Origin of the sequence: Streptomyces sp. SID5464 (assembly GCF_009862985.1) — a bacterium.
GTDB classification, from domain to species: domain Bacteria; phylum Actinomycetota; class Actinomycetes; order Streptomycetales; family Streptomycetaceae; genus Streptomyces; species Streptomyces chartreusis_D.
The window spans coordinates 252,737-308,054 of record NZ_WWIQ01000059.1 but is presented as its reverse complement, the minus strand read 5'-3'; the positions used below and the strand labels follow the sequence as shown (position 1 = coordinate 308,054).

Below are 55,318 nucleotides of genomic sequence, written 5' to 3'. Positions count from 1 at the left end.
GTCGTGATCAGCCAGATCAAGATCAACGTGACGAACGCGTACTCCGGCTCCCTCGCCTGGACCAACTCCTTCACCCGGGTCACGAGGCGCTACCCGGGCCGGATGGTGTTCGTCCTGGTCAACCTGGGCTTCGCGCTCGCCCTGATGGAGGCCGACATGTTCAGCTTCCTCAACAGCATCCTGGGCTTCTACTCGAACTGCGCGATCGCCTGGGTGGTCACCGTGGCCACCGACATCGGCATCAACAAGTACGTGCTGAAGCTGTCCCCGCACGCCCCCGAGTTCCGCCGCGGCATGCTCTACGCCGTCAACCCGGTCGGGGTCGTCGCCTTCGTCGCGGCCTCCGGGCTGTCCATCGCCATGTACTTCCACGCGCTGGGCGACACCCTCCAGCCGTACTCCCCCGTCGCGGCGGCCGTCATCGCGTTCGTCCTCACCCCGCTGATGGCCGTGGTGACCAAGGGCAGGTACTACCTGCGCCGCACCGACGACGGCATCGCCGAGCCGCTCCTGGACGAGGACGGCAACCCCAGCGCCGTCACCTACGAGTGCCACGTGTGCCGGCAGCGGTTCGAGCGGCCGGACGTGGCCGCCTGCCTGACACACGACGCCGTCGTCTGCTCGCTCTGCCTGAGCACCGACAAGGTCGGCGACCACGTCCTGCCGGAGGCACCCGCCGTCGTCTGACACCCGTGGGGGCAGAGGCCGCGAGCGCTTCCGCCCCCACGGCGCGCTCCCCGCGGCGGCTCCGCTGCCGCCTGCGCGCCGCAGCCGGGCCTCATCGCACACAGCGGTACCGAGTCGGTCCCGGACGCGCTGCGCGAGCACCCGTGAAGGGGCGGCCTCGCACACCGGGCGGCATACTGATCTTGCATTGCGCAGTGATGCGCGGCGCGGTGATGCGGGCCGATGGCCGGAGAGGAGATGACGGGACGTGACCACCGAAGGGCCGGGCGGCGGACGGGGAACGCCCGACGAGCCGGACGGCACTCCCCCGATCCCGGACGGCGTGTGGCTGAGGTTCCTCACGGACAGCGAGCAGGCCATACGTGCCTCCGCGCCCAGGGAGCCCTCCGCGCAGGAGCGGGCGGCGGGACGGCGGCTCCAACCCCCGTACGCCGTCGGTGACCTGTGGCAGCCGGAGGACCTGTGGGTCCGCGTGCCCTGGCGCGACCTGGACCGCCGTGCCAAGGCCCGGCGCGTGGGACGGGTCGCCGCCACCGCCGCCGCCGTGGCTCTGGCGCTGGGAGCGTGGTCCCACTTGTCCGCCGGCGCGGGCACGGGCACCCGGCCGGGGACGGGCACCGTGCGGCAGGTTGAGGGGGCGACCGCGAGGCTGCCCACGGCCACTCCCGTCCCGTCCGGATCCCCCGTCCCGGCGCCCTCCAGGTAGCACATGCAGGACGGGTACGGTCCCGCACGGCCGCCTAGGATGAGCTCACAGGCCGGATCTGGGCGCTCGTCCGGGCGCGGCCCCCGCAGGCGAGTCATCGGGAACGCGCACGCCGACCGAAGGGGGAAGACATGAGCGCGCCACGCCTCAGCAGTACGCCGTTGCCGGGCATAGGTGTCCGCTACGACCTGACGACCCGGGACAGCCGCCGCCTGTCCGTGGTCGCCCACCGCGACGGCCACCGGACGATCAGCGCCTACCGCGAGGACGACCCGGACGCCTGCGACCTGTCGGTGCGTCTGACGACGGAGGAGGCGGCGACGCTCATCGACGCGCTGATGCCCGCGCACCACACGCCGAACCTGCTGTCCACCACCGACCTGGGGCTCGTCGCCGAGCGGATCGAACTGTCCGGCTCCTCGCACTGGAACGGCCGGCTGCTGGGCGAGTCCCGGATCCGCACCGACACCGGCGCGTCCATCGTGGCGGTGCTGCGCAGGGCCGAGGCGATCCCCTCCCCCACGCCGGACTTCCGGCTCGCCGGCGGTGACACGCTCATCGTCATCGGGACCCGCGAGGGCGTGGAGGCCGCCGCCGAGATACTCGGGCGGGAGTGACCCCGCCATGCACTCCTCCGCGGTGTTCCTGATCGAGTTCGGCTGTCTCATCCTCGGGCTCGGGCTGCTCGGCCGCCTCGCCGGGCGCTTCAGCTTCTCGCCGATCCCTCTCTACCTGCTGGCCGGGCTCGCCTTCGGCGAGGGCGGACTGCTGCCGCTGGTCGCCAGCGAGGACTTCGTCGCCATCGGCGCCGAGATCGGTGTCATCCTGCTGCTGCTCATGCTGGGCCTGGAGTACACGGCCACCGACCTCGTCTCCAACCTCAAGACCCACTATCCGGCCGGGGTCGTCGACGCCGTCCTCAACGCCCTGCCCGGTGCGGTGCTCGCCCTGCTGCTCGGCTGGGGCCCGGTCGCGGCCGTCGTGCTGGCCGGTGTCACCTGGGTCTCCTCCTCCGGCGTCATCGCCAGGGTCCTGGGCGAACTGGGGCGGCTCGGCAACCGCGAGACCCCGGCCATCCTGAGCATCCTGGTCCTCGAGGACCTCTCCATGGCGGTCTACCTGCCGATCGTCACCGCCCTGCTGGCCGGGGTGGGTCTGGCCGCGGGCGCCGTCACGCTGGCCATCGCCCTGGGCGTGGCCACGCTCGTGCTCGTCCTCGCGGTGCGCTACGGCCGCCATGTCTCCCGCTTCGTCTCCAGCGACGACCCCGAGAAACTGCTGCTGGTGGTGCTCGGCGTGACGCTGGTGGTCGCCGGGCTCGCACAGCAACTCCAGGTGTCCGCGGCCGTGGGCGCCTTCCTGGTGGGCATCGCGCTGTCCGGCGAGGTCGCCGAGGGCGCGACGAGCCTGCTCGCGCCGCTGCGGGACCTGTTCGCCGCGGTGTTCTTCGTCTTCTTCGGCCTGCACACCGACCCGGCCAGCATCCCGCCCGTGCTGGTGCCGGCCCTCGCCCTGGCGGCCGTCACCACCGCGACGAAGATCGCCACCGGCTACTGGGCCGCGCGCCGCGCCGGGATCGGGCCCAAGGGCCGCTGGCGCGCCGGCGGCACGCTCGTGGCCCGCGGCGAGTTCTCCATCGTCATCGCCGGGCTCGCCGTCACGGCCGGCATCGAGCCCTCCCTCGGCCCCCTGGCCACGGCGTACGTCCTCATCCTGGTCCTCCTCGGCCCTCTGACCGCGCGCTACACCGAGCCCGTGGCCACCGTCCTGACCGGCCGACTGCGCCGCAAGGGGACCACCCGCGCAGCATCGGCACCTGTTCCACCGAGCGCCCACGAGACCATCGACGACCAGGACATCGTCGGCCGCACGTGACCGGCGGCGGACCCGCGCACGGACACGAGCGAAGTTCGGGGGACCTTGGGGCTGACGACGGGAGCGCCTGCCTGGCGGGCCGCCTGGACCTGCGGGAGCGCGGTGCTCGGCAGACCTCGCGGGCCGACGGGGTAGAGCTGCGCTCCCATCGCCGCCGTTCGTATACCCCGCGCGCACCCGCACACCGGCGGCGCACGGCCGGGTGTGCCCACCCTACGAAGGCCCGGCGCGCGGCAGACTCCGCGAGCCGACGAGTACGGCTGATCTCTCTTCCCCCGCCACGCAAAAGCGCCACGGGCCAGCGGCGCACGGCCGTCCCCCGGCCAGCCACGCGGAAGCGTCGGGCGAAAGTCCCCACGGGACGACGGCATACAGCCGCACTCCCGCGCCCGCCACACGGAGGCCGGCATCCGGCAGACTTCGTCGGCCGGCGGCGCACGGCCGCACTCGCACTGCCCGCCACGCGGAAGCGCGACGCAGGCGTCACCGCCGGTGCCCGGTCAGCCCGTCTTCCAGCCGCGGCGCGTGTCGATCCGCTCCCATTCCGCGTCCCACTGCGCCATCCGCCGCCGGTCCAGGGACAGTCGTGTCAGCCAGGCGGCGCCCAGCACCATCCCGCCCGCGAGGACTCCTGCCAGACCGCCGCCCACGGTCGTGTGCAGCCAGGCCTCGCCCCCGGACACCGGTGGGGTCGTGAGGTCACCGCTCCTGTTCACCCACACGGGAATCGTGCTTCCGACGGGAGTGCGGGGCGGCACCCGTGCCTGCTCCGTGTGCGTCGAGCCGTCCGGCGCGGTCCACCGCACCTTGGCCCACACCCGGTGGTCGCTCGCCGCGCGGGCCGGTGACGGGCCCGGCGCGTCCTCGACGGCGACCGCGGAGACCCGACGGCTCTCGGCCTGCTGCTTTTCGACGGCCTGCCCGACCGCGCCCGCCGCCATCAGGCCCGCGCACACACCGCCGAGCAGGGCGAGCACCCAGCCGGCGAGCACGACCCAGGCTTCGACGACGTCGATACGCCGCTTGAGCGCGTTGCGCCGCCACCGCCACCACCGCACGGTCACACGTTCTGAGGTTCCCATCGCCGACACCCCCTCGTGAGCACCGGCAGCACCCTTCCAGTGTGCGCCTGAATCGGGCCCCTGTCGGCGTATCACTCAGCCGGAAGACGCGGCGATCCGCACCCGGTCGCTCTCGCCGCCGGACAGGAAGGACGCCAGCGCCCGTCCTTCCTCGCCGACGGACTCGCGGTCGGCCCGTGAGAAGCGGCGCAGCGGGGTGACCAGGACGGTGTCCGTCTCGACGCTCCAGGTCGCGGCGACCCGGCCGTCGACCAGGACGACGCGGGCGCCTTCGACCGACAGGCCGCGGTGGGCGTCGTCGATGATCCGGCCGCGGTCGTGGTAGCCGAGGATCGCGTTGTCGAACGCCGGCAGGAACCGCACCGGAGCGGGGGTGTCGGGGTCGGGGCGCGGCGCGTCGGGGAGGTCCAGCAGTTCCCGGCCGCGCTCGTCCCGGAAGGCGACCAGTTCCTCGCGCAGGGCGGAGACCGCGGCCGGCAGTCCCGCCAGTCCGCACCAGGCGCGCAGATCGGCCGAGGCGGCGGGTCCGAACGCGGCCAGGTAACGCCGTACCAGCGTCTGCCCCACGGGATCGGAGTCGTCCGGCACCGGGGGGTCGATCTCGCGGCCCAGCCAGGAGGAGACCGGGGCGTAACGCACTCCCGCCGTCGTGCGCCACAGCCCGCGCGGCGGCAGCTGCACCATGGGCAGCAGGCCGGCGACCAGCATTTCGCCCAGTGGCCGGGGCCCTGCCGCGGGCCAGTGGCCGGCGACGGCTCGCGCTAGGTCGCCCATGGAGCGGGGTTCGCCGTCGGCCATGACCGCCCGCCCCGCCGCCGCGAGTTCGCCGAGGTCCACTCCCTCCAGCTCGCGGCGGTACGTTCCGAGCACCCGCTGGCGCAGCATCGCGTCGTGGCGGGCCCGCCAGGCCACGAGGTCGTCGGCGGTGACGAGGTGGACGGTGCGGCGCATGAGATGGGTCCGCACCACTCGCCGCCCGGTCAGCAGTTCCGACAGCACCACGGGGTCGAACGCCCGCAGCCGGGACCAGAGCCCGATGAACGGCTCCTGCGGTTCCTGCGCCTGGAGACCGCACAGGTGCGCGACGGCGTCGAGGACCGGCAGGTCGGCGCGGTCGAGGAGCAACTGCCGTGCGAGGGCGGCGCGGTTGAGCGCCCGGGCGTCGAGAACGGTCAATGCAGCACCTCGGCCTTCGAGTCGTGTGCCGACCCGTGGTTCGAGGGGCCCGGGCGGCTTGCCCGATCACCGTCGCAGGCGATGCGGTCAGGTTGTGACCGCGTCCGACGAGTACCTCTTCGACGACGTCGAGCCGGGCGTCGCCCTGGCGGCTCACCGGCGTTGCCATTCCTCCGCGAGGAGCCGGTACGAGCGCACCCGGTCGGCGTGGCCGTGGGTGATGGTGGTGACGAGCAGCTCGTCGGCGCCGGTGGCCTCCCGCAGTTGTTCGAGCTGGTCGGCCACGCGCCCGGGCGAGCCGACGAACCGGGTGTCGACGCGGTCGGCGACCAGGGCCCGGTCCTGCTCGGTCCAGTCGTGGGCGCGGGCCTGTTCGGGGGTCGGGAAGGCGATGGCGCCCTCGCCGGTGCGGATGCCGTGGACCCACAGGCCGTAGCCGGTGGCCAGTTCGCGGGCGGTGTCGTCGTCCTCGGCGACGACGACGTCGGCGGAGACGCTGACGTAGGGCTTGTCGAGGTGGTCGGACGGCAGGAACGCGGCCCGGTACCCCTCGGCCGCCTCCAGTACGGTGGCCGGGCTGACGTGGTAGTTGGCGGCGAAGCGCAGGCCGTTGCGGCCCGCGACGTCGGCGCTCTCGCCGCCGCTGCTGCCGAGGATCCACACCTGCACGTCGGCGCCTTCTCCGGGGACGGCGTGTGCTTCGAGCCCGTCCGCCGAGCGGTAGTCGCCGCGCAGCAACGCGAGGATGTCGCCGATCTGTTCGCCGTAGTCCTGGTGGCGGGCGCCCGGTTGCCGCAGCAGGTGCTGCTGGAGCCTGAGGCGTGGTGAGTCCCGCAGGTGGTCGGGCGAGAACCGGGGCGGGATCTTCAGGCCGTTGGGGGTGCGCCCGTCGACGACGGGAGTGGCCGTCGGGCGGGGTGCCGCCGGCTGTCCGGGGGGACGTCCGCCGGAGCGGCCGAGGCCCAGGTCGAGTCGCCCCGGGTGCAGGGCGTCGATCAGGCCGAACTCCTCGACGGTGGACAGGGCCGTGCGGTGGCCGAGTTGGACGGCGCCGGAGCCGATCCTGATCGTGGAGGTCGCGGCGGCGGTCAGGGCCAGCAGCACGGCCGGAGAGGTGCCGGCCACGCCCGGGTTGAGGTGGTGCTCGGCGAACCAGTAGCGGCTGTAGCCGAACCGCTCGGTCTGCCGGGCGAGGTCGACGGAGTGGTGCAGTGCCTCGGCGGCTGTGGAGCCGGACGGGATCGGGACGAGGTCGAGTACCCCGAGAGGGACGTCGGACATGGTCGGGTGCTCCTCAGCGGTCGGTGGGCAGGACGGCGGGCCGGCGGACGGCTAGCCACCGGTCTTCGGCAGGCCGGGCGGGTTGGTCTCCGACCTGGTCACGGCCTCGCCGGACAGGCCCCAGCGCTTCAGCACCTTCGCGTACGTGCCGTTGCCGATGATGTGGTTCAGCGCGTCGGCGAGCGGCTCGGCCAGTCCGCTGTCCTTCTGGGTGGTGTCGCCGACGTCGTACTTGCCGCTCCCGAGGGCGGGCAGGATCGTTTCGAAGGAGGCGTCCTGCCGCACCGGCTTCACGCCGAGGACCTTCGCCACCGCGTCGGTGATGTCGATGTCCTGGCCCGCCGGTGCCTTGCCGGGCCCGTTCGGATAGTAGGCCCCGGGCGGGGACCCGACGGAGCTGCCGATCCGCAGCGTGCCCGACCTGCGTACGTCGGCGGGCAGCAGGGCGGCGACGGAGTCCACCGTGTGTACGGCGGCGACCGGGTCGGCGGTCGGTGCGGGAGACTGCGCGCCCGCCGGACCGGTGCCGGTGGCGCCGCCGGAGCCGCACGCCGTCAGGGCCAGGGCTGGCAGGAGCGCGAGGGCGGTGGTGCCGCGCGGACGGGTCCTGATCGTGCGGGTCTTCACTGGTCGCGGCCCTCTCGGAGGTGTTTCTCGAACGGCAGCGGGCCGATGGACTCCGGGTCGGCCTCGGTGTCGAACAGGGGGGTGTAGCCGGCGGCCAGATACAGGGCGCGGGCCTCGGGCTGGCGCGGGCCGGTCGTGAGGAAGATCCGCCGGTAGCCGCGCAGGGCCGCCTCGCGCTCCGGCTCGGCGACGACCCGCCGGGCCAGACCGCGCCGCCGGTGGCCGGAGTGGGTCCAGATCCGCTTCAGCTCGGCCGTGGCCAGGTCGTACCGGCGGAAGGCGCCGCCCGCGACGGGCTCGCCCCGCTCCAGCAGCAACAGGAGCAGTCCGCCGTGCGGTTCGGTGAACTCGTCGTCGGGGTAGCGGGCGATCTCGGCGTGCGCGTCCTTGCCGTAGCGCTTCGAGTACTCGTGGCCCAGCTCGCGCAGCAGCGGTTCGACGCGGGGGTCGGAGACGGGGACGTGAATGAACGTCAGTTCCGGTGCGGAGGTCACCCGTTCACCGCCGTGAGGGTGTGTGTCCCGCGGGCCGCCCGCTCGGCGTCGCGCTTGGCGACCTCCTCACGGACGACGGGGATCACGTACCGGCCGAAGTCGATGGCGTCGCCCAGCAGGTCGTAGCCGCGGGCGGAGAGGATGTCGACGCCGAGGTCGTAGTAGTCGAGCAGGGCCTGGGCGACCGTCTCCGGGGTGCCGACCAGGGCGTTGGAGTTGCCCGCGCCGCCGGTCGCGGCGGCCGTCGGGGTCCACAGGGCGCGGTCGTAGCGCTCGCCCTCCTCGGCGATGGCGATCAGCCGCTGCGAGCCCGTGTTCTGCGGGGCGCCTGTACGGTGGCGCCGCTTGAGCCCGGCCGCGCCCCGCTCCCTGATGGCGCCGACCGTGCGGTGGGCCTTCTCCCAGGCCAGTTCCTCGGTGGGGGCGATGATCGGGCGGAAGGCGACCTGGATGCGCGGCACATCGGTGCGGCCCGCCGCCTTCGCCGCGGCCTTCACGGCCTCGATCTGCTCGGCGGTCTTCGCCAGCGGCTCTCCCCAGAGGCAGTAGACGTCGGCCTCGGCTCCCCCGGCGGCGTACGCGGCGGGCGACGAGCCGCCGAACGACACGTTCGGGCGGGGCTGCTGGACCGGGAAGACGTCGCTGACGAAGTCGTGGAAGCGGTAGTGCTCGCCCTCGTGGTCGAAGGGCTCGTGCGTCGTCCAGATCTTCTTGACGATGCGGATGTACTCGCGGGTGCGGGTGTAGCGGTCGTCCTTGCCGAGGGTGTCGCCCTCGCGGCCCTGTTCGTGGTCGTTGCCACCGGTGATGAAGTGCACGGTCAGGCGGCCCTCGCTGATCTGGTCGAGGGTCGCGAAGGTCTTGGCGGCGAAGGTCGGGTACGAGACGTTGGGCCGGTGGGCGAGCAGGATCTGGAGACGGTCCAGCCTGCTCGCGACATGGGCGGCGGCCGGCGCCGGGTCGGGTGATCCGGAGCCGTAGGCGAACAGCACCCGGTCCCAGCCGTGGTCCTCGTGCGCCCGGGCGAGCCGGAGCGTGTACTCCTTGTCGAAGGCGGCGCCGGAGCGCTGGGTGGTTTCGGAACCGTCGTTGGTGGCGGCGATGCCAAGGAACTCCACGGGCATGGGTATGGCCTTTCCTCAAGTCCTCTGGTGCCGTGCCGGGTTCGGCGCTGGGGCAGGAAGGCACGGCGGGGCGGCCCTCGGCGCGGTCGGGTCCGACGCGCCTCAGGGCAGGGGAATGCGGGTGAAGAACAGGTGTGATGACGCCGGGGTGCGGGCCCCGGACGAGGTGGGGCGGCGGCAGCGTGTGTCAGAGGGAAGACTCGGCCCGCGACGGGGGCACCGAGGCAGGGAAGGGCCGGTCAGACGGCCCGCTGCCGCGTCAGGCGCAACACGCCGCGGACCACACCCGACCGAAGTCGATGTGGCCACGGGTGACCAGGCGCTGCTCGGCGTTCATGCGACTACTTGAGCAGGACGACTCACGTTCCGTCAACCACGGCCCGGATGGCGGACGGGAGTTGGGGGCCCTGGGTGTGGTTGACACCTGTGTGCGTCGGCCCCATACGATCAGGGGCACCGCGTTGAGGGACGTGGCGAGCGTGATGACGCCCTGACCGGACTCCGGCCCCGTATCCACGCCGTGCTTCCCTCCCTGGAGAGCCTTCTGCTGGTCTCGCCGTCCGGCCTCACTCCGTGCCGCCGTGCTCGACGGGCTGCTGCTCACCCTGTGGCTGACCGGGGTGGTGATGGTGCTCGGTTTCCTGCTCGGCATTCCGCTGGCCGTGCTGCGGCTCTCCGCCAACCCGGTGCTGAGCACGCTGAGTTGGGGTTATGTGTGGATCTTCCGGTCCACTCCCCTGCCGGTGCAGCTGCTGTTCTGGTTCAACATCGGCGCCCTCTACCCGACGCTCGGTCTCGGCATCCCGTTCGGTCCGCAGTTCGTCACCGTCAAGACGGTGAACCTGCTCGGTCCCGCCCTCACAGCCGTCATCGGCATGACCCTGCACGAGGCCGCCACGCCGCCGAGGTGATACGCGGCGGGATCCTCTCGGTGGACGCGGGGCAGACGGAGGCCGCCCAGGCCCTGGGCATCGGAAAGGCGCGCACCCTGCGGCGGATCGTCGTGCCGCAGGCGATGCGCTCCATCGTGCCGACCGCCGGCAACATGCTGATCGGCACCCTGAAGGGCACGAGCATCGTCAGCGTGCCGGCGGTGCACGACCTGCTGTACTCGGCGCAGTTGGTCTACAACCAGACCTACCAGGTCATCCCGCTGCTGATGGTCGCCACTCTCTGGTACATCGCCGTCACCACCGTGCTCGGTGTGGGGCAGTCCCATGTCGAGCGCCACTACGCGCGGGGCGCCGCGCGGGCCCTGCCGCCCACACCGGTGCAACGGCTGGCCGCGGCGGGGCGAGCGCGATTGGCCACATATCGCCGTTCCCTGCGCTCCGCCCGTTCCCTACTTTCCCTATAGAATTACTAGGAAAGCATTGACGGCACCCGGCACCGCTGCAGAGGATGACGTGCGTGCCTCAGCCATCGACTTGAGGAGACCTCTGCCATGGGCGTTGCCCCTGCGCCGTCCGGCTGCGACGCGGAGTCGGCCCGGACCGGGCCCGGGAGTGCTCACTGGCTGCGCGTGGCCCGCGAGACCGCGGACGACTTGGCCACGGACGCCGTGGCCAGGGACCAGGCGGGCAAGCCCCCGTTCGACGAGGTGTCCCGGCTGCGCGAGTCGGGGCTGCTGACACTCCTCGTACCGGCCGGGCTCGGGGGCGGCGGCGCGGACTGGCTCACGGCGTACGCGGTGGTCCGGGAGATCGCCGCGGCCGACGGCGCGATAGGCCAACTGCTCGCCTGTCACTACTTCATGTCGTGGAGCGCCCGGTTCTTCACCGAGCCCGCTCTCGCCGCCCGGCTGGAGCAGCGGTCCGCGGCGGAGGAGTGGTGTTGGGGCGGTGCCCTGGCGCGCCAGGAACCGGCTCTGACCCTTGTCAGGGACGCGCACGGGTATGCGCTGACCGGCCGGCAGAGCTTTGCCGCCGGCGTCCTGGTCGCCGACCGCCTCGCCGTGCGGGCGGTGCGGGCCGACACCGGCGAACCACTCGCCGTCGTGGTCGATCCCGCTCTCCCGGGCGTGGTGATCGACGGCGACGCCGACCCCTTCGGGCAACGGCTCGCGGCCGGCGGAAGCGTGGAGTTCGACGCCGTGCGGATCGCCGCCGACGACGTCCTGGGCTCGCTGGCCGCGGACGAGGACGTTCTGTCCCCGCTGACCGCTCTGGTGTCGCCGGTCGGGCGTCTCCTTTCGGTGCAACTGCGTCTCGGCATGGCGGAGGGAGTGCTCGCCGAGGCCCGTGAGTACAGCAGGACCGGCCGGTCCCTCTGGCACCCGGACTGGCCGGTCGGCTCACCTCAGGACCCGCAGGTGCTGACCGTGTACGGGGAACTCACCGTGCTCACCCGCTCCGCGTCCGCCCTCGCCGACCAGGCTCGGGAAGCCGTGCACGGCGGGCTGTCCCGTGGTGACGAACTCGGCTACGACGAGTACGCGGAGATCTCCGTCCTCGTCGCCATGGCCGAAGCCGCCGCGTCCAGGGCCGCGCAGGAGTCCACCGCCCGTGCCCTCGACATCATCGGTGCCCGCTCCGCGTCCTCACGGCTGGGCTTCGACCGTTTCTGGCGCAATGCCCGGACCCACACCCTGTACGAACCCGTGGCCCACCGGCTCCGCGACGTCGGGGATTACTTCCTCAACGGCGCGCACCCTCCCTTCGTACTCCCCGTCTGACCCCGGACCCTCAGCCACGTCCTCGAAGGCGACGACGCTCCCACCACACCCTGCCGTGGCCTGAGCCGTCGGCAGAGGACACGTACCCCCTGCCGACGACTCCGGCGTTCCGTCAGGCGTCGGCGCCGACGCGCGGGAGCGGGCCGTCGCCCGGGGCCGTCCTTCCGGCGTCCGACCACTCCTCGGAGAGCTGCTCCATGCCGCTGGTGTTCTTGAGCGGCTTCTCCTTGATGAACAGCACGGCGATCAGCGCGAGCACCGCGAACGGGGTGCGACGCGAGGAAGAGTTCGGCGGTGGCGACCCCGTAGGCGTGCTCCACGACCACGACGAGGTAGGTCTTCCACCGGCCGGTCGCGCTGATGATCTGGCCCGCGACGGTGGAGGAGACCAGCAGGCCCAGGATCATCGGCAGGCTCATCAGACCCGCCATCGTCGGGGACTTGCCCAGGGAGCCTGGAAGTACTGCGACAGGAAGACCGTGCCGCCGAACATGGCCACACCGACAAGGAGGCTGGCGACGGTCGTCAGCGCCACGGTCCGGTTACGGAAGATGCCGAGCGGAATGACCGGCTCGGCGACCTTCGCCTCGACGAGGACCGCGAGGACCAGCAGCGCCACTCCCCCGCCGGTCAGCGCGGCGGTCTGCCACGACGCCCAGGCGAACTCGTTCCCGGCGAGGGTGACCCAGATCAGCAGCGCGCAGACACCCGCGACGATCAGGAAGGCACCGAGGTAGTCGATCTTCGCCTCGCGGCGGACGGTGGGCAGGTGCAGTGTGCGCTGGAGCAGGGCGATGGCGAGCAGGGCGAAGGGCACGCCGATGAAGAAGCACCAGCGCCAGCCGAGCCACGAGGTGCCCACCAGGACACAGCTCGTCGGCACGCGGCTCACTCGGTGTACCCCCAGAGCTGGTTGAACCGCTTCTTCTGTTCGGCGAGGCGGAACTTGCGCGCGTCCAGCGTGGTCCGGGCGTTCCCGTGCAGGACGTCCGTGTGCACCTCGTAGCACAGCGCGGCATCGAAGATGACGACGTCGCGTATCTCCCTGGGGGCGTTGGGCGGCAGATCCGACATGGCCACCACCCGGGCGTCGATGCCCAGGTCCCTCTGGCGTTCGCAGATCTCGGTGAGCTCCTCGACGATCTCCTCGGCCTGCGCCACGATGAACAGGCGCCTGACCGTCACTCCTCGCTCCTTGATCGCGTCGTCCTGGGCCGCCAGATAGCGGTCGGCCGGGTCGCTGTGCCAGAAGGCCCTGTCGACGAAGCTGCTGGTGGCGTCGATGCTCCTGGTGGCGCAGGTGGTGAGGTCCATGAGCCAGTCGTGGTTCTCCCCCGGGCAGTCGGCGGTCATCCCGGTGAGGTTCTCCATCAGCACCGCGAGACGGCTGATCTCCTCCAGCGCGAAGTCACGCAGGATGTCGGAGCCCAGTGCGCCCACCTTGGTGGCAGCGCGAGCCAGCCGCGCCACGCCGTCGGAGCGCAGCAGCGAACGCTCCACCTCGCTGAAGAGTTCGGTCGCGTCGCTGATCCGGGAGAAGCTCAGCTCCACCAGGTGGCTCAGATCCTGCTGATGGGTGGTCAGCGCCTCCTGGACCTCGCGTCGCTGCTCGTCCTGACCCGACTGCACCAGCCCGAGACGCCTCTCGAAGTCCACCAGGTACTGGACGATGAGGGCCGCACCGCCGATGACGATCGAGACGGCGAGCTTCCACAACTCGCCCTGGTCCTGGTCGATCAGGTTGGTGATCACGTAGGCGATGGTGGCCACCACGAAGGTGACCAGCGTCTTCAGCAGGAGCGGGGGGACGCGCAGGCCCCCTGTCGTCCCCGTGGTCGGTGCTCCTGGCGCTCCGTCCATGTCCTGCCTCTCCCCCGTCGGGATCGTTCCTGGGATGAGCCGCTCAACGCGAGGCCAGCGCCTCACGCAGCAGTGGAATCGCCTGGAGGGCGAGCTGGTCCCGAATCCGCTGGACCAGCGTCTGCCACTGCCGGCTGAAGCCGGGGTGCTGTTCGAGCACCTCCCACAAGGGGCCGAGGGCCCGGTCGACCCGTGCCCTCGGCATCCACAGGTGCAGCAGGTGGTCGACGGCCGGGCGCAGTGCGAGCACGGCGGCCGGTCCCTCCAGCGACCCGAGCCGGCTTCCGTCGAGCATCCGGACGACCGTGGTCAGGAGCCAGTCGTGCAGCGCCAGATCCTCGCAGAGGCCCACGACGGCGGACGGCCGTACGGTTGCCGGGACGCGCAGTTCCACGGTCCGCAGGTCCTCCTCGGCGAGCACGAAGCGCACCATCGAAGGGCCTTCGCCCTCCGGAGCTCTCAGCGCCGCCCAGCGCAGCCGGGTGTGACGTGAGGTGAAGGGGACCTGCTGGTCGAGCAGAGGGTGTCGGAGGATCCGGGTGAGCAGGCCGTCTGCGATGTGGCCGATGTCGAGCTCGCCGGGCCGGCCGCCGGTCAGCGTCCCCTGCGCGACGGACCGTTCGGGCATCCTGCCGAGCGGCTCCACGACCCCGGGGCGCACGAGATAGTGCCCCCACGGCTGCCGCTGGTCCGGCCCGGCGGCCGGGGCCCGGAAGTGCGCGGTGGTCTGCAGAACCCGGCCCTCGGTGAGCGCCGCGCGGGCGGCGATCGTCCCGACCGCACGCAGCTTCGCGCCGTTGGAGGTGGGCAGCCGGCAGTCCACACCGGTGAGGGTGTCGGGTGAAAGGGCGTACAGGTTCGGGCGTTCGGAGGTGCGGACCCGTTCGTCGGGCCGCAGCCGCAGCAGGTGCGCCGCGGCCCGGATGTCCAGCGGCTGGAAGGAGGGCAGCAGACAGGTGCGCACTTCACCGCACGCCAGTACCGCCTCCGTCGTGCCGGTCGGGGCCGTCACGGTCACAGCCCCGAGTAGAAGGCGTAGGAGACCCGGTCCGCCACGGCGTCCGGCACGGTGACGCCCTCGCGGGCGGAGCGCTCGGCGACTTGCCCGAGCGCGCCCGCGTCCACCTCGGTCTGGTCGAGGATGACCCGTACGGCGTGCTCGACCGGCAGGAAGCGGTGCGGCAGCACCGAGCAGGTGCGGTAGGCGCTGAAGGCGGCGGCGGAGGCGTTGAGCTGGACCAGCGGCGCCAGCTCGTCCCAGTCGTCCGGCAGCAGCTCCGTGTTCCCCGGGCGCGGGGTGAGGGCGGCCTCGCCCTCGTTGCGCAGCAGACCGAGCCTGGCCAGCTGCCATACCGCCGCGAGGAGGGGGCAGGACCAGACCCGCCGGCCGTCCTTGTCGTCGCTCCACAGCTCGACGTCCACGAAGACGGAGTGCCGACGGGCCGAGGTCTCCCGGGGCGGGTGCCAGGCTCCGGCTCTCCTCATGGCCTGGGCCGTGCGGGTCACGGGGGTCCGTTGCCCGTTGGCGAGCCAGCCCGTCTCGCTCACGGGTGGGCGCAGGCCGTTGCTGCCGGGTGGCGGCGATTCGACGAGGCGGGCGACCACGGACTCGGCGAGCGGGATCTTGTCCGCGACCGCGCAGCCGGACTCCCTGGCCAGGTAGTCGATGACGAGGCCGACCCGCTCGGCCTCCGCGATGAGGAACGGTACGACTTCGGCGGGCGAGGAGAAGCGGGTGAAATAGTCGTCGACGAGGAAGCAGGTACTGATCCGCGGGGGTTTCCCGCCCGCCCGGGCGGCGGCATCGGCGCGAACCGCGTCCGCCCAGGGTCTGACCCGCTCGAAGTGCCGGCGCAGCACTTCCGGGCCGCCTTCGAAGTCCTCCATGTACAAGTGCCCGAGCTCCAGCGAGAGATGGGACAGCGGCACCGACTGGGTCCGGGGTTCCGCGGTGGTCTCCTGGAATACGGCTTCCGTCACGGCTGCCCCCAGTAGGTGTCGTCGGTCAGCCTCCGGGCGAGCTCCTCCAGAGCCTCGAAGGTGTCCTTGTTGGCGATCTGGTTGGAGAACACGTCCTCCTCGGTGACCAGTTGCTCGCGCCACTGGAGGACGGGTTCGAGGGGCACCGTTCCGAGCACCCTGCCGCCACCGACCCCGAGACGGGCGGCGAGCCTCGCCAGTTGCTTGTCGCACCAGCGCATCCACGCCGCCTGTGCGGGGGACACCTGTGACCACAGCAACGACTCCAGGTCCGGGACGGCGGTGCGTACGAAGCGGATGGCCCCGCTGAGCCCGTTGCGGTCGTGTCCCCTGTCCTCCCCGGTGTGCAGGATGCCGTGCCGGTCGAAGACCAGACCGTGGGCGGCGGTCACGTGCTGGCGGGTCCAGCGGTGGAAGACCAGCCAGCGGGCCTGGATGTTCCGCATCGCCTGGCGGGCGGTCGCTGCCAGCACCATGTCCATCGCGTAGCTGCGTCCCGCGCTCAGGTCCACGATGACCAGGGCGAACTCGCTGTTCAGCTTGAGCAGGAGGTCGACACACCGGCTCAGGTTCTCCTCGTCCGTGGCGAACTCCCCGCCGTTCGCGTCACCGGGTAACAGAACGAGGCGGCCGGAGCCGCGCGGCCTGCTGAGCAGCACCGGATGCTCGGTTCGCTGCCAGACGTCGAGACGCAGCGGTTCACCGCCGTCGCCCTCCAGATAGGAGTGCAGGCCGCCTTCCGCCACACCGTGATCCGCTTCCGGTACGTCGAAGACGGCGGCCGAGGTCGACGAGCCGAAGTCGAAGTCCACGTAGCACACGTCGTCACCGCAGAGCGCCCGCTGATAGGCGAGGTTCGCGCTGGTGACGGAGCGACCGGTGCCCCCCTTGTCGGAGGCGGCGAAGACGAGCACGGTCACACCTCCCAGGACGCCGCGGCGTCGACGAACTCCCGGGCGTGGCGGAGCTGTTCGGCATCATGTTCCTGCCGGCTGTCCAGCAGGCGCCGACGTGGCTTGATCCGCATTCACCAGCCCCCTCGGATCATTCCTCCCCCGGCCGGGGTGAATCAGGAGATACCCAGATCACGGAATCCGCAAGCAACGATCATTCCCGTGTAGCCCGCGCGCACTTCATCCGGTCGACCGAGATGATGCGTCTCCAGTTTTCCCGCGAGACCCGCCATGCAGTCGTACACCTGTGATTCGCTCACGTCACAGGCAGGGAATCGCTGCCCACCCACCTCATAGCCCTGGGAATGTTCCATGAACGCGGCCGCGAACGGCGCACCAGGGGCGAGAGCGCGCAGGAAACACTCCACACCGTGCTGGAACTGCTCATGGGAGGTGGAGAGGGATTCGGCCACGAAGAACATCGTCCCCATCGACCAATGCCTCTGACGGTCGATCAGATTGAAGAGATCGTTCTGCTCGACCCGGACGATGTCCCGGAACCTCTCCTTGCGTTCGCCCCTGACGGCGGCGTACGCCTGATGCCGGCTCAGGATGGCCCAGAACTGATCCCACTCATGGTCGTAGGCGTGCCGCTGTTCTTCGAGGTAGCAGTAGTTGTTCCAGGAGCGGTCGAGAAGGGTGATCTGTTCGCACCAGGGCAGCATCGCGAGCGCCGGGTAGAGATTCGCGCCGGCTCCGACGTCGATACCGCGCGCCGGGCGGTCCGGATTCCTGGAGAAATGATCGGCGAAGTGGTCACGGACCACCGATATGATCTCTGCGTCCACATCGGAAACCCGCATGTAATGCTGCTCGATGTAGGCCCGTGTGTCGAAACGGTCCCAGGGCGCGTCCGCGTTCAACTGCGGGAGGGATCCTGGTGATCTCGATTCCATGCCCCAAGATATCAACGCGGTCGAGCCCGACACCCTGTCTTCACTCGATCCTTCCCGCAGGCGGTGGCAAGGGGGGCGCATTGCAGCAGCCGACGACAACGGCCCGTCCGCTCTCTTGAACGGTCGTGTCGCGCCACGCAATGCTGGGCGGATGCCAGCTCTGCCGAGAGATCGTTTCTCATGGTCCGCCGACTCGCCGCCGCCCCTTCCGCCCCACGGCTCGTCCCTGCGGATACGAACGGTCCAGGGCGAAGACCTGGCTGAACTGGAGCGCGTCGACACGGAGGCCTTTCCGAAAAACCCTTACTCGTATCTGGTTCTCCGGCAGTTCTTCGACGCACACCGCGACGACCTGCTCGTGCTCGCGGACGGGTCGGCCCTGCACGGGTACATCCTCGTCAGCCGACCGGTGAACGGGTGCAGTTGGATCCTGAGCCTCGGGGTCGCCCGTGACCGTCGCAGGCAGGGACTCGGCCGGCAGCTGATGGTCGAGGCCCTGCACCGCCTCCACGCCGACGGTGCCGGCGAGGCCCGCCTGGCGGTCGACCCGGCGAACGAGGCGGCTCTCGGGCTGTACGGCTCGCTGGGTTTCGTCGCGGAGGGGAAGGTGCACAAGGACTACTACGGCCCGGGCGAGGACCGCCTGCTCCTGCGTCTGCTCCTCTGACGTCTTGGTCGGCTGCGCCACGGCGGTCAGTCGCCGTCGCCCTGGTCGAAGCCCGGAGGATTAGGGCCGGTCAGGCCGGGAACGCGGTGCGCTGAACGAACCCGAGGCGAGGCCGGTGCCGCGATGACCGAGTACGAACGTTCACGCACGATGCCCGCACAGCCCGAGCACGTCTTCGACCAGGCCGCGAACATCGGCCAGCTGGACACCTGGCTGCCGGAGGCCCTGCACGTCGAGGCCGGGGATCTGCCAGCGGTCACCGTGCACGAGGACCGCACCGACGAGGACACCTCCGCCTTGCTGCGTGCCCAGCGCGACCAGATGCGGCTCGAATGGGGCACCCGCGACCAGGGCAGCTACACGGGCTGGCTCCAGGTCGCCGGCATCGGCGGCGGGGCCAGTGAGGTGACGGTGCACCTGTCGTTCTTCGACGACAGCCACGACCCGGGCGAGACGATGGTCCGCGACGCGCTGGACACCAGCCTGCGACGCCTGGAGGAGCAGGTGCGGCTGCGCGTCGACCACGCTGCCGGCTGATCGAGGGCCGCACGCCATGGCACGCGTCAAGCAGTACGCCGTCGCGGCGTCCGGGCAGTGGACCGACGAGGAGGAGGGTCGCCGCCGCCTGCCCTCCGGAGAGGTGCACGCCTGGGAGCCGGGGCTGAACCAGACCGTGTGCGGACTGTCCCTCAGCCGCTCCCGGCTGGTCCGCTTCCCCCACGTCACCTGGCCGGACACCTTCCCGGAGTCCGGCGGTGCGGCGGACCGGGTACAGCGCCAGTGCCCCCGCTGCGCCTCGGTCGCCGGGCGCCGTGGCCAGGACGCACGCCCCCGGTGGCAGCGCACGAACCCGCGGCCGTGACCGCCGTACGGCCGCACGGCCGTGGCGCGGCATCCTGAGGACGACCGGCGGCCTGCCCCCTCGCGTCCGCCCCGCCCGAGCCGGACGCCTCCCGCCCGCCTCCGCGGTGCGATCACCCGGCACCACGCGTCATCACAGCATCACGTTTTGTCATGGTTTGCCATGCCGTGGCCGCGGCACTCGGGGCACGCGCGAGCGTCGAGCCGACAGCGTCCGGCCGACGCCATCCGCCCCGGCGACGGGGCAGAACAGAGGGTGACCGATGACGACGATCGGTGTGGAAGAGGAGTACCTGCTCCTCGACCCGGTTACCGGGTTGCCGGTGCCCCTGGCCGACAAGGTGCGGGCCGCCGCGGGTCTGGCGCATCTCGTGGCCGACCAGGAGGTGCAGTGCGAGCTGCTGCAGGCGCAGGTCGAGGTGGCCACGCCGGTGTGCGGAACGCTGGAGGAGGCAGGGGGACATCTGCTGCGGCTACGGCACGCCATCGGCGCGGCGGCCGAAGCGCACGGCTGCCGGATCGCGGCCTGCGGAACGCCCCCGCTGCGCCATCGTCACCCGGTGGCCGTCACCGACCAGGCCCGTTACCGGGCCATGCTCACGCAGGCTCCCCAGCTGGTGGCGGAGCAGCTGGTCAACGGCATGCACGTACACGTGGCCGTGCCCAGCCGGGAGACCGGTGTGCAGGTCCTGAACCGGATCCGGGTCTGGCTGCCGACCCTGACGGCCATGTCGGCGAACTCCCCGCTCTGGGACGGCCACGACACCGGCTTCGCCAGCTGGCGCACCGTGATCTTCGGCCGCTGGCCGGTCAGCGGCGTGCCCCCGTTCTTCCGTGACGTGGCCGACCACGACCGGCGCGTGGCTCAACTGCTGGAGAGCGGTGTGATCTCGGACAGCGGGCAGTTGTACTGGCAGGCCCGCCTGTCGGCCCGGTACCCCACCGTCGAGGTGCGCTGCCTGGACGTGCAACTGCGCGCGGACGACGCGGTCATGCTCGCGGGCATGACCCACGCTCTCGTGGACACGGCCATCAGGGAGACGGTCGCCGGGGCGCCGATGCCCGACTCCCCGCCGGAGCTGCTCCAGGTCGCTCTGTGGCATGCCGCCCGGCACGGCCTGAGCGACACCCTGGTCTGCCCGAACGGCCGGCCGCGCCGTGCCGGGGACGTGCTGTACCAGCTCCTGCGGTACGTCGCTCCGGCACTCGAGGCGTCCGGCGCGACCCGGCAGGTGACGGCCTTGGTCCACCGGCTGCTCCAGAACGGGACCGGAGCGGACAGACAGCGCGCCGCTCTCGCCGAAGGCGGCATTCGGGCCGTCACGGACCTGATCGGCGCGGAGAGCAGCATGTCGTGACTCCCTGGCCGACCCCCGGTCGGGCCGAGGCTCCGGACCGCACTTGCCCTGCGTCATGCCCTGCGTCACGTCCCCGCATCAGGCAGGAGGCTGGGACGGGAGGGATTCGGGGCTGACGCGATCGACCTTGGCTGCGTCGGCGAGGGCCGCGGCAGCGGCTTTCGCCGCCTGTGCGGCGTCGTCGGCGGCCTGGGCATCCATGTCGTCGGTGGGCTTCTCGCGGGTGGCCGGCGACGGGGGCAGCGCCTCGCTGAAGGCGCGGGACACACCCTGGAGTGCGGAGGTGACCTCACTGGGGATCACCCAGAACGTGCTGCCCGCCCCCTGCGCCAGTTGGGGCAGCGTCTGGAGGTACTGCCAGGCGAGCAGCTTGGGGTCGGGGTCGTTGCGGTGCACTGCCTGGAACACCTCGTCGATGGCCCGGGACTGGCCCTCGGCCTGGAGGATCGCGGCGGTACGGTTGCCCTCCGCGCGCAGGACGGCGGCCTGCTTGTCGCCTTCGGCGGTGAGGATCTGTGACTGGCGTTGCCCCTCGGCCCCGAGGATCGCGGCCCGCTTGTCCCGCTCGGCTCGCATCTGCTTCTGCATCGCGTCCTTGATGGACTGCGGGGGGTCGATGGCCTTGATCTCCACCCGGTTGACCCTCAGCCCCCACTTGCCGGTGGCCTCGTCCAGGACACCACGGAGCTGGCTGTTGATGGTGTCGCGCGAGGTGAGGGTCTTTTCCAGGTCCATGGATCCCACGACGTTGCGCAGCGTGGTGACGGTCAACTGCTCGACCGCCTGGAGGAAATTCGCGATCTCGTAGAAGGCCGCGCGCGGATCGGTGACCTGGAAGTAGAGGACGGTGTCGATCTCGACGACCAGGTTGTCCTCGGTGATGACCGGCTGCGGTTTGAAGGAGACGACCTGTTCCCGAAGGTCGATCACCGGATGGACCCGGTCGATGTACGGGATGACGAGATTGAGGCCGGGATTCAGGGTCCGGTGGTAGCGGCCGAGTCGCTCGACGTTGCGAGCACGGGCCTGGGGAACGATACGGACCGCCCGCACCACGGTGAAGACCGCGAACAGTGCGACGAGCAGGCCGGCGATCAAGAACGCGGAGGTTTCCATGATTCTCAGTCCCGTGGGTAGACGATCGCGGTGGCGCCACTGATCTCTATGACGTCGACGGTCTTTCCTGCAGGAATCACCAGCGTCTCGTCGAAGGCGCGGGCCGTCCACTCCTCACCGTCGATACGGACCCTGCCGCCCAGGCCCGTCACCTCGGAGACGACGTAGGCAGCCCGGCCGACCAGGGCGTCCACGCCGAACCGTGCCGCCTGGGGCTGGAGGACGTGGCGCAGCGCGAAGGGGCGCACGAACAGCAAGGTGACTGTCGCCACGGCTGTGAAGACCAAGAACTGGAACGGCAGCGGCAGTCCGAGCGCGGCGGAGCCCGCCGTGACCAACGCGGCCGCACTCAGCATCCCGAGCGCAGCGGTCAGGGTGAAGATCTCCGCCACGGCCAGCACGGCCGCGATGATCAACCAGATCAGCCACGGATCCATTGCGCGCCCCCCTCTCAGCGGTATGGGCACGGAAGGGTCTTTTGCATCCGATTTACCCACATCGCGAAGATCCCTACTCCAGAGACGGCTCCCCGTGGTGGAACCGCCCCTCTCCACCGGTACCGCGAGGTGCACTCCGCCCGCTGAGTCGTTGACGGCGGGCTCCGCGACGGCCGGCAGACCGTCGCGCTGCATCGGGACGACCTCGACGGTGTTCTTGCCCCACCTTCCGGGAACTCCCCACCGGATTCGATGACTTTCCGGTCCTTGAGCCGCTGTCCTTCCTTCTGGGACTCCCTCGAACAGGACACGACCTGCACACCTGACGATCCGTCGGCCGAGTCGGCGTGGGGCGGCATCAGTGCCGTCGCAGCCCGCTGGGGACGGCCGTGAACACCCAAGATCGACAACTGGTCAAGCCCGAGGCGGCCTGCGAGGATGAAGGCCAGAGGCGCACGTACCAGTCTCACCAGGAGGTACCCGTGAAGATGCTGATCAACGTCCCGGAGACCGTGGTCGCGGATGCGCTGCGTGGTCTGGCGGCTGCCCACCCGGAGCTGACCGTGGACGTGGAGAACCGGGTGATCGTGCGGCGGGACGCCCCCGTGGCCGGGAAAGTGGGGCTGGTCTCGGGCGGTGGCTCGGGACACGAGCCGCTGCACGGGGGTTTCGTCGGGCCCGGCATGCTGTCGGCCGCCTGTCCTGGCGAGGTTTTCACCTCCCCCGTGCCCGACCAGATGCTGCGCGCGGCCGCCGCCGTGGACAGCGGGGCCGGGGTCCTGTTCATCGTGAAGAACTACACCGGTGACGTGCTCAATTTCGACATGGCCGCCGAGCTGGCCGAGGACGAGGGCATTCAGGTCGCGAAGGTACTGGTCAACGATGACGTGGCGGTGACCGACAGCCTGTACACGGCCGGGCGGCGCGGTACCGGCGCGACGCTGTTCGTGGAGAAGATCGCGGGCGCCGCCGCTGATGAGGGCATGCCACTGGAGCGGGTGGAGGCCATCGCCCGGCAGGTCAACGAGAACTCCCGCAGTTTCGGTGTCGCGCTGAGCGCGTGCAGCACGCCGGCCAAGGGCAGCCCCACCTTCGATCTGCCGCCCGGTGAACTGGAGTTGGGCATCGGGATCCACGGCGAACCCGGCCGGGAGCGGCGGGCGATGATGACGTCCGGCGAGATCGCCGAGGCCGCCGTCGAGGCGGTGGTGGAGGACCTCCGGCCGCGCAACCCCGTGCTGGTCCTCGTCAACGGCATGGGGGCGACGCCCCTGCTCGAGCTGTACGGCTTCAACGCCGAGGTGCACCGCGTGCTCGCCGCCCGGGGCGTCCCCGTCGCCCGCGTCCTCGTGGGCAACTACGTCACCTCCCTGGACATGGCGGGCGCCTCCCTCACCCTGTGCCAGGTGGACGAGGAGATGCTGCGGCTGTGGGACGCGCCGGTGAAGACGCCGGGTCTGCGCTGGGGCGTGTGACGCGGAAGGGGTAGAGGATCACCACGTACCTACCAGGCAAGGAGACCCAGTGCTCGACGCCGATTTCTTCCGCCGTTGGATGACGGCGACCGCCGCGTCCGTCGACCGTGAGGCGGAACGGCTCACCGCCCTCGACTCCCCCATCGGGGACGCCGACCACGGCAGCAACCTCCAGCGTGGCTTCACGGCCGTGACGGCGGCCCTGGAGAAGGAGGATCCCGGCACGCCGGGCGGGATCCTGACGCTGGCCGGGCGCCAGCTGATCTCGACGGTCGGCGGCGCCTCGGGGCCGCTGTACGGGACGCTGCTGCGCCGTACCGGCAAGGCGCTCGGGGATGCCGCCGAGGTCAGCGCGGAGCAGCTGGCCGAGGCGCTGCGGGCCGGGGTGGACGCGGTCATGACGCTGGGCGGTGCCGCGCCGGGCGACAAGACCATGATCGACGCGCTGGTGCCGGCGGTGGACGCGCTGGGCGACTCGTTCACGGCGGCCCGGACCGCCGCGGAGGAGGGCGCGGTGGCGACGACGCCGTTGCAGGCGCGCAAGGGCCGGGCGAGCTATCTGGGTGAGCGCAGCATCGGTCACCAGGACCCGGGTGCCACCTCGGCGGCGCTGCTCGTCGCCGGACTCGCGGAGGCCGCCGGTGAGTGACGAGCGGCTCGTGGGGATCGTGCTGGTGTCGCACAGCGCGGAGGTGGCCGCGTCGGTCGCCGCGCTGGCGAAGGGCCTCGCGGGCGGCGGCCCGGCGGTGCCCGTCGCCCCGGCGGGCGGCACCGAGAGCGGCGGGCTCGGCACCAGCGCCGAACTGATCGCCGCGGCGGCCGCGTCCGTCGACCGGGGTGCCGGCGTCGCCGTGCTGGCCGACCTGGGCAGCGCGGTGCTCACCGTGAAGGCGCTGCTCGCGGAGGGAGACGAACTCCCGGAGCAGACGCGGCTGGTGGACGCTCCGTTCGTGGAGGGGGCCGTCGCCGCGGTCGTCACGGCGGCCACCGGGGCCGACCTGGCGGCGGTGGAGTCGGCCGCAGCGGAGGCGTACACGTACCGGAAGGTGTGAGACCGGGCCGGGCACGCCGGATCGGCGTGCCCGGCGCCCATCGGCCGCCGGGCGGCGGAGGGGCCCCTGACGTTCCGTCAGTGCTCGGCGTCGCCCGGTCGGTCACTCCACGGCTCTCCGTCGAGCACTTGGTCGCCGACGAATCGCCTCGCCAGCCGCTCCCCCGCCGCCTCGGCCGCCGCGTGGTCCTCGATGGGTGACACGCGGGCGTTCTTGAAGACGATGTAAGTGACGCCGGAGGGTGTGCCGCCGCCCCGCGGGTCGGCGCGGACACCGAGGGCCTTGGCGGTCGCGTGGGACGCCTCTCCGATGATGTCCTGCGGGCCCGTGTCGCCGACGACCGCGTACTGCACACGGTCGCGGTGGACGACGGCCACGACGGAACCGCCGCCCACGCCGTGCTCCCGGTAGTCCCAGATGCGGCTCGGGGCGGGCACGACGATGAAGGGGAGGCGTTCGGCGCTCAGGGGACGGCCGTCCGACTGCGCGTAGGCGGTGCTGCCGGAGAAGTGGGGGTCCGTGCGGCGGTTGCAGCGGGGTCCGGGGCGGCCGTCGCAGTCGATGTCCATGTCGGCCTTCCAGAACACGGCGTCCTGGGTCCCGCAGACCGGGATCTTCGCGGGTGCGCCGCTGTCGCTGCGGTACCGGCCTCGGGAGACCGGAGCACAGTCCCGTACCTTGGCCAGCAGGTCGGCGGCGCTGACGGGGTTCTCGCGCCACACCACCGGCCGGGGCGGAGCGGCGGAGGGCGTCGTCGGGGCGAGCAGGGCGGCGCTGGCCGCGGCCAGTGTGAGCGACTGGACACGCACGATAGGTGAGCCTCTCCTGGGGAACCTGACGGGCACTCAGCCCAATCTGACCCCGGGGTGATCACCCGGCCACCGGTGGAGGGCCGGACGGTGCACGGCCCCAACCTCCGACAGCGGCCGGGGGCCTGAGTCCGTGTAAGAACCCAGGCGGGCCCCGGCCACCAGCGCCGGCGCGGGATCTGCGACGACAGCGGTCCGCGCGACAGGCCCGAACTTCCCGGTGTCCGCCAGGAGTTCGGCCGTGAGGACCTTCAGCATACGTAACTCTCCCGGGTGGTCACGAACGGCGGGGGGGTGACGCGGGCCCTCGCCGCGACCGGCGACACCACCGCCCTCTTGATGTCGTCGCGTCAGCCACGCCATATTGGTCCGGACCATTCCCGAGTTTCGGCCCCGGGAGGCAGTGCCGTGCGAGGCGTTTCCGTTTCCGTCCCGGCTCGTCCGCTCCGCCGCCTCGCGCTCTGCGGGGCCCTCGCGCTGGTCGCCTCCTGTGGTGCGGCCGGATCGGGCGAAGGGGACGCCGGCGGTCCGCCGGGAGCACCGACGGGTGTCACCGCTGCGGCGGGCAGCGCGACGAGCGTGCATGTCATGTGGAGCGCGACCGCACGGGCCGAGACCTACGAGGTGTATCGCGGCCCCCGTAAGGTCAAAGAAGTGCTGGGTTCGGAGCACATGGTGGATGTCACCAGGCTCCGGCCCGCCACGGTGTATGTCTTCACCGTGCGGGCCCGGGGCGCCGACGGGCGGCTCGGGCCGCCCAGCCGTGGGGTCCGGGCGAGGACACCGGCGGCCGCCGCGGACGACCACCGGGCACCGACCCGCCCGGCGGCGGCCCGCGGCCGCGCGGCCGGAAGCCGGGCGGCCCAGCTGTCCTGGTCCGCCTCGACGGACGACCGGTACGTGGTGTCGTACGACGTCCACCAGGGCGGCACGAAGATCCACAGCGTGGGCGGGGGCCGGACGGCGGCCGTGGTCACCGGGCTGCGGCCCGGCACGTCCTACTCGTTCACCGTCCGGGCCAGGGACGCGGCCGGCAACGTCTCCCCCGCCAGTCCCGCCGTCCGCCTCACCACGCCGGGCACGGACGACGGCCGCGCCATGGCCCCGACCTCCTTGCGGGCGACCGGCCACCGGGAGGACGGGGCCTACTACGTCGACCTGAGCTGGGTGCCGCCCCGCGTGGACGGCGAGGTCACCGAGTACGAGATCCATCTCGACGGCCGTCGGGCCACGTCCCTCGTGTTCGGCGGGAGCGCGCCGCGCGACCGGGCGACGTACAGCTTCTACGTGGGGCGGGCCGCCGGTGTCACCCATCGGGTCCGTGTCCGGGCGATGCTGCCGGACGGCACGTGGGGAGGCTTCTCGGCGGAGCGGACGGTGACGACGGGCGCGGGGAAGTGACGTCGTTCGTACGGATCCCGCGTGCGGTCCCCCGTCGGCCGCCCGAAGGAACCAGTCACCTGCACGGGGGCACCCGGCGTGCGGCCGGGCCCGGGGGCGCCTTGGCTGACCCTGAGGCAGCACGGGCGTTCCCCGATCCTCGGCGGCGCAAGGGATGTACCGCCAACCGTGCCGCCGGAGGGCAGTCCACATGCGCAACTCATCGCCAGTTCTCCGCTCCGGCCTGACCGTGGCCGCCGCCGCGCTGCCCCTCGCCCTGGCGGCGGTTCCCGCTGCCGCGGGTCCGGGCATCTCCGTGAGCACGACCGGGTCCACGGTGTCGGTCACGACCAGCGCGTGCACGCAGATCAACGGCAGCTGGGGCACCGCCTCGCTCCTCACCAGCAGTCAGGGCAGCTTCGCCCAGGGACGTCAGGTGACCCTGTCGGGAACGTCGACCAGTCAGTCCGCCGCCTGGTCGAACGTCTCGCCGGGGACGTTCACCGTCATCGTCATCTGCTCGGACGGCACCACCGCGGGCACGCAGTCGGTCGTCGTCTCCCCCGCTCCCTCCCCCACGAGGTCGCCGTCTCCCTCGGCCTCGCCGTCCCGCGGTGTCATGGGCGGGGTCGGCGGGAGCGCCACCGACTACGGCACCGTCGCGCTCGTGGCAGGCGGCGCGCTGGTCGGGACCGGCCTCCTCGCGACGGTCTGGTACCTGCGCCGGCGCAACAGGCCGTACCGGCTCTGATCCGGTACGAAGGGCGGCCCGCCCTCCCGAAGCGCTCCGGTCGGGCGGGCCGCCGTGACACCCCGGTCAGGCCGGGCGGGTCGGCTCGCCGTCCGGGAGTTCGGCGAGGTCCGCCAGGGCGCGCCTGAGCCACTGGGTCCAGAACGTCTCCAGGTCGATTCCGGCCTGGAGCACCAGATGCCGCAGCCGGTCCTCGGTGCCGTCCCGGCCGGGCGGGAAGTCACGCTTCTCGATCTCCTGGTACTCCGCCAGCTGCCGCTCGTGCAGCTCCAGGTGGCGTCGCAGATCGGCCTCCAGGCCCGCGGTGCCGACCACGGCCGCAGCCCTCAGCCGCAGCAGCAGCACGTCGCGGTGCGGCTTGGGGTCCTGGGAGGCGGCAGTCCAGCGGGCCAGTTCGGCGCGGCCCGCCGGCAGGACCTCGTAGCTCTTCTTCTGGCCGCGCGTCGGCTGCTCGGCGGGCAGGGCCCGGATCAGGCCGTCGGTCTCCAGCTTTCCCAGCTCGCGATAGATCTGCTGGTGCGTCGCGGACCAGAAGTACCCGATCGACCGGTCGAAGCGCCGGGTCAGCTCCAGCCCCGACGACGGCTTCTCGAGCAGGGCGGTGAGGATCGCGTGCGGGAGTGACATGGCCTCATCCTAGGGACGGGTTTCCGCACTACAGGGCGGCCGCAAGCTCGGTGCCCTGCTTGATGGCGCGCTTGGCGTCCAGTTCCGCGGCCACGTCGGCACCGCCGATGAGATGGGCGCTGCGTCCGGCTGCGACCAGTTCCTCGTACAGGCCGCGGCGCGGCTCCTGGCCGGTGCACAGCACGATGGTGTCGACCTCCAGCACGGTGCTCTCACCGTCGATCGTGAGGTGCAGTCCGGCGTCGTCGATCCGGTCGTAGCGGGCGCCCGGGACCATGGTGACGCCGCGGTGCTTGAGCTCGGTGCGGTGGATCCAGCCGGTGGTCTTGCCGAGGCCGGCGCCGACCTTGGAGGTCTTGCGCTGGAGCAGGTGGACGGTGCGCGGCGGGGCGGGCCGCTCGGGCGCGGCGAGGCCGCCGGGGGCGCGGTAGTCCAGGTCGACGCCCCACTGGCGGAAGTACGTCGGCGGGTCCTCGTGCGCCTTGTCGCCGCCGTCCGTGAGGTACTCGGCGACGTCGAAGCCGATGCCGCCCGCGCCGAGGATCGCGACCCGGTCGCCGACTGGTGCGCCGTCGCGCAGGACGTCGAGGTAGCCGAGGACGCTCGGGTGGTCGACGCCGGGGATGTCGGGGGTGCGCGGGGTGACGCCGGTGGCGACGACGACCTCGTCGAAGTCGTCGACGTCGCCTGCCGTGACGGGTGTGTTCAGCCGTACGTCGACACCGTGCCAGTCGAGCTGGGTGCGGAAGTAGCGGAGCGTCTCGTCGAACTCCTGCTTGCCGGGCACCCTGCGGGCGACGTTGAGCTGGCCGCCGATCTCGCTCGCCGCGTCGAACAGCGTCACCTCGTGCCCGCGTTCGGCGGCGGAGACGGCGCACGCCAGTCCCGCCGGCCCGGCGCCGACGACGGCGACGCGCTTGCGCAGCCGGGTCGGGGAGAGCACCAGCTCGGTCTCGTGGCAGGCGCGCGGGTTGACCAGGCAGGAGGTGATGAGACCGCTGAAGGTGTGGTCGAGGCACGCCTGGTTGCAGCCGATGCAGGTGTTGATCGCCTCGGGCCGGCCGGCGGCGGCCTTGACGACGAAGTCCGGGTCGGCGAGCATCGGGCGGGCCATCGACACCATGTCGGCCGCGCCGTCGGCGAGCAACTCCTCGGCGAGCTCGGGGGTGTTGATGCGGTTGGTGGTGACGAGCGGCACGGACACCTCGCCCATCAGCCGCTTGGTGACCCAGGTGTAGGCGCCGCGCGGCACGGAGGTCGCGATGGTGGGGATGCGGGCCTCGTGCCAGCCGATGCCCGTGTTGATGATGGTGGCGCCGGCGGCCTCGACGGCCTTGGCGAGGGTGATCACCTCGTCGAGCGTGGAGCCGCCCGGGACGAGGTCGAGCATGGACAGCCGGTAGACGACGATGAAGTCCTCGCCGACCGCCTCGCGCACCCGCCGCACGATCTCCAGCGGGAAGCGCATGCGGTTCTCGTACGAGCCGCCCCAGCGGTCGGTGCGCTGGTTGGTCTGCCGGGCGATGAACTCGTTGATGAGGTAGCCCTCGGAGCCCATGATCTCGACGCCGTCGTAGCCCGCGTGCCGAGCCAGGCGGGCGGCGCGGGCGTAATCGTCGATGGTCCGCTCGATGTCGGCGTCGGTGAGCTCGCGGGGCGGGTAGGGGCTGATCGGCGCATGGAGCGGGCTGGGCGCGACCAGGTCCTGGTGGTAGGCGTACCGGCCGAAGTGCAGGATCTGCATCGCGATCCGCCCGCCCTCGCCGTGCACCGCGTCGGTGATGACCCGGTGCTGCTCGGCCTCCGCCTCGGTGGTGAGCTTCGCGCCGCCCTCGTAGGGGCGTCCCTCGTCGTTGGGCGCGATGCCGCCGGTGACGATCAGACCCACTCCGCCGCGGGCTCGGGCCGCGTAGAAGGCGGCCATGCGGGCGAAACCGCCCTCGGCCTCCTCCAGACCGACGTGCATGGAGCCCATGAGGACCCGGTTGGGCAGGGTCGTGAAGCCCAGGTCGAGGGGGGTCAGCAGGTGCGGGTAACGGCTCATCGGGCCCTCCGTGCGCGGTGTCGTGTCTGTAGTTGTAGAGGACCCCCGACCGTTTATGCAACTAGTTGCACAAGGTGATGGAGGGCACAGTAGGTCCATGACCGGGGATCTCGGCCTCTCCTGCGTGGTGGAGCTCGCCGACACCGCTCGTCCGCAGTCTGACCGCCGTACCGGCCGGCCGGCTGAGTGCGGGCAGCCCGCCGCCGTGCTCTTGGGCACCTCAGCGGGTGGGGGGCCGCGGGCGCGGCTGCGGGTGCGGGCGAAGACGTCGAGCCCGTCGACCATCGGCGTGCCGACGGCCGAGGGCATTCCCGCCACAGCCGGCTTCGGTCTGCCGTACGAGGGCCTCCACGGCGTGGCCGAACGCGCCCACCTCGCGGACCCGCCCGTGGCGCACGCCGTCTACCGGCGGCCCGTCCTCGGCCTGCTGGACGCGTGAGGGGCGGTCACCGGCTTTCGAGGCGCACGTGCAGTTCCGTCTCCTGGTCGCCGGAGACAGTGCTGAGGTCCCGCACCTCGAACAGCGAGTCCAGCCTCATGCGGAACTGCTCGATCGCCCAGTAACCGCCGTGCAGGTCGGCGTCGACGGAGGACGACAGCCGGGCCGGTCGCGCCCCCTCGTGCCTGTCGGCGACGTCGAACGTGCCGAGCCACACCGTCGGGCGCGTCTCGTGCAGATCCTCGGGCACGTCGTCGGCGCACCGGTCGGACTCGAAGCAGGCGCACAGCGTGTCGAACACGATCCGGGCGTCCTGCTTGCTGCACCCGCTGATCTCCACCGAGACGGAGTGGGGATGCGGTCGCTCACGGTCCATGGTGATCGCTCCTCTCGTGGCGTATCCGCCCCTACCCCAGCAAAGCACCACCTTCTGCCAAGCACTACCGGCGGTGCCCCTGCCGTGATGACGGGTTTACGGAGCGGGCGGCTCCGTGTTGGGCGATGGTGGAAGGTGACGGAAGGGGCCTCGGATCGACGGCTCCGCGCGGTAGAACATGGGGTGTCGGCACCGTGACGGCGTGCCGCGAGAACGGCGAAGGCGGGGCATGGGATGAGTGCAGCCGGGTCTCCCATGGCCGAGGGCGACGAGCCGGCGCGCGCGCCGGTGCGGCCGAGCGGGCTGCTCGACGTCCTGCGCGTGGCCTCGGTGGTCCTGGACACCGAGGGCCGCATCGTGCTGTGGAGCCCCCAGGCCGAGGAGCTGTTCGGGTACGAGGCGCGGGAGGCGCTGGGGCAGTACGCCGCCCGGATCATGGTGCACGAGCAGCACCTCGATCTCGTGGTCAAACTGTTCGCGGACGTCATGGGCACCGGGCAGAGCTGGGCCGGGGCCTTCCCCGTCCGCCGCAAGGACGGCACCACGCGGCTCGTGGAGTTCCGCAACATGCGGCTGCTCGACGACCAGGGCGACGTCTACGCGCTCGGTCTGTGCGCCGACCAGTCGACCGTGCACCGGCTGGAGCGCGAGGTGGCGCTGTCGACGCGGATGATCGCCCAGTCCCCGATCGGTCTGGCCGTGCTGGACACCGACCTGCGGTACGTCTCGGTCAACCCGGCGCTGGAGGAGCTCAACGGCGTGCCGGCCGAGGAGCACCTCGGCCGCACGGTCCGTGACGTGGTGCCGCGGATGGACGTCGACGCCCTGGAGGCCGCGGCGCGCCGGGTGCTGGACACCGGGGAGCCGGTCGTCGACCAGTCCACGATCGGCCGCACCCCGGCCGACCCGGACCAGGACCACGCCTGGTCGATCTCGCTGTACCGGCTGGAGAACGCCTTCGGGACCGTGCTGGGCGTGGCCGTCTCGATCGTCGACGTCACCGAGCAGTACCGGGCGGGCATCGAGGCCGAGGCCGCGCGGCGCCGCCTGGCCATGATCGCCGACGCCTCCGGCCGCATCGGGACCACGCTGGACCTGGACCGCACGGCCCGTGAGCTCGCCGACGTGGCCGTGCCGGAACTCGCCGACATCGCGGCCGTGGACCTGCTGGACGCGGTGGTGCAGGGCCGGCGTACCAGCCTCGACCCGGCCGAGGCGGCGGTGATCCGCGCGCTGGCGGTCCAGGGCTACGACTCCGCCGAGGCGCTGGAGGCGGCCGACCCGCCCGGGCAGGTGGCCCGGTACGCGCCCGACCGGCTCGTCACCCAGTGCGTGCGCACGGCCAGTCCCGTGCTGCTGCCGCACGTCGAGGACGAGGACCTGGCCCGCATCGCCCGGTCCCCGGAGGCGGCCGGGCTGCTGGGCCGGGCCGGCGTGCACTCGTATCTGGCGGTGCCGCTGATCGCGCGCGGCGAGGTGCTGGGCGCCCTGGACCTCAAGCGCACCCGCAACCCGCTGCCCTTCACCGAGGACGATCTGCTGCTGGCCCGCGAGCTGGCCGCGCGGGCCGCCGTGCAGATCGACAACGCCCGCTGGTACCAGAGCGCCCGCGAAACCGCGCTCACTCTCCAGCGCAGCCTGCTGCCGAGCCATCCGCCCGTGACGGGCGGGCTGGAGGTCGCCTCCCGCTACCAGCCGGCCGGGGCCACGAGCGAGGTGGGTGGCGACTGGTTCGACGTGATCGGCCTGGAGGGCGGCAAGACCGCGCTCGTCGTGGGTGATGTGATGGGCAGCGGCATCCCCGCGGCGGCGGCCATGGGGCGGCTGCGCACGGCGACCAACACGCTGGCCTCCCTCGACCTCGATCCCGCCCTGCTGCTAGAGCACCTCGACAGGATCACCGCAGGGCTGGAACAGGCCATCGCCACCTGCGTCTACGCCATCCACGACCCGCATCTGCGGCAGTGCCGGATCGCCAACGCGGGTCATCTGCCGCCGGTGCGCGTCCGGGCCGGGCGTCCTCCCGAACTGCTCGACCTGCCGACCGGGGTGCCGCTCGGCGTGGGCGGTGTCGCCTTCTCCACGACGACCGTCGACCTGGAGCCGGGCGACCGGCTGGTGTTGTACACCGACGGCCTCGTCGAGACCAGGCGCGACCCGCTCGACGAACGGCTCGACACGCTGCTGTCCCTGCTCGAAGGGCCCGACCGCCCGCTGGAGGAGGTCTGCGACCTGCTGCTGCGCACCCTGCACGAGCCGGACAACTTCGACGACGTGGCCCTGCTCATCGCCCGGGCGACAACACCGGACTAGGGCACTCGAGCTCATATCGGCTGGTGGCTCGGCGCGGTGTCGCCCGCAGCTTCAAGCAGGTACGGCCACCAGTGACGCGTACTACGATGTGGGGGACTGGGGGACGGCGTCGCCGCAGGGGCCCCTACGGAAGAGCAAGGCACCGAACTCATTGAAACGGCGCACAATCTAGCGCTGCAAATCCGCGACCTGGGCCACTTGAGGGCGAGTTCTTCGAGCACCTCGTCGAAAGGTGCGCGGGAGCCCCGGACAGGGGAGGGTGGGAACAGGCCGCACGGGCCCAGGCTTGCGTCACAACTTGCCCAACCCGTGCGGACCTTCGCCTGTAACGGTCAGGGCGCCTGCCATGATCGTCACCATGGGGATACGCATCGCACCGGCCGCGGTGGCCGACTTCCATCAGGTCCTGGCTGATCACTCCCGTTACTGGGGCGAACGCGACCTTCGGTCGCTGCACCTTCTGGCACTGGTGCAGGAGTTCGGTTCCACATGCTTGGTTGCCCGGGCCGAGGACGGAATCCGCGGGTACATTTTCGGGTTCGTCACCCCGGAGGGCACCGGGTACGTGCATCTGATCGCCACGCGGGATGATGTCCGTGGCACCGGTCTCGGGCGTCGTCTGTACGCGGCGTTCGCTGAAGCAGCGGAATGTCACGGTGCACGGAAGTTGAAGGCGATCACGTCAGTCGAGAACGCCGGCTCGATCGCCTTCCATCGCAGCCTCGGCTTCGACACGAAGATCGTCGACGACTACAACGGCCCCGGCCGGGCTATGGCCGTCTTCCACCGAGATCTGCCGCTCAACGTCCCGCGGCCCTGACCCACCAACCGTCACCGGTAATCGCTCCCCAGGCCATTGGTCGCGTGATGATCTCGGTTCGTGGCACGTGGAGACCTGACGGACGAGCAAGGGGCGGTGCTGCCTCGCGGTCTGCTACGAGGCTGCCGTCCTCGTTGCCGCCATCAACGAGTGGTTGTGACGTACTGGTCCGACGACAACTCGAACACCCGCACTCGCCGACCGCCGGCGGGATTGACGGTCTCACGGAACAGATGCATCCCCAGTTTGGTCATGATCCGTTCGGAGGCGTCGTTGCCCACCTGAGTGATGCTGACGATCCGCTCCAGCCCTCGCTCTTCGAACCCGAACCGTACAGCGGCCGCAGCGGCCTCGGTGGCCAAGCCCTGCCCCCAGTGGGAACGTCCCAGCCGCCAGCCCACCTCAACCGCCGGCAGTACCTCCGGCAAGTAGTTGGGCACCGAAAGGCCCGTGAACCCTGCCAGCTCGCCAGTGGACCGGATCTCCACGGCGAACAGACCGAAGCCCTGCGACTCCCACTCGCTCTCCCACGCTCGGACCCGGCCGCGAGTCTGCTGTTCGTCAAAGACGCTGCCGTCACGGATCCACCGCATGACCTCGGGGTCGGAATTGACGGCGGCCATGGGCGCAACTTCTTCCTCGCGCCAGCGACGCAGGATCAAACGGGGAGTCTCAAGCGTGACCATCCAACCATTCTGGATCACAAATGGGCTCTCACTCACCTCACCAGGCACTTTCGATACACGCCCTGAGGGCCGCCGCCGGCGTTGGGCTGCGCGCTCCGACCGTTACGGTGCGACGCCGATCACGACATGGGCGTACAGCTCATCGGAGACGGCCAGGTGTGCCGTCAGGCCGTTGCGTTCGAAGGCCTCGAGGGCGGTCGGTGTCTGTTGGCGGCTCGTCTCCACGAGGACGCAGCCGCCGGACGCGAGCCAGCGGGGCGCCTCGGCCGCGACCCGGCGCAGGACGTCGAGGCCGTCCACGCCGCCGTCGAGGGCGACCAGCGGCTCGTGGGTGCGGGCCTCAGGGGGCAGCAGGCCGATCTCGTCGCTCGGTACGTACGGCACGTTGGCCGCGAGGATGCCGACGCGGCCCCGCAGGTCGACGGGCAGCGCCTCGAACAGGTCACCCTGGTGGACGTGACCGCCGGCGGCGGCGATATTGCCACGGGCGCAGCGCACCGCGACGGGGTCGATGTCGGCGGCGTGCAGTTCCACGCTGCCGAGTCCGGCGGCCAGCGCCGCCCCGACGGCGCCCGAACCGCAGCACAGGTCCACGACGACGCCGGCGCCGGGCGCCCGGGCCAGGGCCTGCTCGACCAGGAACTCGGTGCGGCGGCGCGGCACGAAGACGCCCGGGTCGACGGTGATGCGCAGGCCCCGGAACTCGGCCCAGCCGACGACGACTTCGAGGGGCAGGCCCGCGGCACGGCGTTCGACCATGGCGGCGGCTTCGGCCGGGGTGCGAGCGGTGGCGAGGATCAACTCGGCCTCGTCCTCGGCGAAGACGCAGCCGGCGGTGCGCAGCGCGGCGACGACGGAGCCGCGGGAGGACGGTGGAACGGGAGACACGGAGGGCATGGAAGCCAGGAGCCTTTCGAGATTCGAAGGGCGCTCCGGCGGTCGCCTACGGCCGGCGATCCGCGCGACATCGAGGAGAGAGCACCCGGGCTGACACAGCGGTAATGGGTCTCACCTCCTCGGTTTTCGACGGCCGGGTCCGTCCACAGCCGGACGGCAACACTACCCGACGGCCCGGCCGACCGGTACGGCACCGGGTCCATCGCCCCGTCGGCAGGCCATGGGACAGGTGGTTGGGTCATGCAACCATGGAGGACGGGAAGCCGACGTGGTGAGGGAGGTCCGATGAAGTCCGCCGACGCCGTGGAGACCATCCAGCGGGAGATGACGGTCTTCGCCCGCCGCGCCCGTGCCGCGGCGGGGCGGATGCACCCGGAGCTGTCTCTGGTGTCGTACACACTGCTCGGGCACCTGGAGGAGAGCGGCGGATGCCGAGCCACGGACCTGGCCGTCCACTACGCCCTGGACAAGTCCACCGTCAGCCGTCAGGTGGCCGCCCTGGAACGCGCCGGTCTGATCGAACGCCGCCCCGACGCGGAGGACCAGCGCGTCCTGGTCCTGCATCTGACGGAGGCCGGCCGGCGCATCCTGGCCCAGGTCACCGAGAGCCGCCGCGCGGCCTTCCGGGAGCGGCTGGCGGACTGGCCGGCCGAGGACCTGGCGCGATTCGCCGACTACCTCGTGCGCTACAACGCGGGCCCGGCTCCCGGCCGGCACGACCAGGGTCGCACCGCACCTACGGACGACCAGGCGCGCACCACACCTGCGCACGACTAGGTGCGCGCCGCACGTACGGTTGAATACGCAATCACTGAGACGCCGGCCGGCGGGGCACCGCCGGCCCGGCCCGGAGGCACACCGCATGCACATCACCCGAGGCTTCACCGGGCGCCCACGCGGGGACGACCCCGGTCTGCCGCCCGGCCAGTACGACGCGGGCGACGACTGGCCCGTGCTGTCCGCCGAGGTCACGCCGGACCTCGCGCCGGCCGACTGGACGTTCCGTATCGACGGTCTGGTGGACGAGCCGCGCACCTGGGACTGGGAGGAGGCGCACCGGCTGCCGCCGTCGGCCTACGAGGGCGCCATCCACTGTGTGACGAGCTGGTCGAAGTTCGGGGTGCGGTTCGCAGGGGTGTCCCTGGACGCGTTCTGGGATGTGGTCCGGCCCCATGGGTCGGCCACCCATGCCGTCGCCTACTCGCACACCGGCTACACCACGAACCTCCCGCTCGCCGACCTGACCGGCGGGCGCGCCTGGATCGTGTGGGAGTACGACGGCGGGCCGCTCGCCCCGGAGCACGGCGGCCCGGCGCGGCTGCTGGTGCCGCACCTGTACTTCTGGAAGAGCGCCAAGTGGATAGCGGGCCTGCGGATCCTCGACCACGACGAGCCGGGTTTCTGGGAGCAGAACGGCTATCACGAACGGGGCAACCCCTGGCAGGAGCAGAGGTACTCCGGTGACTGAGACGTTCGCGCCCCCCACGCGGTTCGCCGTGCCCGGGCGCATCGCCGTGAGCGAGCAGGCCGCCTCCGCGTGGCGGACCGCCACGCTGACCGGGATGCGCCGCGAGACCGCGCGTGCCGCCACCTTCCGGTTCGCCGTGCCCGGCTGGCCGGGGCACCTGCCCGGTCAGCATCTGATGGTGCGGCTGACCGCCGAGGACGGCTATGCGGCCCAGCGTCACTACTCGATCGCGTCCGCGCCGGACGACTCCGGGCACGTCGAGCTGACCCTCGATCACGTCGAGGGCGGCGAGGTCTCGGGCTGGTTCCACACCGTCGCCCGGCCCGGTGACCAGGTCGAGGTGCGGGGCCCGGTGAGCGGCTTCTTCGCCTGGCCGGGCGACCGGCCCGCGCTGCTGATCGGCGCCGGCTCCGGCGTCGTGCCGCTGATGTCGATGGTCCGGCACCACCGGGCGCGGAACCTGGCGGTTCCGCTGCGGCTGCTGGTGTCCGCGCGCAGTCCCGAGGAGCTCATCTACGCCCGGGAGTTCGGACCCGAGACGACGCCCGTGTTCACGCGGAGCGCGCCGGAGGGTGTGGCGGTGGGACGTATGGCGGAAGCACATGTGGCGCCGCTCCTGGCCGAGCAGCCTCCCGGCGGCTGGGAGGCCTATGTGTGCGGCTCCAACTCCTTCGCCGAGCACGCCTCCCGGCTGCTCGTGACGGCGGGTCAGCCGGTGGACCGCATCCGGATCGAGCGTTTCGGCTGACCTCGACGGCGGCTCCTCCCCGGTGGTGACAGGCCTCCCCGGTGGTGACAGGCCCTTCCCGTTGGTGACAGGCTCCTCCCCCCCCGGTGACGGCACAGGGAGTGGCGTACGGCTCGCCACAGCGCGCCCCGGTGTTTCACCGCGGCGCGCCCGGGCACTCCGGCCGAAGAGCTCCGGCACGCGACGACCCGGGCCGTGCCGAGCGATCGATGTGTGTCGGAGGGGGTACCTGACCCGTGTGGGCACTCGCACGCGTGACGTGACGCGGACGGAGCGGCGGCGCCGCCACCGCACGACCGGTCCGGCCCTCCGGCCGCGGTGACGGCGAGGAGGTCGACATGGGAACCCGGGTGCGCGGCTGGCGTTGGCGGCACAGTCCGCTGCGGCGCCGGTCGGATGTCGTCGAGGCGTGGACGGTGCTGGTGGTCGCCGTCCTGATACTGGTGGGCGCGCCTCTGGCGGGCGCGGCCGCCGCCTGGTGGGCCCATGGCGAGGCGCGGTCGGTCTCCGCGGAGCAACAGGCCGAGCGCCACCGCGTCCGTGCCGAGGTCGTCGGCCGGAAGGGCGACACGCCGCCGTCGGTGCAGGCAGACGGGCGGCACACGTACCGAGCCACCGTGCGCTGGACCGAGCCGGGCGAGGGCGCGCGCACCACTACGGCGCGGGTCCCCGGGGGCACCCGGCCGGGTGAGGTCGTGGACGTGTGGTTCGACTCCGAGGGTCGTGTCGTGAGCCCGCCGGTGGACGGCACGGCGGTCTGGCAGCACACCCTCACCATGGGCACGTGCGCCGCGGGCGGTGTGGTGCTCGTGGTGCTCCTCGGCCACTCCGTCGTGCGCCGGGTCGCGCTGCGCCGCCGGCTGGCCGAGTGGGAGCGGGAGTGGGCCCGTACTGAGCCGGAGTGGACGCATCGCGACGCGTGACACGACCGACAAACGGCAGGTGAATGGCGGCGGCAAAAGGCCTGGCGGCCCCTCCGACCGCCCCCGTAGTGTGATCATCCGCACTGTCTCCGCAGCCGTTCCTCACCCAAGGCGGTCCTACATGGCCCTGTTCGACCTTCCTCTCGACGAACTCCGCGAGTACCGCAGCGCGTCCACCGAGCCCGAGGACTTCGACGCGTTCTGGTCCAAGACGCTCCAGGAGGCACGCGAGCACGACCTGGACGCCCGCTTCGAACCGGTCGACACGGGACTGTCCACGGTGCAGGTGTTCGACGTGACGTTCGCCGGGTTCGGCGGCCACCCCGTCAAGGGCTGGCTGATACTGCCGGCGGGGGCGGACGGCCCGCTGCCGCTGGTCGTGGAGTTCATCGGGTACGGCGGCGGACGCGGGCTGCCGCACGAGCATCTGCTGTGGGCGTCCACGGGCCGGGCGCACTTCGTGATGGACACCCGCGGGCAGGGCAGCGCCTGGGGAGCGGGCGGCGGCACGGCCGACCCGGTGGGCGGCGCCCCCGCATACCCCGGTTTCATGACGCGCGGTATCGACGCGCCGGAGAACTACTACTACCGCCGGGTGTTCACCGACGCCGTGCGTGCCGTGGAGGCGGCCCGCTCGCACCCTCTCACCGACCCGGCGCGCACGGTCGCTGTCGGTGGCAGCCAGGGCGGCGGCATCACGATCGCGGTCGGCGGCCTGATCCCGGACCTGGCGGGCATCGCGCCGGACGTGCCGTTCCTGTGCGACTACCCGCGCGCGGCGACGATCACGGACCGCCACCCGTACCGCGAGATCGGCCTGTACCTCAAGACGCACCGCGGCCGTACCGAGCAGGCCCTGCGCACGCTCTCCTACTTCGACGGCGTCCACTTCGCCACCCGCGGCGGGGCTCCCGCGCTCTTCTCGGCCGCCCTGGAGGACCAGACCTGCCCGCCCTCGACCGTCTTCGCGGCCTTCAACGCCTGGAACCACGAGGACAAGACGATCGAGGTGTACGACTTCAACGACCACGAGGGCGGGGGCCCCTTCCAGGAGGCGGCCAAGCTGCGCTGGATGCGTTCGTACATCTGATCCCGCCGCCGGCCGGCGACTGATCCGGCCGTTTCAGCGGCGGCAGGCTTCCACCAAGTCCGACCAGTCGGTACGTTCTTCGCGCCCGGGCCGCTCCTCTGCGGCCCGGCCCGGCGAAGTGGTGGAGGGGCCATGTCCGAGAACGAGGCACAGGTGCGCGGTCACTGCGACCCGCGTTTCACGGCGGTACGCAGCGCGTTCGAGGAGAACTTCCGGGACCGGGGCGAGCTGGGTGCCGCGGTGGCCGTCACCGTCGGCGGCGGGACGGTGGTGGACCTGTGGGGAGGCTGGGCCGACGCGGCACACACCCGGCCGTGGGAACAGGACACGCTGGTCAACGTGTGGTCCACGACCAAGGGGCCGGTGGCACTGTGCGCGCACATCCTCGCCGACCGGGGGCTGCTGGACCTCGACGCGCCGGTGGCCGTGTACTGGCCGGAGTTCGCCGCGGCGGGCAAGGAGAAGGTGCTCGTACGGCATCTGCTGTCCCACCGCGCCGGTCTGGCCGGGTTGCGTGAACCGCACTCGCTGGAGCAGCTCTGCGACTGGGAGTTGACCACACAGCGGCTCGCGGCGACGCAGCCCTGGTGGGAACCGGGAACCACGTCCGGCTATCACGCACTGACCTACGGCCATCTGGTGGGCGAAGTCGTGCGGCGGGTGTCGGGGCTGCTGCCGGGGGCCTTCCTGGAACGGGAGGTGACCGGGCCGCTCGGCATCGACTTCCGAATCGGCCTGCCGGAGAAGGACTACGGGCGGGCGGCCGAGCTGGACCAGCCGCCCGTCGCGACGAGCAGTGAACAGGCCGCCGTCTTCGCCCAGTTGGCACCCGCGGCGATCGCCGCGCTGACCAACCCCGCGGTGTCCGCCGCCGCGGCCGGCACGCCCGGGTGGCGGGCCGCCGAGATACCCGCGGCGAACGGGCACGGCACCGCGCGTGCGGTCGCCGAGCTCTACGGCGTCTTCGCGGGAGGCGGCTCGTACGGGGGCCACCGCGTCCTGTCCCCCGCAGCGGCGGAGCGGGTGCGCGAGGGACAGGGCAGATGCCGGGATCTGGTGCTCGGCGCCGGGTTCGAGGGCGAGACCGAGGCGGCGCTCGGGCTGTGGCTCAGCGGATCCAACGGCTCCTACGGACCCAATCCGCGCGCTTTCGGTCACGACGGCTTCGGCGGCTCCTGCGGGCTCGCGGACCCGGAGGCGGGGGTGTCGATGGGCTACGTGATGAACCGGATGGGGCCTCATATCGCGGACGACCCGCGGAAGATGGCGCTGATCGACGCTTTGTACAGCGCACTCTGACGGTCGGTGCGGGCGGGCCGGTTTCGGCCGAACCACCCGCCCGCCCTTCCCGGCTGGTTTAGACCAATGCTAGACCTGGTGGCGCAATGAGCCCGCACGGCTACCGAACGTCACCAACAGGAGGCGCGGCATGGCCCGCACCACCCCGCACGACCACCCGCCGACCGAAGGAGAGCCCCTGTACCGGCGGATCGCCACGGAGTTGCTCGGCGAACTGCGCGACGGCACGGTGCCGCCCGGCGAGCGGCTGCCGGGCGAGCGGCGGCTGGCCGGACACTTCGGGGTCAGCCGGGAGACGGTACGGCAGGCGCTGGAGCTGCTGCGTCACGACGGCCTCGTCGCCACCGACCGGCGCGGCAGCCACGCCACCCTGCCCGGCCGGCCGGTCGAGACCCCGGCCGCGCTCACCTTCCCGGTCGGCGCCGGGGCAGCGACACCGGGCACGGTCGCCCGCGCCACCGTGGCCTGGGAGCCGCCCCCGCCGGACCACGCCGAGGCCCTGGGCCTGGCCCCGGACCGGCCCACCCTGATCCACCGCTACCGGTATGCCACCGCCGACGGACGCGGACTGCGTACCGCCGTGACGTCCTTCTCCGCCGTGGCGCTCGCGGAGGTGGAGGAGCTCGCACGCTACCGCGACCGCGCCGACGGCACCGCCGCCGCGCACCTGCGGCGCGCCTACGACTGGATGCGGCGCGCCGGTCTGACCCTGCACCACCGCGACGCCATCACCCCCCTCGCGAGCACGCCGTCGGTGCGGGTCACCCGGCGCGTGCACGACCAGTACGCGCGTCCGCTGGAGATCACCGACCTCGTGGTGGACGCCCAACAGGACGCGCTGGTCTACGAGTTCACCCTGCCGGGCCGGGCGCCTACGCCCGCCACTGCCGGGGCGTCACGCCGTACGCGGCCTTGAATCGGCGCGCGAAGTGGCTGGGATCGGTGAAACCCCAGGCACGGGCGACCGAGGCGATGGTCCGAGTGCGTCCCACCGGGGAGACCAGGGCGGCGCGGGCACCTTCGAGGCGCTGCTCGATGATCCACTGCTCCAGGCTCAGCCCGGCCCGCGCGCACAGGCGGTACAGGGCGCGCACGGAGATGTTGTGGGCGTGCGCGACACGGGAGGCCGTGAGGTCCGGTTCCGTCAGATGGGTGCGGGCGTAGGCGAGGACGCGCTGGAGGAGGGACTCGGCCGGGACGGGCCGGGCGTCGGCGTCCACTCCGGCGGCGGAGGTGAGCAGCGCGCGCACGAGTTCCACGGTGGCCGTGCCGAGGGCGGCCGCACCCGGGTCGCCTTCGAGGGTGTCGGCGTCGGCGTGAAGGCGGGCGATGTGCACGCGGACCATGTCGTACAGAGGACTGGCCCGCAGCCGCTCGGCGCCCCGGCGGACGATGTGCGGGGGCACGCCGAGGAGGTCGTACGGCACCTGGAGGGCCCGTGCGCCCCCGCGGCCCGACCAGGCGAACTCGTAGGGGATCGTCAGGTCGTTGAGCATCAGCTCGCCTGGTTCGACCAGGTCCTGCCGGTCCGACTGGCCGAACCGGCCCGTGCCGTGGACCTGGAGGGACAGGGAGACCATCGACGGACCCTCAAGACGCAGACAGCGGGGGCTACGGGTCACTGCCCAGCCGGAGGAACTGCTCGTGAAGAGCATGAGCTCGCCGAAGTGCCAGCGCTCCATCCGCGCGAACACCCGCTCCCCGCTCTCCTCCATGCGGACGCGCGACGGCACGGACGAACTCAGCAGGGCGGCACGGAAGGCCTCCACGCGCTCGTCCGCCGCCAGCTCCGCCGTGTCCAGAAGGATCATCCCCAGCCCTCCCCGCCCCCGGCACGGTGAGTCGAGGACCGGACACCGTGAGCCGATCCGTCCACCGCTTCCGCTGCCAGTATCGGCCAGAGGCGAACGCCCTGCGCGTGTCCGGGGCGACCGAGACCGAGTTTCAGGGGGGAACGACCGAATGAGCACACCTGACGAGGAGCTGATCGAGCGGGCCAACGCCGCCGGCCGGACGCCCGTCGTCTTCGTCCACGGCCTGTGGCTGCTGCCGAGCAGCTGGGACCGCTGGGCGCAGCACTTCGAGCGGGCCGGGTACGCCCCGGTCTCGCTGTCCTGGCCCGACGACCCCGGCACCGTCGAGGAGGCCAACCGTCACCCGGAGGTCCTCGCCGGCAAGACGGTCGGGCAGGTCGCCGACCACCTCGCGGGACTGATCGGCGGCCTGAAGCGCAATCCGGCGGTCATCGGTCACTCGTTCGGCGGACTGCTCACCCAGATTCTCGCCGGGCGGGGCCTGTCCGCCGCGTCGGTCGCGATCGACCCGGCGCCGTTCCGGGGCGTGCTGCCGCTGCCCGTGTCGTCGCTGCGCTCGGCGGCGCCGGTGCTGACCAACCCGGCCAACCGCAACCGTGCCGTGCCGCTCACCTTCGACCAGTTCCGGTACGCCTTCGCCAACGCGGTGAGCGAGGAGGAGGCCCGGCAGCTGTACGAGACGTTCGCGGTACCGGCACCGGGCGCGCCGCTGTTCCAGGCGGCCACGGCGAACCTCAACCCGTGGACCGAGGCGAAGGTCGACACCGAGAACCCGGAGCGCGGTCCGCTGCTGATCATCTCGGGCGAGAAGGACCACACCGTGCCGTGGGCACTGTCCAACGCCTCGTACCGGCGCCAGCGGCGCAATCCCGGGATCACGGAGATCATCGAGATCAAGGACAGGGGCCACGCCCTGACCATCGACCACGGCTGGCAGGAGGTCGCGGACACCGCTCTGGCGTTCGTGCGGCGTTTCGTCTGATCTCGTCCCACGCACCGAGAGGATTCCCCATGAGCACGTTCACCACGTCCGACGGAACCGAGATCTACTACAAGGACTGGGGCGAGGGTCAGCCCGTGGTCTTCAGCCACGGCTGGCCCCTCAACGCGGACGCCTGGGACGGGCAGGCCCGTCTGGTCGCCGAGCACGGGTTCCGGGCGATCGCGCACGACCGCCGCGGGCACGGCCGCTCGGGTCAGCCGTGGCAGGGCAACCACATGGACCGGTACGCCGACGACCTGGCCGAGCTGATCGAGGCGCTGAACCTCGGCGACGCGGTCCTGGTGGGCCATTCGACCGGCGGCGGCGAGGTGGCCCGGTACATCGGGCGGCACGGGACCGCGCGGGTCGCCAAGGCCGTGCTGCTGGGCGCGGTGCCGCCGCTGATGCTGCGGACGGAGGCCAATCCGGAGGGCACCCCGAAGGACGCCTTCGACGGGATCCGCGCGGCCGTGGAGGCGGACCGCTCGCAGTTCTACTGGGAGCTGAGCGAGAGTTTCTACGGCTTCAACCGGCCCGGGGCCGCCGTGTCGGAGGGTGTGCGGCGGGCGTTCTGGATGTGGAGCATGCAGGCCGGGCTGAAGGGCGCCTACGACTGCGTCGCGCAGTTCTCGGAGACCGACTTCACCGAGGACCTCGGGCGGATCGACGTGCCGACGCTGGTCGCGCACGGCGACGACGACCAGATCGTGCCGATCGGCGCCTCGGCCCAGCGGACCGCCCAGCTCGTCAAGGACGCGACGCTGAAGGTGTACCCGGGCGCCCCGCACGGTCTGGTGGGCGACTTCGAGAAGGCGTTCAACGACGATCTGCTGAACTTCCTGCGCGGCTGACTAACCCGGAGTCCGGGCGACGACCAGCCGCACCCGCGGGCTGCCGTCCCGCCGTCGGCCGAACTCCGGCAGCGCGTGGAGATCCACCCGGAAGCCGGCCCGGGCGAGTTCACGCCGTACGTCCCCGAAGCGGAACGCGCGGTAGTACATGACGAACGGAGGCCGCCACAGCGCGTTGCGCACCCGCATCACCGCGTCGAAGCCGAGCAGCATCCAGTAGCCGAGCGAGCCCGGGCGGGGCGGAGCCACCAGCGGAAACGCGAAGCAGCCGCCCGGCCGCAGGACGGAGCGGACCTGCGCGAACAGCCCGGGCAGCTCGCGGGGCAGGAAGTGCCCGAAGGCCCCGAAGCTCACCACCAGGTCGAAGGCGGACCCGAAGGGCAGGGCGCGGGCATCCGCGCGGACGAAGGAGACCGGCGGCCCGGTCGGCCGGACCCGCTCCCGGGCCACGTCGAGCATGCCGGCGCTGAAGTCGACACCGACGACCCGCTCCCGGCACACCCCTGCCAGCACACCGACGCCCGCGCCGGTTCCGCAGCACAGGTCGAGCCCGGCGTCGAAGGGTCCCGTCCGCCGCAGCGCCGATTCGACGGCGTCGAGGACCGCGTCGGGCGTCCGGAAAGGGGTGTGATCGAACTTCGGCGCGAGGAGGTCGTAGCCGCGCTCGACGGACGACAGCGCCTGGGCGGCGAGCTCGCGCAGGCTGGGGCCTTCGGGGCTGAACATCGGCTCAGCCTAGGGCCTGTCCGGCAGATGCCCGTCGTCCGCCCGGAGGGCGGGCTCCGCGACGTCTGGTGCGTGCGCTCGCGGCGAACGTGCGTGCCGGACGCCGCGGAGCAGGCGGGGGTTGTCAGACAGGCCCTAGGGGAGCTCGCTGCTTCAGGACGGTGAGTACGCGCGCGCACCAGCGGAGGTTCTCCTCCTCGAAGGCGATGCCTCCCATCAGCGTGAGGTACGGGCCGATGCGGTCGGCCTCCCGCAGGTACTCCTCCTCGCTGCGGCCGGCCAGGAGGCGTTCGCGGACGCGCTCGTAGCGGGCGAGCTTGCCGCGGGACCACGCCTCGCGTTCCTCGACCAGCGCACGGGTGGCCTCGGGGTCCGTTCCGTCCATGGCCTGGATCTTGATGAGGAGTTCGTCGCGGATGGCGGTGGGCCGGCGGGGCGGCGTGACGGCGAAGGCGCGCAGGTCCTGACGGCCCGCCTCGGTGAGCGTGAACATCCGCTTGTCGGGCCGCCGTTCCTGGCGCACCACCCTGGCCTCGATCAGCCCGTCCTGCGCGAGACGCTCCAGTTCCCGGTAGAGCTGCTGCGGGGTCGCGGCCCAGAAGTTCGCGAGCGACACGTCGAACACCTTGGACAGCTCGTACCCCGAGGCCTCCCCCTCCAGGAGGGCGGCCAGCACGGCGTACTTGAGTGACATGTGGACAGCGTAGCAACGGTTGATTAATCTAATCCGCACCTACTCAATTAATTGACCAAGGCGGGGTTCGATGCGTGCATTCCGTGAGGCGGTCGAGGCACTCGACCTCGACGCCGTCGAGGCGCTGCTGGCGCCGGACGTCGTCTTCACCAGCCCGGTCGTGTTCAAGCCGTACACCGGCAAGCCGATCACCGCGGCGATCCTGCGCGCCGTCTCCGGTGTCTTCGAGGACTTCCGCTACGTGCGCGAGATCAACGACGCGAACGGTCGTGACCACGCCCTGGTCTTCACCGCCCGCGTGGGCGACCGGGAGCTCAACGGCTGCGACTTCATCCACGTCGACGAAGACGGGCTCATCGACGAACTGACCGTGATGGTGCGTCCGTTGTCGGCGGCGCAGGCGCTGGCGGCGGCCATGGGCGCGCAGTTCGAGCGGATCGCCGAGGAGGCACGGGCGCACTCGATGTGAGCGACACGTCCGAGGTCCGTTTCCCGCGTTCTGCCGCCGTTCGCGGCGCGCCGACGGTTGGATGTCCTCATGACGTCCGTCGATCACGACCGGCTGATGCGGGCCAACCAGGCGAACTGGGACGCCCGCACGCCCGTCCATCTCGCCAGCCGGTTCTACGGTCTCGACCAAAACCCCGACCCCGAGCGCTGGTTCGCGCCCTGGGAGTGGGAGGACCTCGGCGAGCTGGCCGACCGTGATGTGCTGCACCTCCAGTGTCACCTCGGCACGGAGACGATCGCCTTCGCACGGCGCGGCGCCCGGGCCGTCGGCCTCGACTTCTCCGAGGCGTCCGTGGCGGCCGCGACCGGCATCGCCGCGCAGGCCGGCGCGGACGTGACGTACGTCCGGGCGAACGTGTACGACGCCCACGAGGCCCTGGACGGGCGGCAGTTCGACGTCGTCTACACCGGCAAGGGCGCCCTGTGCTACCTGCCGGACCTGCACCGGTGGGCGGAGGTCGTCGGTCGGCTCCTGCGCCCCGGCGGCCGGTTCTACGTCGTCGAGTTCCACCCCCTGCTCAACTCGCTCGGCCCGAAACCCGCTCCGGGTGAGGGCCCCGAGCTGCTCCTGCGCCACGACTACCTGGGCGGCGGCGGTCCCGTGCACCGGGACGCGACCCACACCTACACGGACGGCCCGGCCGTCGAGGGCGCCACGGACAGTTACGAGTGGATGCATGGAATGGGCGAGGTCGTCAACGCGTTGACGGAGGCGGGACTGACCGTCCGGCGGCTGCGGGAAAGCGACGAACTTCCCTGGCCGCGCTGGCCGCAGATGGTCCGTACGGAGTCCGGCTGGTGGCGGTTGCCCGAGCCGCGGATCCCCCTGCTGTACGGGCTGCTGGCCACACACTGAGGTACATCTCTCTCCCCCGGTGCCCCATCGGGTGGTAACCTGCGAAGAGCACTTGTGCACGCCCCTCTCTGTGGGCGCCGGTGCGATTCTTCCTCTCTCCATCATTCCCGGCATCTCGACGTGCTCTGTCGTACCCGAGGTGCTGTTCCCCGCCGCCGGAGGCGTGCCCCAGGCCCTCCCCTCGCGGCCCTCTCCCCCTCCCTTCGCATGTCTCATGCCTGCCGTCCGTGAAAGGACACACCACCATGACCACCACACTCGACACCGCTCCCGCCCAGCGGCAGTCCGGGCCCCGGACCGTCCTCGGCGTCCTCGACATCGACGCGAGCGGGAAGGGGCAGCTGCGCGGCGAGAACTGCCGGCCCACGCCCGACGACCCCGCCGTCTCCCCCGCCCTGATCCGCCGCCACGGCCTGCGCAAGGGCGACCTCGTCGAGGGCACCCTGGGCGACCGGCGCGGTCTCACCGACGTCGCACGGGTCGACGGCCGTACGCCCGCGGAACTGCGTGGCCGTCGGCACTTCCGGGACCTGACGCCCCTGCATCCCCACGAGCGCCTGCGTCTCGAGCACCCGGCCGCCGGACTGGCCGGCCGGGTCGTCGACCTGATCGCACCGGTCGGCAAGGGCCAGCGCGGGCTTCTCGTGGCCCCGCCCAAGACCGGCAAGACCGTCCTCCTCCAGCAGCTCGCGGCCGCCGTCACGGGCAACCATCCCGAGTGCCGGCTGATGATGCTGCTGCTCGACGAGCGGCCCGAGGAGGTCACCGACATGCGGCGCAGCGTGCGGGGCGAGGTGTACGCCTCGACCTTCGACCGGAGCGCCAGGCAGCACATCGCGCTCGCGGAGCTCGTGATCGAGCGGGCCAAGCGGCTCGTCGAGGCCGGTGAGGACGTCGTGATCCTCCTCGACTCCCTCACCCGGCTGTGCCGGGCGCACAACAACGCGGCCGCCTCCGGGGGCCGCATCCTCACCGGGGGCGTCGACGCGTCCGCGCTGACCGGCCCCAAGCGGTTCTTCGGCGCCGCCCGGTCGGCCGAGGAGGGCGGTTCCCTCACGATCCTCGCGACGGCGCTGGTGGAGACCGGTTCCCGGGCCGACGACTTCTACTTCGAGGAGCTGAAGAGCACGGGCAACATGGAGCTCCGCCTGAGCCGCGAGCCGGCGTCCCGCCGCGTCTTCCCGGCCGTCGACATCATCCCCTCCGGCACCCGCCGCGAGGAACTCCTGCTCCCGCCGGGCGAGTTGGCGGCCGTGCACGGCCTGCGGCGCGTGCTGCAGAACCGGGACGGGCAGGGCGCCCTGGAGACCCTTCTGGAACGCATGCGCGAGACCCCGGACAACGCGACGTTCCTGCGGCGCGTCCAGCCGACGCTGCCCTCGGTCTGAGGTGCGGCCGTCGCGTCAGCCGGGCCTGCCCGTGCCGGCCCGGAGCAGGGACGCCCCGGCGGGCGTGGCGATCGGCACCGGTCGGCCGTGCGTGCGGCATCCGGGTGCTCGCGCGTGATGTCCGGCCCGGTCGTCGCGGTGCGGAGGACATCCGTTTCTACGTTGATCATATGATCAACGGAATCTCTTCCCGGGTGGCCGCGTCGACCTGTGTGCTCTGTGCGGCAGGGCTGCTGGCCCTGATGCCCGCCGCGGCGGCCGGTCCCGGCAGGGCGGAACCCAGTCCGCCGGCCGGGCCGAGGGCGGCGGCCCCGCACTCCTCGCTGCTGCACCGCCCCGGCACGCAGGTCCGCCCGCGCGCCGGGGCGCCCCGCCTCCCGGAGACCTCCGCGCTGTCCTGGCTGGTGGCCGACGCCCGCACCGGCGCGGTGCTCGCCGCCCACAACGCGCACCGCCCGCTGCCCCCGGCCAGCACCCTGAAGACCCTGTTCGCCCTCACGGTGCTGCCCACCCTGCCGGCCGGCATCCGGCACACGGTCCGCGGGGAAGAGCTCCGCGGCATCGGGGCCGGCAGCAGCATGGTCGGGGTCACCGAGGGCCGCACCTACCGCGTCGCCGACCTGTGGCGGGGTGTCTTCCTCAACTCCGGCAACGACGCCGTGCGCGTCCTGGCCGAGCTCAACGGCGGCTGGCGGGCCACGGCTCAGCGCATGCAGGCCAAGGCCCGGTCCCTGGGCGCCCGCGACACACACGTGGTCTCCCCGGACGGCTACGACGCGCCGGGCCAGGTGTCGTCGGCGTTCGATCTGGCGGTCTTCGGCCGGGTCGGGCTGCGCAACCCCGACTTCGCGCGGTACTGCGCCACCGTGGAGGCCAGGTTCCCCGGCGGCGGAGGCTGGTCGTACCCGATCCGCAACACCAACCGGCTGCTGAGCGGCGCCCGCGGTGTGAAGCCGTACCGGGGTCTGATCGGCATCAAGAACGGATACACCAGCAAGGCGGGCAACACGCTCGTCGCGGCGGCGCGACGCGACGGGCGCACCCTCGTGGTGACGGTGATGAACCCTCAGGAGGGCGGCGGCTCCGCGGTGTACGAGGAGGCCCGCTCACTGCTCGACTGGGGTTTCGAGGCGGGCAGCCGGGTCGAACCGGTGGGTTCGCTCGACGTGTCGGGGGCTGCCGCGCGACCGGTGGCACCGACTCCGCCCGCCGTCGCGGCCACCGTGCCGAAGGAAGCCGGCTCCGGCTGGACGGAAGCGGGGCTGATCGCGGGTGCCGCCGGGTTGGGCGCGGCGATCGTGGTGCTGGTGCTGCGGCTGCCGGTCCGCCGCTCCGGAGGCTGACCGGCCGGCAGCCACAGCAGCAGGCCCAGAGTGATCCAGGCGTAGGTGTTGCTGCCCAGGAACCCGTCGACGCCGGACGCGTCGTCGAACCACAGCCACACCACGCTGGTGCACAGCACCGCGTACAGCGCGCCCGCGATCCGGGCGTGCCCGGTACGGAGCAGCACGGCGAAGGACGGCAGCAGCCACACGAGATGGTGCACCCAGGTGATCGGGCTGACGAGACAGGCGGCGAGGCCGGTCAGGGCGAACGCCGCCGTCCAGTCCCCCGCGGCGACCGCCCGGCGGGCCCGCAGCGCCCAGATGCCGAGCACCAGCAGAACCGCCACCGCCCACACCGCCCGGTCCGCCTCCCCCAGTCGGGCCAGGATGCCCTGTACCGACTGGTTCGAGACATAGCCGAGGCGGCCCACCCGGTTGGTGTCCCACAGCGCCTCGGTCCAGTAGTAGCGTGATGCGTCGGGATCCACCGACGCCGCGAGTGCCGTGGCACCGAGGGTGACGGTCGTGGCGACCGCCGCCGCGCGCCACCTCCCGGCCAACAGCAGCAGACCGATGAACAACGCCGGCGTGAGCTTGATCGCGGCCGCCAGCCCGATGCCGATGCCCGCCCAGCGTGTGCGTCCGGTGGCGAGCAGCGCCGCGTCGGTGAACACGAGAGCGAGCAGCAGCAGATTCACCTGGCCGAAGCTGAAGGTGTCGCGGAGCGGTTCGAACAGGGCGAGGACGCAGGCGGTCAGGGCCCAGCCGTACCAGCCGTGACGCCGCCAGGACGGGCCGGCGAGCAGCCGCAGGATCAGGGCCAGGGCCGCCAGGTTGAGCAGCAGGGCGGCGGCGATCGCGGTGCGCAGATCCAGCAGGGCCATCGGCAGCATGACCACGGCGGCGAAGGGCGGGTACGTGAAGCCGTACGGCGTGCCGGGGACCCGGTAGTCGTAGATCCGGCCGCCGTGGTGGACCCAGCTGTCGATGCTTCCGTAGTAGACACGCAGGTCGAACCAGTCGCGCAGGAGGGGCACGGTCGCGGTGAAGACCGTCACCACCGTGGCGAGGGCGAGCACGAGCAGCAGCCGGCCGCGGTCGGTGCGCGGCGGGGCCGGGGTCATGCCGTGCGTCCCAGTGCCGGTGCCAGCTCGGCCTGGTGGGCCTGCCACAGTACGACGACCGCGAGCGCGCCGCCGGAGACGGCCAGCACGAGTTGCCCGGTGTCGGCCGGGCCGCCGCCGGGCAGCACGCAAAGCGCGAGCACGCCGGTCACGGCCGCCATGCGGTGGCGTACGGAGGTGCTGGGCGCGGCGGCGGCGATGAGGAACAGGCCCCACAGGGCGTACCAGGGGCGGATCGCCGGGCCGAGCGCGGCCACCGCCGCCAGGCTCAGGCCCAGCGCGTACAGCGGTCGCGGGCGCAGCCGGAGCCATATCAGGACGATCGCGCCCCCGGCCGCCACGATGCCCAGAGTGTGCCAGACGGGCACCGCCAGGGGCGCGAGATCGCTGCCGAGGTGTTCCAGCAGGGCGCGGGTGGCGCGGCCGAGCAGGGTGGTCAGGGCCCAGTTCTGCGGCGAGACCGGGGTGTTCAGGGCGCCGATCCAGCCGTATCCGGTGCCTGCCGCGGCCGTGGCCGCGACGGTCGTCCCCGCGGCCGCGACGGCGGTCGTCACGAGGGCCTTCGCCGTACCGCGGCCCGCACGGACCTGGAGGACGACGACGGCGGCCAGACCGAGCGCGGCGGGCGCCTTGACCAGCGCGGCGAGCGTGACGAGCACGGCGCCGAGGAACGGCCACCGGCCGAGCGCCGCCACCAGGCCGGCGCCGAGCAGGCCCAGCATGACGGCGTCGTTGTGCGCGCCCGCGACCAGGTGCAGCAGGACGAGCGGGTTGAGGGCGCCCAGCCACAGCGCGGCGGACGGGTCGGCGCCGCTGTGGCGGGCGAGGCGGGGCAGCGCGGCCGCCATCAGGGCCACGCCGGCCAGTGCCACGAGCCGCATCCCGAACAGCCCGGCGGGCAGTTCACCGCGCGTGAGGGCCGACAGGGCCGCCGCGACGGCGAGGAACACCGGGCCGTACGGGGCGGCGGTGTGCCGCCAGAGCGGGGCGACCTCACCGGCGAGCGGGCCGCCGAGCTGCGACGGCCCGTGCGCGTAGACGTCCATGTGCGCATCGACCATCGCCCCTTGGGCGAGGTAGCTGTACACGTCCCGGCTGAACAGCGGCGGGGCGAGCAGCAGCGGGGCGGCCCAGACGGCGAGGACGAGCAGCAGGGCGCGGGGAGCGGGCGGTCTGGGTCCTCGCACCAGCCGGCCCAGCAGCGCCCAGGCCGCGATCAGCAGGACGAGTCCGAAGTACACCGCCACCATGCCGAGGGCGGCGGGCGCGGAGGCCGGGTGGAGGAGGTCCCGTACGGGCAGGGCTCCGGCCGTCTCACCGCCTGCCGCGAGGAAGGCGGTACCGGCCAGACCGAGTATCTGGCAGCGGCGGAGATCGACGGGGAAAGCCATGGCCAACACTCGGGCAGCGTGTCAACGTGGGGTGGCTCGAAGGCGACGTGGAGTGCTCCGGTGGGAAGCCGAAGGGTGACCGGCCGGTGATCAGGTGCGGGATGTCCGGTCCGTCAGAACACCGACAGGCCCGTCAGCGTCGTGAATCTGTCCAGGGCCGCGACGCCGGCCACCGAGTTGCCCCGTTCGTCCAGGCCCGGGCTCCACACGCACAGCGTGCAGCGGCCCGGGACGACCGCGATGATGCCCCCGCCCACGCCGCTCTTGCCGGGCAGGCCCACGCGGTAGGCGAAGTCGCCCGCCGCGTCGTACGTGCCGCAGGTCAGCATGATCGCGTTGATCTGCTTGGCCTGGCTGCGGGTGAGCAGGCGAGTGCCGTCGGCGCGGATGCCGTGCCGGGCGAGGAAGGTGGTGGCGAGGGCGAGGTCGGCGCAGGACGCCGCGATCGAGCACTGCCGGAAGTACTGGTCGAGCAGGACCGGCACCGGGTTGTCGATGTTGCCGTAGGACGCCATGAAGTGGCCGAGGGCGGCGTTGCGGTCGCCGTGGGCGGTCTCGGAGGCCGCGACCTCCTCGTCGAAGGTCAGCTCCGTGTTGCCGCTCTCCGCCCGCAGGAACTCCAGCAGTTCGCCCGACGCGTCGCCGGTACGGGTGTGCAGCCGGTCGGTGACGACGAGGGCGCCGGCGTTGATGAACGGGTTGCGCGGGATGCCGTTCTCGTACTCCAGCTGGACCAGGGAGTTGAAGGGGTTGCCGGAGGGCTCGCGGCCCACGTGTTCCCACAGGGCGTCGCCCTCGCGGGCCAGGCCGAGGGCGAGGGTGAAGACCTTGGTGATGGACTGCGCGGAGAAGGGCCGCCGCCAGTCCCCCACGCCGTACACCGTGCCGTCCGGCTCGGCGACGGCCATGCCGAAGCTGCGCGGGTCTCGGGCGGCGAGCGCCGGGATGTAGTCGGCGGGCCGGCCCCGGCCGGGCGTCCGCTCGATCTCCTCGGCGATGCGCTCCAGGACCGGCTGGAAGGTCGTCGACGACGTCATGATCCGATTGTTCCTCCCTGCCGGTCCCGGTGCCTCGCGTCCGTCAGGCCACCGGAGCCGGGCCGTTGCCGGCCAGGACCTCCGGGCGCAGCAGGCCGGCGAGCGTCTCGGCGGGCAGCAGGCCCTTCTCCAGGACGAGTTCGGCCACGCCCCGGCCGGTGGCGAGGGCCTCCTTGGCGATGTCGGTGGCGGCCGTGTAGCCGATGTGGGGGTTGAGGGCGGTGACGAGGCCGATGGAGTTCTCGACGGTCGCGCGCAGCGCCTCGGTGTTGGCGGTGATGCCGGCCACGCAGCGTTCGGCGAGCGTGAGGCAGGCGGCCCGCAGGTGGGTGACGGATTCCGACAGGGAGTGCAGGATGATCGGCTCGAAGGCGTTGAGCTGGAGCTGTCCGGCCTCGGCGGCCATGGTGATGGTCACGTCGTTGCCGATCACCTCGAAGGCGACCTGGTTGACGACCTCGGGGATCACCGGGTTGACCTTGCCGGGCATGATGGACGAACCGGCCTGCACCGGCGGCAGGTTGATTTCGTTCAGACCCGCGCGCGGGCCGGAGGACAGCAGCCTGAGGTCGTTGCAGCTCTTGGAGAGCTTGACGGCGATGCGCTTGAGCACGCCGGACATCTGGACGAAGGCGCCGCAGTCCTGGGTGGCCTCGACCAGGTTGGCCGCCGTCACCAGGGGCAGCCCGGTGATGGCCGCGAGGTGGCGGCGGGCCGACTCGGCGTATCCGGCGGGGGCGTTGAGGCCGGTGCCGATCGCCGTGGCGCCGAGGTTGATCTCATGGATCAGCTCGACGGCCTCGGCAAGACGGGACCGGTCCTCGTCGATCATGACGGCGTACGCGGAGAACTCCTGACCGAGCGTCATCGGCACCGCGTCCTGCAACTGTGTACGGCCCATCTTGAGCACGTCGCGGAACTCGACGGCCTTGCGGGCGAAGGCGTCCTGGAGGACGGACATCGCGTCGAGCAGGCCGCGCACCGCGAACACCGTCGCGATCTTGACGGCGGTGGGGTAGACGTCGTTGGTGGACTGGCCGAGGTTGACGTCCTCGTTCGGGTGCAGGAACCCGTACTCGCCCTTGGCGTGGCCCAGCAGTTCCAGCGCCCGGTTGGCGACGACCTCGTTGGCGTTCATGTTGGTGGAGGTGCCGGCACCGCCCTGGACGACGTCGACGACGAACTGGTCGTGCAGCTTGCCGTCGCGGATCTCCTGGCATGCCTCCACGATGGCGGCCGCCTTCCTCGGCTCCAGCAGGCCGAGTTCCTCGTTGGCGAGGGCGGCGGCCTCCTTGACGGCGGCCAGGGCGTCGATCAGGTGCGGGTAGGCGGAGATGGGCGTGCCCGTGATCGGGAAGTTCTCCTTGGCGCGCAGGGTGTGCACACCCCAGTAGGCCTCGGCGGGAACGTCACGGTCACCGAGCAGATCGTGTTCGGAACGGGTGGCGGCGGTCATGAGGGTGAGGGATCCCTTTTCTGAGGAGTGAGGGTGGGTGGGCGCCCCCTCAGGGGCGCGGGGAACTGCGCGATCAGCCACAGGGGATCCGCAGCCGCCGGACGGGAGAACCC

General features: G+C 71.9%; 54 protein-coding genes and 4 pseudogenes (1 of these 58 only partly in view). 31 read left to right on the top strand and 27 right to left on the bottom strand.

Annotated features, from left to right (window positions below; all coding sequences use genetic code 11):
* The 4 genes from GTY47_RS29945 to GTY47_RS29930 form a co-directional block, all read left to right on the top strand.
* On the top strand, positions 1–687 hold the final stretch of the coding sequence (locus GTY47_RS29945; protein WP_010044116.1) for an allantoin permease. The gene continues 987 nt to the left of window position 1, outside the view; only the last 687 of its 1,674 coding nucleotides appear in the window; the start codon falls outside the window, past its left edge; its stop codon occupies positions 685–687.
* Between the two features lie 247 nt (positions 688–934).
* Positions 935–1,393 carry a hypothetical protein gene (locus GTY47_RS29940; RefSeq protein ID WP_010044115.1) on the top strand — a complete coding sequence of 153 codons (459 nt, stop codon included), beginning with the start codon at positions 935–937 and terminating at the stop codon, positions 1,391–1,393.
* Positions 1,394–1,524: 131 nt separating this feature from the next.
* Positions 1,525–2,010: a TrkA C-terminal domain-containing protein gene (locus tag GTY47_RS29935; RefSeq protein ID WP_010044113.1), complete on the top strand. Its 486-nt coding sequence runs from the start codon at positions 1,525–1,527 to the stop codon at positions 2,008–2,010.
* A gap of 7 nt (positions 2,011–2,017) precedes the next feature.
* Positions 2,018–3,268, top strand: coding sequence for a cation:proton antiporter (locus GTY47_RS29930; protein WP_010044111.1), 1,251 nt, complete (start codon positions 2,018–2,020; stop codon positions 3,266–3,268).
* Between the two features lie 500 nt (positions 3,269–3,768).
* On the opposite strand, the gene GTY47_RS29925 is transcribed toward GTY47_RS29930, so the two are convergent.
* The 6 genes and pseudogenes from GTY47_RS29925 to GTY47_RS29900 all read right to left on the bottom strand — a co-directional run bounded on the left by GTY47_RS29925 (position 3,769) and on the right by GTY47_RS29900 (position 9,052).
* Positions 3,769–4,350 (bottom strand): hypothetical protein, encoded by a 582-nt coding sequence (locus tag GTY47_RS29925; protein ID WP_029181467.1) that lies wholly within the window; start codon positions 4,348–4,350, stop codon positions 3,769–3,771.
* A 75-nt stretch (positions 4,351–4,425) separates the two neighbouring features.
* Entirely contained in the window at positions 4,426–5,526 is a 1,101-nt protein-coding gene (locus tag GTY47_RS29920) for a winged helix DNA-binding domain-containing protein (protein WP_010044106.1), read from the bottom strand.
* 153 nt (positions 5,527–5,679) lie between these two features.
* The gene (locus GTY47_RS29915; RefSeq protein WP_010044103.1) at positions 5,680–6,807 is read right to left on the bottom strand and encodes an LLM class flavin-dependent oxidoreductase; all 1,128 of its coding nucleotides are present in this window, start codon (positions 6,805–6,807) and stop codon (positions 5,680–5,682) included.
* Positions 6,808–7,026: 219 nt separating this feature from the next.
* Positions 7,027–7,419 (bottom strand): annotated as a pseudogene (locus tag GTY47_RS29910) (transporter substrate-binding domain-containing protein); the annotation flags it as partial.
* A gap of 11 nt (positions 7,420–7,430) precedes the next feature.
* Entirely contained in the window at positions 7,431–7,928 is a 498-nt protein-coding gene (locus GTY47_RS29905) for a GNAT family N-acetyltransferase (RefSeq protein ID WP_010044098.1), read from the bottom strand.
* Positions 7,925–9,052: an LLM class flavin-dependent oxidoreductase gene (locus tag GTY47_RS29900; protein ID WP_010044096.1), complete on the bottom strand. Its 1,128-nt coding sequence runs from the start codon at positions 9,050–9,052 to the stop codon at positions 7,925–7,927. Before GTY47_RS29900 ends, GTY47_RS29905 begins: the two co-directional genes overlap by 4 nt.
* A gap of 578 nt (positions 9,053–9,630) precedes the next feature.
* Here GTY47_RS29900 and GTY47_RS29895 point away from each other — a divergent pair.
* Both GTY47_RS29895 and GTY47_RS29890 read left to right on the top strand, forming a co-directional pair.
* Positions 9,631–10,409: pseudogene (locus tag GTY47_RS29895) on the top strand (amino acid ABC transporter permease); the annotation flags it as partial.
* A gap of 87 nt (positions 10,410–10,496) precedes the next feature.
* Positions 10,497–11,726, top strand: a complete 1,230-nt coding sequence (locus GTY47_RS29890; protein WP_010044093.1) for an acyl-CoA dehydrogenase family protein — start codon at positions 10,497–10,499, stop codon at positions 11,724–11,726.
* A gap of 112 nt (positions 11,727–11,838) precedes the next feature.
* Here the strand turns inward: GTY47_RS29890 and GTY47_RS29885 are convergent.
* The 6 genes and pseudogenes from GTY47_RS29885 to GTY47_RS29860 all read right to left on the bottom strand — a co-directional run.
* Positions 11,839–12,594 (bottom strand): annotated as a pseudogene (locus tag GTY47_RS29885) (hypothetical protein); the annotation flags it as partial.
* A 20-nt stretch (positions 12,595–12,614) separates the two neighbouring features.
* Positions 12,615–13,586, bottom strand: coding sequence for a hypothetical protein (locus tag GTY47_RS29880; protein WP_010044090.1), 972 nt, complete (start codon positions 13,584–13,586; stop codon positions 12,615–12,617).
* A 43-nt stretch (positions 13,587–13,629) separates the two neighbouring features.
* Positions 13,630–14,598, bottom strand: a complete 969-nt coding sequence (locus tag GTY47_RS29875) for an SCO2521 family protein (protein ID WP_029181465.1) — start codon at positions 14,596–14,598, stop codon at positions 13,630–13,632.
* Between the two features lie 2 nt (positions 14,599–14,600).
* Positions 14,601–15,566, bottom strand: a complete 966-nt coding sequence (locus tag GTY47_RS29870) for an SCO2522 family protein (protein ID WP_010044086.1) — start codon at positions 15,564–15,566, stop codon at positions 14,601–14,603.
* Positions 15,563–16,480, bottom strand: coding sequence for an SCO2523 family variant P-loop protein (locus GTY47_RS29865; protein WP_010044083.1), 918 nt, complete (start codon positions 16,478–16,480; stop codon positions 15,563–15,565). Before GTY47_RS29865 ends, GTY47_RS29870 begins: the two co-directional genes overlap by 4 nt.
* 155 nt (positions 16,481–16,635) lie before the next feature.
* Positions 16,636–17,382, bottom strand: coding sequence for an SCO2525 family SAM-dependent methyltransferase (locus tag GTY47_RS29860; protein WP_010044081.1), 747 nt, complete (start codon positions 17,380–17,382; stop codon positions 16,636–16,638).
* A 184-nt stretch (positions 17,383–17,566) separates the two neighbouring features.
* Here GTY47_RS29860 and GTY47_RS29855 point away from each other — a divergent pair, with 184 nt between their 5' ends.
* The 4 genes from GTY47_RS29855 to GTY47_RS29840 all read left to right on the top strand — a co-directional run bounded on the left by GTY47_RS29855 (position 17,567) and on the right by GTY47_RS29840 (position 20,301).
* Positions 17,567–18,082, top strand: coding sequence for an N-acetyltransferase (locus GTY47_RS29855; RefSeq protein ID WP_010044079.1), 516 nt, complete (start codon positions 17,567–17,569; stop codon positions 18,080–18,082).
* Positions 18,083–18,205: 123 nt separating this feature from the next.
* Positions 18,206–18,619 carry an SRPBCC family protein gene (locus GTY47_RS29850; protein ID WP_010044077.1) on the top strand — a complete coding sequence of 138 codons (414 nt, stop codon included), beginning with the start codon at positions 18,206–18,208 and terminating at the stop codon, positions 18,617–18,619.
* 16 nt (positions 18,620–18,635) lie between these two features.
* Positions 18,636–18,944 (top strand): hypothetical protein, encoded by a 309-nt coding sequence (locus GTY47_RS29845; protein WP_010044074.1) that lies wholly within the window; start codon positions 18,636–18,638, stop codon positions 18,942–18,944.
* A gap of 262 nt (positions 18,945–19,206) precedes the next feature.
* Positions 19,207–20,301 carry a glutamate--cysteine ligase gene (locus GTY47_RS29840; RefSeq protein ID WP_010044072.1) on the top strand — a complete coding sequence of 365 codons (1,095 nt, stop codon included), beginning with the start codon at positions 19,207–19,209 and terminating at the stop codon, positions 20,299–20,301.
* A gap of 78 nt (positions 20,302–20,379) precedes the next feature.
* On the opposite strand, the gene GTY47_RS29835 is transcribed toward GTY47_RS29840, so the two are convergent.
* Complete coding sequence (locus GTY47_RS29835; protein WP_010044070.1) at positions 20,380–21,417, bottom strand: SPFH domain-containing protein; 1,038 nt, start codon at positions 21,415–21,417, stop codon at positions 20,380–20,382.
* Positions 21,418–21,422: 5 nt separating this feature from the next.
* A complete protein-coding gene (locus GTY47_RS29830) occupies positions 21,423–21,854 on the bottom strand; it encodes an NfeD family protein (RefSeq protein WP_010044068.1) in 432 nt (143 codons plus the stop codon).
* Between the two features lie 482 nt (positions 21,855–22,336).
* On the opposite strand from GTY47_RS29830, the gene dhaK reads away from it, so the two are divergent.
* From dhaK to GTY47_RS29815, 3 genes are read left to right on the top strand one after another with little or no spacing between them, the layout of a single operon-like run.
* Positions 22,337–23,329 carry a dihydroxyacetone kinase subunit DhaK gene (gene dhaK, locus GTY47_RS29825; RefSeq protein WP_010044065.1) on the top strand — a complete coding sequence of 331 codons (993 nt, stop codon included), beginning with the start codon at positions 22,337–22,339 and terminating at the stop codon, positions 23,327–23,329.
* Between the two features lie 49 nt (positions 23,330–23,378).
* Positions 23,379–23,978 (top strand): dihydroxyacetone kinase subunit DhaL, encoded by a 600-nt coding sequence (gene dhaL / locus GTY47_RS29820; protein ID WP_010044064.1) that lies wholly within the window; start codon positions 23,379–23,381, stop codon positions 23,976–23,978.
* Positions 23,971–24,381: a PTS fructose transporter subunit IIA gene (locus tag GTY47_RS29815; RefSeq protein ID WP_010044061.1), complete on the top strand. Its 411-nt coding sequence runs from the start codon at positions 23,971–23,973 to the stop codon at positions 24,379–24,381. The genes dhaL and GTY47_RS29815 overlap by 8 nt, the downstream gene beginning before the upstream one ends.
* A 77-nt stretch (positions 24,382–24,458) precedes the next feature.
* Here GTY47_RS29815 and GTY47_RS29810 read toward each other — a convergent pair whose 3' ends face one another.
* Complete coding sequence (locus GTY47_RS29810) at positions 24,459–25,190, bottom strand: glycoside hydrolase family 75 protein (RefSeq protein WP_010044060.1); 732 nt, start codon at positions 25,188–25,190, stop codon at positions 24,459–24,461.
* 339 nt (positions 25,191–25,529) lie between these two features.
* Between GTY47_RS29810 and GTY47_RS29805 the strand changes: the two genes are divergently transcribed.
* Both GTY47_RS29805 and GTY47_RS29800 read left to right on the top strand, forming a co-directional pair.
* Positions 25,530–26,591 (top strand): fibronectin type III domain-containing protein, encoded by a 1,062-nt coding sequence (locus GTY47_RS29805; protein ID WP_078602914.1) that lies wholly within the window; start codon positions 25,530–25,532, stop codon positions 26,589–26,591.
* A 190-nt stretch (positions 26,592–26,781) separates the two neighbouring features.
* On the top strand, positions 26,782–27,321 hold the full coding sequence (locus GTY47_RS29800; RefSeq protein WP_010044057.1) for a hypothetical protein: 540 nt from the start codon (positions 26,782–26,784) through the stop codon (positions 27,319–27,321).
* A 66-nt stretch (positions 27,322–27,387) separates the two neighbouring features.
* Here the strand turns inward: GTY47_RS29800 and GTY47_RS29795 are convergent, their stop codons facing one another.
* Positions 27,388–27,948 carry a PadR family transcriptional regulator gene (locus GTY47_RS29795; protein ID WP_010044054.1) on the bottom strand — a complete coding sequence of 187 codons (561 nt, stop codon included), beginning with the start codon at positions 27,946–27,948 and terminating at the stop codon, positions 27,388–27,390.
* A gap of 28 nt (positions 27,949–27,976) precedes the next feature.
* Entirely contained in the window at positions 27,977–29,992 is a 2,016-nt protein-coding gene (locus tag GTY47_RS29790) for an NADPH-dependent 2,4-dienoyl-CoA reductase (RefSeq protein ID WP_010044053.1), read from the bottom strand.
* A gap of 97 nt (positions 29,993–30,089) precedes the next feature.
* Here GTY47_RS29790 and GTY47_RS41945 point away from each other — a divergent pair, with 97 nt between their 5' ends.
* A complete protein-coding gene (locus GTY47_RS41945; protein ID WP_010044051.1) occupies positions 30,090–30,431 on the top strand; it encodes a hypothetical protein in 342 nt (113 codons plus the stop codon).
* 7 nt (positions 30,432–30,438) lie between these two features.
* Here the strand turns inward: GTY47_RS41945 and GTY47_RS29780 are convergent, their stop codons facing one another.
* On the bottom strand, positions 30,439–30,807 hold the full coding sequence (locus tag GTY47_RS29780; protein ID WP_010044049.1) for a hypothetical protein: 369 nt from the start codon (positions 30,805–30,807) through the stop codon (positions 30,439–30,441).
* A gap of 234 nt (positions 30,808–31,041) precedes the next feature.
* Between GTY47_RS29780 and GTY47_RS29775 the strand changes: the two genes are divergently transcribed.
* Positions 31,042–33,120 carry a SpoIIE family protein phosphatase gene (locus tag GTY47_RS29775; RefSeq protein ID WP_029181462.1) on the top strand — a complete coding sequence of 693 codons (2,079 nt, stop codon included), beginning with the start codon at positions 31,042–31,044 and terminating at the stop codon, positions 33,118–33,120.
* A 346-nt stretch (positions 33,121–33,466) separates the two neighbouring features.
* On the top strand, positions 33,467–33,940 hold the full coding sequence (locus GTY47_RS29770; RefSeq protein ID WP_010044045.1) for a GNAT family N-acetyltransferase: 474 nt from the start codon (positions 33,467–33,469) through the stop codon (positions 33,938–33,940).
* 143 nt (positions 33,941–34,083) lie between these two features.
* On the opposite strand, the gene GTY47_RS29765 is transcribed toward GTY47_RS29770, so the two are convergent.
* Both GTY47_RS29765 and GTY47_RS29760 read right to left on the bottom strand, forming a co-directional pair.
* Entirely contained in the window at positions 34,084–34,626 is a 543-nt protein-coding gene (locus tag GTY47_RS29765) for a GNAT family N-acetyltransferase (RefSeq protein WP_029181461.1), read from the bottom strand.
* A gap of 102 nt (positions 34,627–34,728) precedes the next feature.
* Entirely contained in the window at positions 34,729–35,523 is a 795-nt protein-coding gene (locus GTY47_RS29760; RefSeq protein ID WP_010044041.1) for a putative protein N(5)-glutamine methyltransferase, read from the bottom strand.
* A 285-nt stretch (positions 35,524–35,808) separates the two neighbouring features.
* On the opposite strand from GTY47_RS29760, the gene GTY47_RS29755 reads away from it, so the two are divergent.
* The 7 genes from GTY47_RS29755 (at position 35,809) to GTY47_RS29725 (ending at position 41,967) form a co-directional block, all read left to right on the top strand.
* A complete protein-coding gene (locus GTY47_RS29755; RefSeq protein WP_010044039.1) occupies positions 35,809–36,300 on the top strand; it encodes a MarR family transcriptional regulator in 492 nt (163 codons plus the stop codon).
* Between the two features lie 85 nt (positions 36,301–36,385).
* The gene (locus GTY47_RS29750) at positions 36,386–36,991 is read left to right on the top strand and encodes a sulfite oxidase-like oxidoreductase (protein WP_010044038.1); all 606 of its coding nucleotides are present in this window, start codon (positions 36,386–36,388) and stop codon (positions 36,989–36,991) included.
* Complete coding sequence (locus tag GTY47_RS29745) at positions 36,984–37,739, top strand: ferredoxin reductase (RefSeq protein WP_010044036.1); 756 nt, start codon at positions 36,984–36,986, stop codon at positions 37,737–37,739. The genes GTY47_RS29750 and GTY47_RS29745 overlap by 8 nt, the downstream gene beginning before the upstream one ends.
* A gap of 338 nt (positions 37,740–38,077) precedes the next feature.
* A complete protein-coding gene (locus GTY47_RS29740; protein WP_010044035.1) occupies positions 38,078–38,662 on the top strand; it encodes a hypothetical protein in 585 nt (194 codons plus the stop codon).
* A gap of 121 nt (positions 38,663–38,783) precedes the next feature.
* Positions 38,784–39,752, top strand: a complete 969-nt coding sequence (locus tag GTY47_RS29735; protein ID WP_010044033.1) for an acetylxylan esterase — start codon at positions 38,784–38,786, stop codon at positions 39,750–39,752.
* Between the two features lie 132 nt (positions 39,753–39,884).
* Positions 39,885–41,051 (top strand): EstA family serine hydrolase, encoded by a 1,167-nt coding sequence (locus GTY47_RS29730; protein ID WP_010044032.1) that lies wholly within the window; start codon positions 39,885–39,887, stop codon positions 41,049–41,051.
* A gap of 130 nt (positions 41,052–41,181) precedes the next feature.
* Positions 41,182–41,967, top strand: coding sequence for a GntR family transcriptional regulator (locus GTY47_RS29725; protein ID WP_010044029.1), 786 nt, complete (start codon positions 41,182–41,184; stop codon positions 41,965–41,967).
* Here the strand turns inward: GTY47_RS29725 and GTY47_RS29720 are convergent.
* Positions 41,924–42,862 (bottom strand): helix-turn-helix domain-containing protein, encoded by a 939-nt coding sequence (locus GTY47_RS29720; protein ID WP_010044027.1) that lies wholly within the window; start codon positions 42,860–42,862, stop codon positions 41,924–41,926. The two genes, GTY47_RS29725 and GTY47_RS29720, sit on opposite strands and share 44 nt — an antisense overlap.
* Positions 42,863–43,013: 151 nt before the next feature.
* On the opposite strand from GTY47_RS29720, the gene GTY47_RS29715 reads away from it, so the two are divergent.
* Both GTY47_RS29715 and GTY47_RS29710 read left to right on the top strand, forming a co-directional pair.
* Entirely contained in the window at positions 43,014–43,847 is an 834-nt protein-coding gene (locus tag GTY47_RS29715; RefSeq protein WP_010044025.1) for an alpha/beta hydrolase, read from the top strand.
* A 29-nt stretch (positions 43,848–43,876) separates the two neighbouring features.
* Positions 43,877–44,698: an alpha/beta hydrolase gene (locus GTY47_RS29710; RefSeq protein WP_010044023.1), complete on the top strand. Its 822-nt coding sequence runs from the start codon at positions 43,877–43,879 to the stop codon at positions 44,696–44,698.
* Here the strand turns inward: GTY47_RS29710 and GTY47_RS29705 are convergent, their stop codons facing one another.
* Both GTY47_RS29705 and GTY47_RS29700 read right to left on the bottom strand, forming a co-directional pair.
* On the bottom strand, positions 44,699–45,424 hold the full coding sequence (locus tag GTY47_RS29705) for a class I SAM-dependent methyltransferase (protein ID WP_010044022.1): 726 nt from the start codon (positions 45,422–45,424) through the stop codon (positions 44,699–44,701).
* A 124-nt stretch (positions 45,425–45,548) separates the two neighbouring features.
* A complete protein-coding gene (locus GTY47_RS29700) occupies positions 45,549–46,118 on the bottom strand; it encodes a PadR family transcriptional regulator (RefSeq protein WP_010044021.1) in 570 nt (189 codons plus the stop codon).
* Between the two features lie 70 nt (positions 46,119–46,188).
* Here GTY47_RS29700 and GTY47_RS29695 point away from each other — a divergent pair, with 70 nt between their 5' ends.
* The 4 genes and pseudogenes from GTY47_RS29695 to GTY47_RS29680 form a co-directional block, all read left to right on the top strand.
* Positions 46,189–46,587, top strand: a complete 399-nt coding sequence (locus GTY47_RS29695; RefSeq protein WP_010044020.1) for a nuclear transport factor 2 family protein — start codon at positions 46,189–46,191, stop codon at positions 46,585–46,587.
* 69 nt (positions 46,588–46,656) lie between these two features.
* Positions 46,657–47,484 (top strand): class I SAM-dependent methyltransferase, encoded by an 828-nt coding sequence (locus GTY47_RS29690; RefSeq protein WP_010044018.1) that lies wholly within the window; start codon positions 46,657–46,659, stop codon positions 47,482–47,484.
* A gap of 245 nt (positions 47,485–47,729) precedes the next feature.
* Positions 47,730–48,872: a transcription termination factor Rho gene (gene rho, locus GTY47_RS29685; protein ID WP_010044015.1), complete on the top strand. Its 1,143-nt coding sequence runs from the start codon at positions 47,730–47,732 to the stop codon at positions 48,870–48,872.
* Between the two features lie 170 nt (positions 48,873–49,042).
* Positions 49,043–49,927: pseudogene (locus GTY47_RS29680) on the top strand (serine hydrolase); the annotation flags it as partial.
* Positions 49,928–49,938: 11 nt separating this feature from the next.
* On the opposite strand, the gene GTY47_RS41940 reads toward GTY47_RS29680, so the two are convergent.
* The 4 genes from GTY47_RS41940 to aspA all read right to left on the bottom strand — a co-directional run bounded on the left by GTY47_RS41940 (position 49,939) and on the right by aspA (position 55,205).
* Entirely contained in the window at positions 49,939–51,321 is a 1,383-nt protein-coding gene (locus GTY47_RS41940; RefSeq protein ID WP_010044011.1) for a glycosyltransferase 87 family protein, read from the bottom strand.
* Positions 51,318–52,712 carry a polyprenol phosphomannose-dependent alpha 1,6 mannosyltransferase MptB gene (gene mptB / locus GTY47_RS29670; RefSeq protein WP_010044009.1) on the bottom strand — a complete coding sequence of 465 codons (1,395 nt, stop codon included), beginning with the start codon at positions 52,710–52,712 and terminating at the stop codon, positions 51,318–51,320. The genes GTY47_RS41940 and mptB overlap by 4 nt, the downstream gene beginning before the upstream one ends.
* 113 nt (positions 52,713–52,825) lie before the next feature.
* Positions 52,826–53,749, bottom strand: coding sequence for a glutaminase (locus GTY47_RS29665; RefSeq protein ID WP_010044006.1), 924 nt, complete (start codon positions 53,747–53,749; stop codon positions 52,826–52,828).
* Positions 53,750–53,792: 43 nt separating this feature from the next.
* Positions 53,793–55,205, bottom strand: coding sequence for an aspartate ammonia-lyase (gene aspA / locus GTY47_RS29660; protein ID WP_010044004.1), 1,413 nt, complete (start codon positions 55,203–55,205; stop codon positions 53,793–53,795).
* Between the last annotated feature and the right edge of the window lie 113 nt (positions 55,206–55,318).

Coding starts and splice junctions, on each gene's coding strand:
- GTY47_RS29935 (WP_010044113.1), top strand. CDS start 1,525: ATGAGCGCGCCACGCCTCAGCAGTACGCCGTTGCCGGGCATAGGTGTC.
- GTY47_RS29930 (WP_010044111.1), top strand. CDS start 2,018: ATGCACTCCTCCGCGGTGTTCCTGATCGAGTTCGGCTGTCTCATCCTC.
- GTY47_RS29925 (WP_029181467.1), bottom strand. CDS start 4,350: ATGGGAACCTCAGAACGTGTGACCGTGCGGTGGTGGCGGTGGCGGCGC.
- GTY47_RS29915 (WP_010044103.1), bottom strand. CDS start 6,807: ATGTCCGACGTCCCTCTCGGGGTACTCGACCTCGTCCCGATCCCGTCC.
- GTY47_RS29900 (WP_010044096.1), bottom strand. CDS start 9,052: ATGCCCGTGGAGTTCCTTGGCATCGCCGCCACCAACGACGGTTCCGAA.
- GTY47_RS29890 (WP_010044093.1), top strand. CDS start 10,497: ATGGGCGTTGCCCCTGCGCCGTCCGGCTGCGACGCGGAGTCGGCCCGG.
- GTY47_RS29880 (WP_010044090.1), bottom strand. CDS start 13,586: ATGGACGGAGCGCCAGGAGCACCGACCACGGGGACGACAGGGGGCCTG.
- GTY47_RS29855 (WP_010044079.1), top strand. CDS start 17,567: ATGCCAGCTCTGCCGAGAGATCGTTTCTCATGGTCCGCCGACTCGCCG.
- GTY47_RS29850 (WP_010044077.1), top strand. CDS start 18,206: ATGACCGAGTACGAACGTTCACGCACGATGCCCGCACAGCCCGAGCAC.
- GTY47_RS29845 (WP_010044074.1), top strand. CDS start 18,636: ATGGCACGCGTCAAGCAGTACGCCGTCGCGGCGTCCGGGCAGTGGACC.
- GTY47_RS29840 (WP_010044072.1), top strand. CDS start 19,207: ATGACGACGATCGGTGTGGAAGAGGAGTACCTGCTCCTCGACCCGGTT.
- GTY47_RS29835 (WP_010044070.1), bottom strand. CDS start 21,417: ATGGAAACCTCCGCGTTCTTGATCGCCGGCCTGCTCGTCGCACTGTTC.
- GTY47_RS29830 (WP_010044068.1), bottom strand. CDS start 21,854: ATGGATCCGTGGCTGATCTGGTTGATCATCGCGGCCGTGCTGGCCGTG.
- GTY47_RS29805 (WP_078602914.1), top strand. CDS start 25,530: ATGTCGTCGCGTCAGCCACGCCATATTGGTCCGGACCATTCCCGAGTT.
- GTY47_RS29800 (WP_010044057.1), top strand. CDS start 26,782: ATGCGCAACTCATCGCCAGTTCTCCGCTCCGGCCTGACCGTGGCCGCC.
- GTY47_RS29795 (WP_010044054.1), bottom strand. CDS start 27,948: ATGTCACTCCCGCACGCGATCCTCACCGCCCTGCTCGAGAAGCCGTCG.
- GTY47_RS29790 (WP_010044053.1), bottom strand. CDS start 29,992: ATGAGCCGTTACCCGCACCTGCTGACCCCCCTCGACCTGGGCTTCACG.
- GTY47_RS41945 (WP_010044051.1), top strand. CDS start 30,090: ATGACCGGGGATCTCGGCCTCTCCTGCGTGGTGGAGCTCGCCGACACC.
- GTY47_RS29780 (WP_010044049.1), bottom strand. CDS start 30,807: ATGGACCGTGAGCGACCGCATCCCCACTCCGTCTCGGTGGAGATCAGC.
- GTY47_RS29775 (WP_029181462.1), top strand. CDS start 31,042: ATGAGTGCAGCCGGGTCTCCCATGGCCGAGGGCGACGAGCCGGCGCGC.
- GTY47_RS29770 (WP_010044045.1), top strand. CDS start 33,467: ATGATCGTCACCATGGGGATACGCATCGCACCGGCCGCGGTGGCCGAC.
- GTY47_RS29765 (WP_029181461.1), bottom strand. CDS start 34,626: ATGGTCACGCTTGAGACTCCCCGTTTGATCCTGCGTCGCTGGCGCGAG.
- GTY47_RS29760 (WP_010044041.1), bottom strand. CDS start 35,523: ATGCCCTCCGTGTCTCCCGTTCCACCGTCCTCCCGCGGCTCCGTCGTC.
- GTY47_RS29755 (WP_010044039.1), top strand. CDS start 35,809: ATGAAGTCCGCCGACGCCGTGGAGACCATCCAGCGGGAGATGACGGTC.
- GTY47_RS29750 (WP_010044038.1), top strand. CDS start 36,386: ATGCACATCACCCGAGGCTTCACCGGGCGCCCACGCGGGGACGACCCC.
- GTY47_RS29740 (WP_010044035.1), top strand. CDS start 38,078: ATGGGAACCCGGGTGCGCGGCTGGCGTTGGCGGCACAGTCCGCTGCGG.
- GTY47_RS29735 (WP_010044033.1), top strand. CDS start 38,784: ATGGCCCTGTTCGACCTTCCTCTCGACGAACTCCGCGAGTACCGCAGC.
- GTY47_RS29730 (WP_010044032.1), top strand. CDS start 39,885: ATGTCCGAGAACGAGGCACAGGTGCGCGGTCACTGCGACCCGCGTTTC.
- GTY47_RS29725 (WP_010044029.1), top strand. CDS start 41,182: ATGGCCCGCACCACCCCGCACGACCACCCGCCGACCGAAGGAGAGCCC.
- GTY47_RS29720 (WP_010044027.1), bottom strand. CDS start 42,862: ATGATCCTTCTGGACACGGCGGAGCTGGCGGCGGACGAGCGCGTGGAG.
- GTY47_RS29715 (WP_010044025.1), top strand. CDS start 43,014: ATGAGCACACCTGACGAGGAGCTGATCGAGCGGGCCAACGCCGCCGGC.
- GTY47_RS29710 (WP_010044023.1), top strand. CDS start 43,877: ATGAGCACGTTCACCACGTCCGACGGAACCGAGATCTACTACAAGGAC.
- GTY47_RS29705 (WP_010044022.1), bottom strand. CDS start 45,424: ATGTTCAGCCCCGAAGGCCCCAGCCTGCGCGAGCTCGCCGCCCAGGCG.
- GTY47_RS29700 (WP_010044021.1), bottom strand. CDS start 46,118: ATGTCACTCAAGTACGCCGTGCTGGCCGCCCTCCTGGAGGGGGAGGCC.
- GTY47_RS29695 (WP_010044020.1), top strand. CDS start 46,189: ATGCGTGCATTCCGTGAGGCGGTCGAGGCACTCGACCTCGACGCCGTC.
- GTY47_RS29690 (WP_010044018.1), top strand. CDS start 46,657: ATGACGTCCGTCGATCACGACCGGCTGATGCGGGCCAACCAGGCGAAC.
- rho (WP_010044015.1), top strand. CDS start 47,730: ATGACCACCACACTCGACACCGCTCCCGCCCAGCGGCAGTCCGGGCCC.
- GTY47_RS41940 (WP_010044011.1), bottom strand. CDS start 51,321: ATGACCCCGGCCCCGCCGCGCACCGACCGCGGCCGGCTGCTGCTCGTG.
- mptB (WP_010044009.1), bottom strand. CDS start 52,712: ATGGCTTTCCCCGTCGATCTCCGCCGCTGCCAGATACTCGGTCTGGCC.
- GTY47_RS29665 (WP_010044006.1), bottom strand. CDS start 53,749: ATGACGTCGTCGACGACCTTCCAGCCGGTCCTGGAGCGCATCGCCGAG.
- aspA (WP_010044004.1), bottom strand. CDS start 55,205: ATGACCGCCGCCACCCGTTCCGAACACGATCTGCTCGGTGACCGTGAC.